The sequence below is a fragment of the Streptomyces desertarenae genome, from assembly GCF_042681365.1.
GTDB classification, from domain to species: domain Bacteria; phylum Actinomycetota; class Actinomycetes; order Streptomycetales; family Streptomycetaceae; genus Streptomyces; species Streptomyces desertarenae.
Window position 1 is genome coordinate 1 of record NZ_JBHUFU010000016.1, and the last position, 56,880, is coordinate 56,880.

General features: G+C 73.8%; 44 protein-coding genes and 5 pseudogenes (1 of these 49 only partly in view). 18 read left to right on the forward strand and 31 right to left on the reverse strand.

The window, feature by feature from the left end; genetic code table 11:
* The first annotated feature begins 134 nt into the window (after positions 1 to 134).
* From metF to ACFSJS_RS22970, 4 genes and pseudogenes are all read left to right on the forward strand, one after another.
* Positions 135 to 1,091, forward strand: a complete 957-nt coding sequence (metF, locus tag ACFSJS_RS22955; protein ID WP_380903445.1) for a methylenetetrahydrofolate reductase [NAD(P)H] — start codon at positions 135 to 137, stop codon at positions 1,089 to 1,091.
* Positions 1,092 to 1,119: 28 nt separating this feature from the next.
* Complete coding sequence (locus ACFSJS_RS22960; protein ID WP_380903447.1) at positions 1,120 to 2,103, forward strand: carbohydrate kinase family protein; 984 nt, start codon at positions 1,120 to 1,122, stop codon at positions 2,101 to 2,103.
* 22 nt (positions 2,104 to 2,125) lie between these two features.
* Positions 2,126 to 2,500 (forward strand): annotated as a pseudogene (locus ACFSJS_RS22965) (homocysteine S-methyltransferase family protein); the annotation flags it as partial.
* A gap of 70 nt (positions 2,501 to 2,570) precedes the next feature.
* Entirely contained in the window at positions 2,571 to 3,761 is a 1,191-nt protein-coding gene (locus tag ACFSJS_RS22970) for a transaldolase family protein (RefSeq protein ID WP_380903449.1), read from the forward strand.
* Here ACFSJS_RS22970 and ACFSJS_RS22975 read toward each other — a convergent pair.
* On the reverse strand, positions 3,727 to 4,632 hold the full coding sequence (locus ACFSJS_RS22975) for a methyltransferase domain-containing protein (RefSeq protein ID WP_380903451.1): 906 nt from the start codon (positions 4,630 to 4,632) through the stop codon (positions 3,727 to 3,729). The genes ACFSJS_RS22970 and ACFSJS_RS22975 overlap by 35 nt on opposite strands.
* 317 nt (positions 4,633 to 4,949) lie before the next feature.
* Between ACFSJS_RS22975 and ACFSJS_RS22980 the strand changes: the two genes are divergently transcribed.
* A complete protein-coding gene (locus ACFSJS_RS22980; RefSeq protein ID WP_380903453.1) occupies positions 4,950 to 6,851 on the forward strand; it encodes a helix-turn-helix domain-containing protein in 1,902 nt (633 codons plus the stop codon).
* On the opposite strand, the gene ACFSJS_RS22985 is transcribed toward ACFSJS_RS22980, so the two are convergent.
* The 5 genes and pseudogenes from ACFSJS_RS22985 to ACFSJS_RS23005 all read right to left on the reverse strand — a co-directional run.
* Positions 6,795 to 7,253, reverse strand: coding sequence for a transposase (locus ACFSJS_RS22985; protein WP_380903455.1), 459 nt, complete (start codon positions 7,251 to 7,253; stop codon positions 6,795 to 6,797). The genes ACFSJS_RS22980 and ACFSJS_RS22985 overlap by 57 nt on opposite strands.
* The gene (locus tag ACFSJS_RS22990; protein WP_380903457.1) at positions 7,174 to 8,025 is read right to left on the reverse strand and encodes a methyltransferase; all 852 of its coding nucleotides are present in this window, start codon (positions 8,023 to 8,025) and stop codon (positions 7,174 to 7,176) included. The genes ACFSJS_RS22985 and ACFSJS_RS22990 overlap by 80 nt, the downstream gene beginning before the upstream one ends.
* Positions 8,026 to 8,828: 803 nt before the next feature.
* Positions 8,829 to 9,938, reverse strand: coding sequence for an IS701 family transposase (locus tag ACFSJS_RS22995; protein ID WP_380903459.1), 1,110 nt, complete (start codon positions 9,936 to 9,938; stop codon positions 8,829 to 8,831).
* Between the two features lie 167 nt (positions 9,939 to 10,105).
* Positions 10,106 to 10,942 (reverse strand): alpha/beta fold hydrolase, encoded by an 837-nt coding sequence (locus tag ACFSJS_RS23000; protein ID WP_380903461.1) that lies wholly within the window; start codon positions 10,940 to 10,942, stop codon positions 10,106 to 10,108.
* Between the two features lie 686 nt (positions 10,943 to 11,628).
* Positions 11,629 to 11,751, reverse strand: a pseudogene (locus ACFSJS_RS23005) (VOC family protein); the annotation flags it as partial.
* 749 nt (positions 11,752 to 12,500) lie between these two features.
* Between ACFSJS_RS23005 and ACFSJS_RS23010 the strand changes: the two are divergent.
* Together ACFSJS_RS23010 and ACFSJS_RS23015 are read left to right on the forward strand one after the other, a co-directional pair.
* On the forward strand, positions 12,501 to 14,069 hold the full coding sequence (locus tag ACFSJS_RS23010; protein WP_380903463.1) for a pectate lyase family protein: 1,569 nt from the start codon (positions 12,501 to 12,503) through the stop codon (positions 14,067 to 14,069).
* Positions 14,070 to 14,264: 195 nt separating this feature from the next.
* Entirely contained in the window at positions 14,265 to 14,705 is a 441-nt protein-coding gene (locus tag ACFSJS_RS23015; protein WP_380903465.1) for a DUF6892 domain-containing protein, read from the forward strand.
* A 71-nt stretch (positions 14,706 to 14,776) separates the two neighbouring features.
* Here ACFSJS_RS23015 and ACFSJS_RS23020 read toward each other — a convergent pair whose 3' ends face one another.
* Positions 14,777 to 16,156: a Fic family protein gene (locus ACFSJS_RS23020; protein WP_380903467.1), complete on the reverse strand. Its 1,380-nt coding sequence runs from the start codon at positions 16,154 to 16,156 to the stop codon at positions 14,777 to 14,779.
* Between the two features lie 934 nt (positions 16,157 to 17,090).
* Between ACFSJS_RS23020 and ACFSJS_RS23025 the strand changes: the two genes are divergently transcribed.
* The 4 genes from ACFSJS_RS23025 to ACFSJS_RS23040 all read left to right on the forward strand — a co-directional run bounded on the left by ACFSJS_RS23025 (position 17,091) and on the right by ACFSJS_RS23040 (position 20,345).
* On the forward strand, positions 17,091 to 17,507 hold the full coding sequence (locus ACFSJS_RS23025; protein WP_380903469.1) for a DUF6153 family protein: 417 nt from the start codon (positions 17,091 to 17,093) through the stop codon (positions 17,505 to 17,507).
* A gap of 121 nt (positions 17,508 to 17,628) precedes the next feature.
* Complete coding sequence (locus ACFSJS_RS23030) at positions 17,629 to 18,255, forward strand: DUF305 domain-containing protein (RefSeq protein ID WP_380903471.1); 627 nt, start codon at positions 17,629 to 17,631, stop codon at positions 18,253 to 18,255.
* A gap of 366 nt (positions 18,256 to 18,621) precedes the next feature.
* Positions 18,622 to 19,149, forward strand: a complete 528-nt coding sequence (locus tag ACFSJS_RS23035) for a DUF4396 domain-containing protein (protein ID WP_380903473.1) — start codon at positions 18,622 to 18,624, stop codon at positions 19,147 to 19,149.
* Between the two features lie 155 nt (positions 19,150 to 19,304).
* On the forward strand, positions 19,305 to 20,345 hold the full coding sequence (locus ACFSJS_RS23040; RefSeq protein ID WP_380903475.1) for a LacI family DNA-binding transcriptional regulator: 1,041 nt from the start codon (positions 19,305 to 19,307) through the stop codon (positions 20,343 to 20,345).
* A 38-nt stretch (positions 20,346 to 20,383) separates the two neighbouring features.
* Here ACFSJS_RS23040 and ACFSJS_RS23045 read toward each other — a convergent pair whose 3' ends face one another.
* Together ACFSJS_RS23045 and ACFSJS_RS23050 are read right to left on the reverse strand one after the other, a co-directional pair.
* Positions 20,384 to 22,477, reverse strand: a complete 2,094-nt coding sequence (locus tag ACFSJS_RS23045; RefSeq protein ID WP_465269801.1) for a discoidin domain-containing protein — start codon at positions 22,475 to 22,477, stop codon at positions 20,384 to 20,386.
* A 442-nt stretch (positions 22,478 to 22,919) separates the two neighbouring features.
* Positions 22,920 to 25,112, reverse strand: coding sequence for a discoidin domain-containing protein (locus ACFSJS_RS23050; RefSeq protein WP_380903477.1), 2,193 nt, complete (start codon positions 25,110 to 25,112; stop codon positions 22,920 to 22,922).
* 835 nt (positions 25,113 to 25,947) lie between these two features.
* On the opposite strand from ACFSJS_RS23050, the gene ACFSJS_RS23055 reads away from it, so the two are divergent.
* Positions 25,948 to 26,850, forward strand: a complete 903-nt coding sequence (locus ACFSJS_RS23055; RefSeq protein ID WP_380903479.1) for a YVTN family beta-propeller repeat protein — start codon at positions 25,948 to 25,950, stop codon at positions 26,848 to 26,850.
* A gap of 315 nt (positions 26,851 to 27,165) precedes the next feature.
* Here ACFSJS_RS23055 and ACFSJS_RS23060 read toward each other — a convergent pair whose 3' ends face one another.
* The 3 genes and pseudogenes from ACFSJS_RS23060 to ACFSJS_RS23070 form a co-directional block, all read right to left on the reverse strand.
* Positions 27,166 to 27,735, reverse strand: coding sequence for a maleylpyruvate isomerase N-terminal domain-containing protein (locus ACFSJS_RS23060; RefSeq protein ID WP_380903481.1), 570 nt, complete (start codon positions 27,733 to 27,735; stop codon positions 27,166 to 27,168).
* Positions 27,736 to 27,824: 89 nt separating this feature from the next.
* Positions 27,825 to 28,696, reverse strand: a pseudogene (locus ACFSJS_RS23065) (helix-turn-helix domain-containing protein); the annotation flags it as partial.
* A gap of 91 nt (positions 28,697 to 28,787) precedes the next feature.
* Positions 28,788 to 29,381 (reverse strand): dihydrofolate reductase family protein, encoded by a 594-nt coding sequence (locus ACFSJS_RS23070; RefSeq protein ID WP_380903483.1) that lies wholly within the window; start codon positions 29,379 to 29,381, stop codon positions 28,788 to 28,790.
* 68 nt (positions 29,382 to 29,449) lie between these two features.
* On the opposite strand from ACFSJS_RS23070, the gene ACFSJS_RS23075 reads away from it, so the two are divergent.
* On the forward strand, positions 29,450 to 30,028 hold the full coding sequence (locus tag ACFSJS_RS23075) for a TetR/AcrR family transcriptional regulator (protein WP_380903485.1): 579 nt from the start codon (positions 29,450 to 29,452) through the stop codon (positions 30,026 to 30,028).
* Between the two features lie 222 nt (positions 30,029 to 30,250).
* On the opposite strand, the gene ACFSJS_RS23080 is transcribed toward ACFSJS_RS23075, so the two are convergent.
* Both ACFSJS_RS23080 and ACFSJS_RS23085 read right to left on the reverse strand, forming a co-directional pair.
* Positions 30,251 to 30,661: a VOC family protein gene (locus tag ACFSJS_RS23080; protein ID WP_380903487.1), complete on the reverse strand. Its 411-nt coding sequence runs from the start codon at positions 30,659 to 30,661 to the stop codon at positions 30,251 to 30,253.
* A gap of 20 nt (positions 30,662 to 30,681) precedes the next feature.
* Entirely contained in the window at positions 30,682 to 31,116 is a 435-nt protein-coding gene (locus ACFSJS_RS23085; RefSeq protein WP_380903489.1) for a helix-turn-helix transcriptional regulator, read from the reverse strand.
* A gap of 167 nt (positions 31,117 to 31,283) precedes the next feature.
* Between ACFSJS_RS23085 and ACFSJS_RS23090 the strand changes: the two are divergent.
* Positions 31,284 to 31,769 (forward strand): annotated as a pseudogene (locus ACFSJS_RS23090) (transposase); the annotation flags it as partial.
* A gap of 69 nt (positions 31,770 to 31,838) precedes the next feature.
* Positions 31,839 to 33,359 (forward strand): serine/threonine-protein kinase, encoded by a 1,521-nt coding sequence (locus ACFSJS_RS23095; RefSeq protein ID WP_380903491.1) that lies wholly within the window; start codon positions 31,839 to 31,841, stop codon positions 33,357 to 33,359.
* A gap of 412 nt (positions 33,360 to 33,771) precedes the next feature.
* Here the strand turns inward: ACFSJS_RS23095 and ACFSJS_RS23100 are convergent, their stop codons facing one another.
* The 9 genes from ACFSJS_RS23100 to ACFSJS_RS23140 are packed head-to-tail and all read right to left on the reverse strand — an operon-like array spanning position 33,772 to position 43,672.
* Complete coding sequence (locus ACFSJS_RS23100; protein WP_380903493.1) at positions 33,772 to 34,596, reverse strand: PIG-L deacetylase family protein; 825 nt, start codon at positions 34,594 to 34,596, stop codon at positions 33,772 to 33,774.
* A 29-nt stretch (positions 34,597 to 34,625) separates the two neighbouring features.
* Complete coding sequence (locus ACFSJS_RS23105) at positions 34,626 to 35,906, reverse strand: glycosyltransferase family 4 protein (protein ID WP_380903495.1); 1,281 nt, start codon at positions 35,904 to 35,906, stop codon at positions 34,626 to 34,628.
* Positions 35,903 to 36,841 (reverse strand): sugar phosphate isomerase/epimerase family protein, encoded by a 939-nt coding sequence (locus ACFSJS_RS23110; protein ID WP_380903497.1) that lies wholly within the window; start codon positions 36,839 to 36,841, stop codon positions 35,903 to 35,905. Before ACFSJS_RS23110 ends, ACFSJS_RS23105 begins: the two co-directional genes overlap by 4 nt.
* Positions 36,838 to 38,313 carry a YcaO-like family protein gene (locus ACFSJS_RS23115; protein ID WP_380903499.1) on the reverse strand — a complete coding sequence of 492 codons (1,476 nt, stop codon included), beginning with the start codon at positions 38,311 to 38,313 and terminating at the stop codon, positions 36,838 to 36,840. Before ACFSJS_RS23115 ends, ACFSJS_RS23110 begins: the two co-directional genes overlap by 4 nt.
* Positions 38,310 to 39,137 (reverse strand): MBL fold metallo-hydrolase, encoded by an 828-nt coding sequence (locus tag ACFSJS_RS23120; protein ID WP_380903501.1) that lies wholly within the window; start codon positions 39,135 to 39,137, stop codon positions 38,310 to 38,312. The genes ACFSJS_RS23115 and ACFSJS_RS23120 overlap by 4 nt, the downstream gene beginning before the upstream one ends.
* Positions 39,134 to 40,291 (reverse strand): Gfo/Idh/MocA family protein, encoded by a 1,158-nt coding sequence (locus tag ACFSJS_RS23125; RefSeq protein WP_380903503.1) that lies wholly within the window; start codon positions 40,289 to 40,291, stop codon positions 39,134 to 39,136. The genes ACFSJS_RS23120 and ACFSJS_RS23125 overlap by 4 nt, the downstream gene beginning before the upstream one ends.
* A complete protein-coding gene (locus ACFSJS_RS23130; protein WP_380903505.1) occupies positions 40,288 to 41,481 on the reverse strand; it encodes a class I SAM-dependent methyltransferase in 1,194 nt (397 codons plus the stop codon). The genes ACFSJS_RS23125 and ACFSJS_RS23130 overlap by 4 nt, the downstream gene beginning before the upstream one ends.
* Positions 41,478 to 42,431 (reverse strand): HD domain-containing protein, encoded by a 954-nt coding sequence (locus tag ACFSJS_RS23135; RefSeq protein ID WP_380903507.1) that lies wholly within the window; start codon positions 42,429 to 42,431, stop codon positions 41,478 to 41,480. The genes ACFSJS_RS23130 and ACFSJS_RS23135 overlap by 4 nt, the downstream gene beginning before the upstream one ends.
* Positions 42,428 to 43,672 carry an inositol-3-phosphate synthase gene (locus ACFSJS_RS23140; protein ID WP_380903509.1) on the reverse strand — a complete coding sequence of 415 codons (1,245 nt, stop codon included), beginning with the start codon at positions 43,670 to 43,672 and terminating at the stop codon, positions 42,428 to 42,430. Before ACFSJS_RS23140 ends, ACFSJS_RS23135 begins: the two co-directional genes overlap by 4 nt.
* 412 nt (positions 43,673 to 44,084) lie before the next feature.
* On the opposite strand from ACFSJS_RS23140, the pseudogene ACFSJS_RS23145 reads away from it, so the two are divergent.
* Positions 44,085 to 44,578: pseudogene (locus ACFSJS_RS23145) on the forward strand (transposase); the annotation flags it as partial.
* Positions 44,579 to 45,593: 1,015 nt separating this feature from the next.
* Here the strand turns inward: ACFSJS_RS23145 and ACFSJS_RS23150 are convergent.
* From ACFSJS_RS23150 to ACFSJS_RS23160, 3 genes are all read right to left on the reverse strand, one after another.
* Entirely contained in the window at positions 45,594 to 46,634 is a 1,041-nt protein-coding gene (locus ACFSJS_RS23150) for a vWA domain-containing protein (protein WP_380903513.1), read from the reverse strand.
* 184 nt (positions 46,635 to 46,818) lie between these two features.
* Positions 46,819 to 48,069 (reverse strand): poly(ethylene terephthalate) hydrolase family protein, encoded by a 1,251-nt coding sequence (locus ACFSJS_RS23155; protein ID WP_380903515.1) that lies wholly within the window; start codon positions 48,067 to 48,069, stop codon positions 46,819 to 46,821.
* 394 nt (positions 48,070 to 48,463) lie between these two features.
* Complete coding sequence (locus ACFSJS_RS23160) at positions 48,464 to 49,369, reverse strand: LysR family transcriptional regulator ArgP (RefSeq protein ID WP_380903599.1); 906 nt, start codon at positions 49,367 to 49,369, stop codon at positions 48,464 to 48,466.
* Positions 49,370 to 49,439: 70 nt separating this feature from the next.
* Between ACFSJS_RS23160 and ACFSJS_RS23165 the strand changes: the two genes are divergently transcribed.
* Positions 49,440 to 50,066, forward strand: coding sequence for a LysE/ArgO family amino acid transporter (locus tag ACFSJS_RS23165; protein ID WP_380903517.1), 627 nt, complete (start codon positions 49,440 to 49,442; stop codon positions 50,064 to 50,066).
* Between the two features lie 153 nt (positions 50,067 to 50,219).
* On the opposite strand, the gene ACFSJS_RS23170 is transcribed toward ACFSJS_RS23165, so the two are convergent.
* The 4 genes from ACFSJS_RS23170 to ACFSJS_RS23185 form a co-directional block, all read right to left on the reverse strand.
* Positions 50,220 to 50,606 (reverse strand): fic family toxin-antitoxin system, toxin component, encoded by a 387-nt coding sequence (locus ACFSJS_RS23170; RefSeq protein ID WP_380903519.1) that lies wholly within the window; start codon positions 50,604 to 50,606, stop codon positions 50,220 to 50,222.
* Positions 50,603 to 50,908 (reverse strand): type II toxin -antitoxin system TacA 1-like antitoxin, encoded by a 306-nt coding sequence (locus tag ACFSJS_RS23175; RefSeq protein WP_380903521.1) that lies wholly within the window; start codon positions 50,906 to 50,908, stop codon positions 50,603 to 50,605. Before ACFSJS_RS23175 ends, ACFSJS_RS23170 begins: the two co-directional genes overlap by 4 nt.
* A gap of 127 nt (positions 50,909 to 51,035) precedes the next feature.
* A complete protein-coding gene (locus ACFSJS_RS23180; RefSeq protein ID WP_380903523.1) occupies positions 51,036 to 51,446 on the reverse strand; it encodes an SRPBCC family protein in 411 nt (136 codons plus the stop codon).
* 264 nt (positions 51,447 to 51,710) lie between these two features.
* Complete coding sequence (locus tag ACFSJS_RS23185; RefSeq protein ID WP_380903524.1) at positions 51,711 to 54,746, reverse strand: 3-keto-alpha-glucoside-1,2-lyase-like domain-containing protein; 3,036 nt, start codon at positions 54,744 to 54,746, stop codon at positions 51,711 to 51,713.
* Between the two features lie 672 nt (positions 54,747 to 55,418).
* Between ACFSJS_RS23185 and ACFSJS_RS23190 the strand changes: the two genes are divergently transcribed.
* Positions 55,419 to 55,736 carry a hypothetical protein gene (locus tag ACFSJS_RS23190; protein WP_380903525.1) on the forward strand — a complete coding sequence of 106 codons (318 nt, stop codon included), beginning with the start codon at positions 55,419 to 55,421 and terminating at the stop codon, positions 55,734 to 55,736.
* Positions 55,737 to 55,911: 175 nt separating this feature from the next.
* Here the strand turns inward: ACFSJS_RS23190 and ACFSJS_RS23195 are convergent, their stop codons facing one another.
* Positions 55,912 to 56,880, reverse strand: the 3' portion of a protein-coding gene (locus tag ACFSJS_RS23195) for a spore photoproduct lyase family protein (RefSeq protein ID WP_380903526.1). 210 nt of this gene lie beyond the right edge of the window; only the last 969 of its 1,179 coding nucleotides appear in the window; its start codon lies beyond the right edge, outside the window; its stop codon occupies positions 55,912 to 55,914.

The following is a 56,880-nucleotide window of genomic DNA, read 5'->3' on the forward strand; positions in this document are numbered from 1 at the left end:
CGATCTACGCCCAGACGGCCGCCTACGGCCACTTCGGCCGCGAACTGCCCGACTTCACCTGGGAACGCACCGACCGCGCCGACGCGCTGAGGCGCCACGCCTCCGAGTCCCGCTGACCGAAAGGTGCCGGAACGATGCCCACCGGGAACAGGAACGGGGCGTGCAGGCCGCCCGTACCGCGACGGGAGGTGCCGGCGGCCGGCCGGCGTTCGTTCTCCTTCGAGTTCTTCCCGCCCAGGACCGGGCAGGGTGAGCGTGCTCTGTGGGAGGTGATCCGCCGGGTCGAGGCGTTCGCGCCGTCCTTCGTCTCGGTGACCTACGGTGCGGGCGGGGCGTCGCGGGACCGGACGGTGGAGGTGACCCGGCGGATCGCCGCGGAGACCACGCTGCGGCCGGTGGCGCACCTGACCGCCGTCGGCCACTCCGCGGCCGAGCTGCGGCACATCATCGGCCGGTACGCCGATGCGGGGGTGCGGGACGTCCTGGCCCTGCGCGGTGACCCGCCCGGTGATCCCAACGGTGCGTGGATCCCGCATCCGCAGGGCTTCACCCACGCCCACCAGCTGGTCTCGCTGGTCAAGGAGATGGGCGACTTCGGGGTCGGGGTGGCCGCCTTCCCCGAGAAGCATCCGCGTTCGCCGGACTGGGAGAGCGACATCCGGCACTTCGTGGCCAAGTGCCGCGCCGGCGCCGACTACGCCATCACCCAGATGTTCTTCCACGTCGAGGACTACCTGCGGCTGCGGGACGCGGTGGCCGCCGCCGGCTGCGACGTCCCCATCATTCCGGAGATCATGCCCGCCACCGACGTGCGGCAGATCGCCCGCTTCGCCGAACTGTCGGGCGCGGCCTTCCCCGAGGACCTGGCCCACCGGCTGGAGGCGGCCCGCGACCGGCCCGCCGACGGCCACCGCGTCGGGGTGGAGTACGCCACCGCCATGGCCGAGCGGCTGCTGGCCGAGGGCGCCCCCGGGCTGCACTACATCACCCTGAACAAGTCCACGGCGACGATCGAGATCCACCAGAACATCCTGGGCACCCCGACCGCCCCGGACCCGAGGAGACCCCATGTCCTCGCAGCCGACCGCTGACATCCAGCCGACACCGAGGTAGGACGCCGTGCGCACAGCCGTCACCGGATCCATAGCGACAGACCACCTGGCCACCTTTCCCGGCCGGTTCTCCGACCAGCTGATCGACGGACAACTCGATCACGTGTCGCTCTCCTTCCTCGTCGAGGACCTGGAAGTACGGCGCGGGGGAGTGGCGGCCAACATCGCCTTCGGCCTGGGGGTGCTCGGGCTCACCCCGGTTCTCGTCGGCGCCGTCGGCACCGACTTCGGCGAGTACGAGGTGTGGCTGAAAGAACACGGCGTCGACACCCGGCACGTGCGCGTGTCGAACAGCCGGCAGACCGCGCGCTTCATGTGCACGACCGACTCGCAGCAGAATCAGATCGCTTCCTTCTACTCCGGTGCCATGGCCGAAGCCGGCCTCATCGACCTTGCACGACTCTTCGAGGACGACGGCTCGCCCGATCTGGTGCTGGTGGCCCCCAACGATCCGGCGGCGATGGTGCGGCACACCCGCCAGTGCCGGGAGCTCGGCATCCCCTTCGCGGCCGACCCCTCCCAGCAGCTCGCCCGCCTCGACGGCGGTGAGGTGCGGGAACTGGTGGACGGGGCGCGCTGGCTGTTCACCAACGAGTACGAGGCCGCCCTGCTCATGGAACGCACCGGCTGGGGCCCGCGGGAGGTGCCGGCCCGCGTCGGCACCTGGATCACCACCTGCGGGGCGGAGGGAGTCCGGATCGTCTCGGACGGTACGGGGACGCAGGCCTTCCCCGCCGTCCCCGCGGTGCGCGCGGTCGATCCGACGGGGGTGGGAGACGCGTTCCGGTCCGGTTTCCTCGCCGCGTGCGGTTGGGACATGCCGATGCACGCGGCCGTCGCCCTGGGCTGCGCCATGGCCACGACCGCCCTGGAGGCGGTGGGCCCGCAGCAGTACACGGTGTCGCCGTCGGCGCTCCTGGCCCGTATCTCGGCCGCCTACGGTGCCTCGGTCGCATCCTTGCTCGCCCCGAACCTGGACCGGCTGCCGTGACCCCGGGACGTCGCGGACGGCGGCGCCGGAGCCGCCGGGCATCGACATGATCGGGCCGGACTGCGCCGCGGGCCCGGCGGAGGCGAGCGAGCACCTGCGCCGCCCGGGCCGGAACGCCCGGGTGCCGATCCCGTGCCTGCCCAGCGCCGGGCTGCCGGAGCCGACCGCCGGGGGCGCCCGCCATCCCCTCACCCCCGGGGAGCTCGCCGGGGCGCAGGAGGGCCTCGCCGCCGAGTACGGGCCGCCGCCGGTGGGAGGCTGCCGCGTGACCACGCCGGAGCATCCGCCGGCACTGGTGGAGCGGGGCGGAGGGGCGGCCCCGGCCGCGCGGGATCCGCGCCCGGAGGCGGGAGCGGCGCCGCTGTACCAGGCGGTGCCGTCCCGGCAGGGCACGGCCGCGGTCGGGGGCGCCTTTGCCCTCCACCACCCCGACGCCACGTACTTCGACACGCGCTGAGAGAGCCACCATGCCGGTCGGCCAAGGGAGCGGAGCCGCCGCGGAGCGGGCCGCCCGGAGCACGGTCCTGCGGGATCTGGCGGCGGAAGGGGTGTCCGTCTGGCTCGACGACGTGGCCCGCGACGAGTTCACCGACGGCTCGCTGAAGCCCTGGGTCGGCCGGGGAGTCGCAACGGGACTCGACCTCTCCTCGGCGGCCATGCTCGGGCAACTCGCGGGACACCACGAGCACTCGTACCGCAACCAGATCGACATGCTTGCGCGGTGGCGTGTGGCGCCGCCCGACATCGTCCGCTCGCTGCACGCGCACGACGCCCGTCTGGCGTGCGACCTGCTGGCACCGGTCCACACCGCGGCTCGCGGCCTCGACGGCTGGGTCTGCCTGGAACTGGATCCGCGGACGGCCCACGACAGCGCCTCGGCCATGGCCGAGGCGCGTGCGCTCTCCCTCTCCGTACGGCGTCCGAACCTCCTGCTGAAGGTGCCGGCCACGCCCTCGGGCCTGGCGGTGGTGAGCGAGTGCGTGAGCGAGGGGATCAGCGTGAACGCCACCCTCGTCCACTCGCCGGAGCAGTACGCCGAGGTCCTGGAGGCCTGCTGGGAGGGAATGGAGCGGGCGTGCCGTGCGGGGCGCGCCCCGGTCAGCGGAGTCTGCGTGGCCTCCCTGGAGCCGGCCTCCGTCGAGATCGAGGTGGACGGCAGGGTGGGTGCCGCCGACCGGCTGCGGGGCCGTGTGGCACTCGCTCTGGCCCGCAGGGTGTACGAGCTGCACGAGCGGAGCCTGGACACGGACCGGTGGCGCGCCCTGTGGGAGGCCGGTGCGCGGCCGCACCGGCTGGTCTGGGCGTTCTCCGGCACCCGCCGGGGCGGGGAGGACCCGGGCACCGGGGCCACCGGGTACCTGAGCAGGCGGGTCCGTCACGTGGAGGAGATCGTGGCGTGGCGGACGGCGCATGTCCTGTCCCGGGAGGCCGTCGTGGAGGTCGCCCGGCGGGCGAGGCCGTGCGGTGACTCCCTGACGGGGGAGGCGCCGGCTGCCCGCGCGACGCTTGCCGCACTGCGCAGGCGGGGTGTGCGTCTGGAGTGCCTCGCCGGCGAGTTGGGGGCGGTCCAACTGGAACGTCTGGTGAGCGGCCGCGATCGCCTGCTCGACAGGGTGCGGGCGATCACCTCGGGCTCCCGTGGGGCGGGGGAGGGGTAGCGCACGGCGGCGAGGGGGCCTGCGGGCCGGTGGGGACCCCGCCCCCGGGGCGGACCGTGGGGGAGGGGTGCGGGCGCGACGCGGCCCGCGGCCCGCGGTCCCGGATCCGGCCGGAGCCGTCCGCGGCCCCGGCTTCCACCGCGGGCCGCTTCTCCTCGCGGGCGCGCACGGGCCGGATCTGCAGCAGCATGTGCCTGATGGGGTCCTCGCCCTCCATGACCGTCCTGTCGGCGAGGCAGTGCAGTTCGCGGTCGTGGTCCGCGGCGATCCGCTCCAGCCGGTCCGGGTCGCCCCTGTCGCAGAAGTGCAGCAGGGCGACCCCGTCGTCGGTCAGGTGGTCCGTGACCTCGGAGAGGTAACGGCGGTGGGTGCGGTAGCCGGCGTCCACGTAGGCGCGCTCGTGGACGGACCGGTAGGTGTAGTCGGGAGGGGCCTGCACGTAGTTCGAGCTCCAGAAGATCCACTCGAAGCGGGCCCCCTGCGGAAGACCGGAGAACAGGTCGCTTCGGACCGCCGTGACGCGGTCCGCGACACCGTGTCGCAGCGCGTTGACCCGGGTGTTCTCCACGGCGTGCGGATTGATGTCCGCCGCGACCACGGAGGGGCATCCGGCGCGGGCGGCCTGGACCGCGATGACCCCGGTGCCGCAGCCGATCTCCAGCATGGAGGACGGGGGCCTGCTCCGTGCCGGGTCCGTCAGGCCCAGGAACTCCGCGGCGACCCTCGTGGAAGGGGAGTAGAGGGGGGCGAAGACCTGGTCGAACAGGTCCCAGCGGTGGCCGAGCAGGGAGAACTCGCGGGGGCGGTCGGCTCGGGTGAGGGACCTCCGGCTCCGCTCGATCGACTTGAGGTGGCTGCGTATGTCCGGCATCGAACCTCCTGTGAGGGGGTCGGCGTCGTACGGGGCGGGCAGGCTCGGTGGCCGCCCGCCAACCTTGCCGAGCACTGTCGTGTTCGGGAAGGTGACCCAGTGACAGGACTTGGCTTCCCGATGGTGGCCTGGGAACCGTTCGTGAGGTGATTCCGCAGTCGGAGGGAGAAATCGACGCGAGCGCGGGCATGAGTGTTCGGGGGGCCGGCAGGCCGGCCACCGCGGAGCGCTGACTATGACACGGGCAGGGCGGAGGCGGCGTGGAACGGGTTCAGCGGTCGGGATTCGGTGGTGGGGCCCCGTCGGGGACCTCGGCGGTGCTCACCCTTCTGGAGCTCCTGGCGGCGGAGGCACCGCAGGCCCGCATAGAGGAGGCGGTGCGTGACGCCCGGCTGAGCGGCGGGTTCGACGCCGAGGAAGTCCCCCTTCTGGCACGCGCGGGGGATCTGGCCCTCCACGTGCACTCCTTGTTCGAGAGGCGGCAGCAGCGTGAGGCGGAGTTGGCTGCGCTGGTCGACGCCGCGCGCGACCTGGCCCTCCCCCACGACCTGGACGAGCTGCTGAGGATCGTCACGCGCCGCACGCGAACCCTGTTTGGCATGGACATGTCTTACATTAGCTTCCGGGACGGGACGACCGGCGACAGCTACGTGCGCACGGCCGACGGACATGCCTCCGCCCTCACGGTCGGCTACCGGGTACCCCATGATGCCGGTCTGGGCGACGCCTCCGCCAGGAAGGGCGTCCCCATCTGGACCCCCGACTACCTGGCCGACGACAGCGTCCGCCGCTCGCCCGTCCTGGACGAGATCGTGCGGGCGGAGGGGCTGCGCGCCATCATCGCCGCGCCCCTGACCTCCGGTGCCGACACCTTCGGCGTGCTGTACGCGGCGGATCGCAACGTGCGGCACTTCAGCGTGGGCGACGTGTCGTTGATGAGCTCCCTCGGCGGCCTCGCGGCCGTGGCCATAGAGAAGGCGCGCATCCTCGAGCGCAGGAACTCGGACGTGGCCGAGCTGTCCGGATTCCGCCACTTCGGCGAGCTGTACGGCCACCTCGTCGAACGGGTCCTGGAGGGCGGTGACCTCGGGGAGCTGACGGCCGAGGTGGCCGAAGCGTTCGAGGGGGCCGCGCTGGTGCTGGACGTGGAGCGCAGACCGCTCTCCGCCTGCGGTCGGATACCGCCGTTCGACGGGAACGACCTGAACGCCGCGGCCCGGACCGCCTACCAGCGGAACGAACCCGTCCCTCTCCCGCGGGGGAACGGGACCTGGGTGGCTCCGGTGCGGGCGGGGAGCGAGGAACTCGCCGTACTCCTGCTGAACCCACGGGAGGGGTTGGACGGGACCGGCGTGAAACGGCTGCGCACAGCCGCCCAGGCCATGGCCGTCCTCCTGCGCATACAGCACGGCGACGAGGAGGCGGCGGGCCCGCTGCGCGACGAGCTGTTCGAGGACCTGCTGTCGGTCCCGAGAAGGCCCCTGAAACAGCTCACCGCCCGGGCGGGCAGACTGGGCATCCTGCCCGACAGGGAATTCGTGGTCGCCGTCATCCGTCCCGAAGGCGGTACGGCGGGGCGCGCCGCCAGCTGGGCCGCGTCGTACGCGCGGCGCACGGGAGGGCTCAGAAGCGTCCAGGGCGGCCGTATCGCACTGCTGCTGCCCCTTCCGCCCGGACAAGGCGACGAAGGGACCGACCGGGGGCAGGCCGCGGGAGCCTGGGCGCGGCGGGTGGCCGACGAGCTGACCTCGGCCCTGGGACATCCCGTCACCGTGGGTGCCGGCGGCCCGGTCCACGGCCTGGAAGGCGTCCGCAAGGCGTACCAGGAGGCCATGCGCTGCCTGGAGGCGCTCGTCGCACTCGACAGCACCGGCGCCTCCGCCTCGGTCGAGGAACTGGGCTTCCTGGGCGTCCTGCTCTCCGACGACAACGACACGGGCACCTTCGTGCGGGCCACCATAGGGCCCGTGCTCGACTACGACGCGCAGCGGCTGACCGAGCTGACCAGGACGCTGGACATGTACTTCTCGGCCGGCGGCAGCCCCACCCGTGCGGCGGAACTGCTGCACGTGCACCCCAACACGGTCTCCCGGCGCCTGGAACGGGTGTCGGAACTCCTCGGCCGGGACTGGTCCAAGCCGGAACGGGCGCTCGAGGTGCAGTTAGCACTCCGCCTCCACCGCACGCACCACATACTGCGCAGGCGGCGCGACGACTAGCGCGTGCCTCTTTGACCGGTTGGCCAGTTGACCGGATGTGTCCGTCCGAACAGCGATCACTGATGCGATGCGGGACCGGATCGAGCCGCTGGTGCCGGCCGCTGCCCACCGGCGGCGGCGCTTCCATGCCGTCTGCCGGGGACCGGACGCCTCGCGGAACAGGTCCCTCCAGCCGGTGCCGGTGCGGCAGCGGCAGACGACCCCTTCGATGGTGCGGCGGTGGCAGGCGAACGGCCGCCCTGCCTTCCCGGCGCTGCGGGAAGGCAGGGCACCAGGCGTACCCGCTGCTCGTCGGTCGGCAGGCGCATGCGTCCGCTCGCGGTCACCGAGGCCGGTAGGCGGTGGCCAGCACGGAGACGGTGACCTGATCGGGCAGGCGGCCGTCGTCGTTCGGGTCCGCACGGCTCACGTGGCGTGCGCTCGGCGTCATCGCCACCAGATCCAGGGCATCCCGCTCGGCCAGTGACGCGGAGTACTCCACCTGTTCGGTGACGACGGCCTCGAAGAAGGGGTCGAGCGCCCGGTGCAGGCGCTGCTCCTTGGCCGGGTCGATCGTGACCATGGCCGGTACCCGGCCGCGCAGCTCGGCCAGGTGCCGACCGGTGGGTCGGACCACGACCAGCCGGCCGGTCGGGCGCAGCACGCGGTGGAACTCGGCCGGGTTGCGCGGTGCGAACACGTCCAGCACGACATCGGCCGTCCCGCCGGCCAGCGGGAAGGGGCGGAAGACGTCCCAGGCCACCGCGGCGGCTCGATCGTGGGCACGGGCCGCCGAGCGCAAGGCACGCACCGATGTGTCCAGCCCCAGACCACGGGCGCCGGGCAGTTGGTCGAGTACGCCGGCCAGGTAGTGGCCCGTGCCGCAGCCCACGTCCACGACCGTGGCCCGCTCGGACGCGGCATCGGCCGCCAGACGGGCCGCGGCTTCGCGGATGGGCGCGTAGGTGCCGGTGGACAGGAAGCGGTCCCGGGCCCGGACCATGGCCGCGTCGTCGCCGCTGGTGGCGCGGGTGCCCGGGAGCAGACTGGCGTAGCCGTGGCGGGCGATGTCGAAGGTGTGGCCCACCGCGCAACGCAGCGCGCCGAGGCCGGAGTTCAGGCGGCGCGTGCGGCACGTCGGACAGCGCAGCAGGTCGAGAGACAGTTCGAGGGCAGGGGGAAACGGCACGGGCACGAAGCACTCCTGGAACGAAGGGAAGAGACCGTGCCTGCACGCGCGCTCAGAACCTCACTGCCTCGGGAAGGAGCGGCAGCGTCGGGAACATGATTCACGCAGCGGGCACACCGGGGAGGGCGACGCCGTCCGGCATCGCCCTCGGCGTCTTCCGATCACAGGAAGCAGTGCGGGGTGCTCGTGAATGCCACGCCACGAGTCTACGGGCACCGGCGAAGCTCACGCCTCCGCGCCCCACAGGAGGGGGAGGCGCGGCTTCGGGCCCGTCGTGGGAACAGCCCTCGTCCCTGAGGGCGCTCGTGGACGCACGGTCGCCGGGGAAGCAACGGCGGGCCCGTGGGAACCGCCACAGCTCTTCGAGTCCGACCGGGATGCCGGTGTGCAGGAGGCGATCCCTGACGACCTCGAACACCTCAAGGAGCCGGGAGTCTGGGACCGCCGTGAAGGCGCTGCCCACAACCGCTCGTCGAGGCTGCGGCCGGCACGGCCGCCTTGGATCCGCGTCCTCGCAGGTGAACTCGGCGGCGAGGCCGCCCTCGACCGGACCGGGGCGCTCGGATCGCCTCCGGGACCGGCCCGGACTGCGGGATGCCCCCCGCTGCCCGGCTCTGAGCGGCACAGCCAGAGGCTCCCGGCCCTGTTCGATGCCCCGCGGCGGCAACGGCTCCGGACGCACCCGCCGGCTGTCCGTCAGGTCACCACGCCCCGCAGGACCTGGTCGCTCACGGCCGGGACCCACTTCCGCGGCAGGCCCCGGCCTTCGTGCGGGGCACGGGCGGCAGGGGGCGAGGGCCGGACCCCGTTCACGCGGAGACTTCCGCGCAGCGGTGTGCCGGGTGCCCGTGGCGAGGCACCGCTCCCGTGGCGTTCAGTGTGCTGATCGCGTAGGCGCACGATGCCAGGGTCATGTGCCGGTGCCAGCCCCGCAGCGACCGGCCCTCGAAGTCGCGCAGTCCGACGTCCGCCCCTTTGGTGCGCCAGCCCTCGGCGGAGCGGTGGGGCAGACGGGTGAGCCGCAGCAGCGACGCCGGGGTGGCCGAGCGCATGTTGGTCAGCCACACCTCCGAGGGCGGACGGTGCGGCTCGCGCCACACGCCGAAGGCCAGCACGGACTCGGAGGCCGGTCCGCAGCCGGACAGCCGCACCCGGGCCGTCGCCGTACCCGTACTGCGGCGGTGCCGGTCCGCAGCAGGGGCCAAGCCCAGCCGGCGGGCGGTGTCGAGGACCTTCCGCACCGGCACGGGGCGCCGCCGCCCACCGGCCAGCGCCGGATGACCGGGGACCGCGGGGACCCGCCCACTGACCCGCACCGCCAGGGGCGGCCCCCCGAGCAGGTGCCGTGAGGCCAGCAGACCCTCCTCCGGCAGCCCCCGCGCGTCGACCAGGACCGGGAGGGAGGGATCCCCCCACGACCGCGCCTCGCCCAGCAGCCCGCAGACGTCCTCGTCCGCGCCACCGGGCCTGCGGCCCTCCCGCCACCGGTCCGACAGGAGCAGGCGCCAGCTGACGGGCGCGGCCAAGTGCTCGGAGGCCAGCCACAGACCGTAGGCCTGCTGCCCGTTCACCACCTGGTGCGCGTCGACCGGGAAGTGCCTCCCGACTCCGACGCTGTGCCGGCCCGCCTTGGGGATGGAAACCGGTCCGATGGTCCACGCGCGGCTGCGGACTGCGCTCCCCAGGTAGCGGATCAGAGTTCTGCGCAGGGGGTCCCACTCCCAGTGCGCGTTGCTGACGAAGTGGTGCAGACGCTGCGCGTCACCCGGGACACCCATGGCCGCGGCGATGTTGGCGATCGACTTGCGCCCCTCGGCGGCGAGCAGCCCGTCGACGTACTGACGCGCCCGCACGCGCTGGTCGTAACGCCGGAACTCGGCGAACAGGGCGACACACAGATCCGTGGTGATGTCTGCCATGGCACAACAGACTTCCCGCGGTCCGGAACCCGTGGCCAGGTGTGACGGTCACACCACTCTCCGGGTGGGCCGGTGGCCCCACCACCGCGCCCGGCGCCTCCCCCGGGGCGGTTCCACGGCCGGGGCGGGCCGTGGCGGTGACCGGGTCACCACCACGGCCCTGCCCCTCACCCGGTCGTGGTGAGGAAGGCGAGCAGCTCGGCCAGGAGCAGGGCGGGCGCGTCCAGGGGAACGAGGTGGCCGGCGCCGGGGATGAGGCGCAGCCGCGCACCGGGGATGAGGGTCGCCAGTTCATGGGCGCGCGCGACGGGGATCCAGGTGTCCTGTTCACCCCAGCACACGGTGACGGGAACGGTGATCTCGGGGTACAGCCCCTGGATCTCGTCGGTGAAGCGCTGGTCGGCCTGGGCGATCTGGCGGTAGAACGCCGCCTGCCCCGTCTCGTCGGACCAGGGGGAGAGGAGGGCGTCGGCCGTGTCGGGGCGCAGTCCCTTGTGACTCGCCGAGGCGATGTACTCCCGCACCAGCGCACGGTGCAGCGGCGGCGGGAGTTGTTCGAAGACCTCGGTGTTCTCCCCGACGAGGCGGAAGAAGGGGGAGCCCCACGGGGCGAGCGCGACGGGGTCGACCAGCGCCAGCCTGCGGTACTCCGCCTTGTGCAGGAGGTGGGCGCGCAGGGACACGCATCCGCCGAAGTCGTGTGCGATCACCGAGGGGTCGGACAGCCCCCAGTGTTCCAGGAGCCCGCTGAACACCTCTCCCTGCGCCGCGAGCGACACGTCCTGGCCGTCGAACTTCTCGGACGCTCCGTAGCCGGGCATGTCCCACACGAACACCTGGTGATGCCGGGCCGCCAGCGCATGGGCGATCTCCTGCCACACGTAGGAGGAGAACGGAGTACCGTGCATCAGGACCACCGGTTCCCCGTCCTGCGGTCCCAGCCGGTCCCAGCGGACGGTCCCGGAGGGGCTGTCGTAAGTCCGATGCAAGCGCCAGGTCTCCAAGGCGGCCTTCCTTTTCTGAGTGTGCGTTCGACTGCGGCGTACACGCCCCGGACCGGTGCCGCGTACACGAGGGACAGCTTCTCAACCAGCAACCGGAACGCCGGGTACCGATCCGGGCGAGCCGCCGTGAAGGACACGGCGCGCGGCGCTCCCGCGCGGCTGGGGCGACCGCCCCCGGCGCCCCGCGGGCGCGCCACCGCGCCCGTCGGCGAGAGGCCCTTCGGGCAGCGAGGGGGCCGGGCCACGGGATGCGGGGCGACTCTACGTGATGTGACGGCGGCGCCCCGCGCCAGGGTTCCGGGGCCGCGCCGGCTCTGCGGAGGGCCGGGGCGGGCCGTGCCGGGTCCCGTGGGGGCCCCGACGCCAGGGCTGCGGTCCCGGTGGCGGAAGAACCACCGGCACCATCGCTCGGCCCGTCGGAAAGGCGCCGGGAACCGCCCTTTCGAACACGGAGCGGACCGGACCAGGAGCGCGGCGACGGCTGCAGCACCCAGGACCGAGCCGGTCCGCCGGCCGCCCGCTGCCGGCGAGTCCCCGGATCAGGGCACCGGTCGCGGGCCGGAAGCCGGTCAGCCGACCGCCCAGCAGACCCCGGTGACACCGAGGCCGCTCAGGCGTTGCGCCGTGATGCGTGCGCGCCCGGCCCCGGCAGCCGGCTGCCGGGGCCGGACCGGTGGCCGGACGGCTCAGCGGACCTCTTGGATGCGGACCGGATTGCCCGCGGGGTCGCGGAAGGCGCAGTCGCGGATGCCGTACGGCTGCTCGGCCCGCTCCGACTCGCTTGCGGCGTCATCCGCCTGCGCCGACTCCGAACCCCATGGTGAGGCAACCGGCCGGTGCCGGTTGCCGTTCCGGTGTTCCTCACCCCTCGTCACCTCCCAGGCGGCCACGGGTCGCAGCCGCGCTCCCCGGGACGGGAGCGGACCCCAAGACGCCGTTCCCGGGGCGGTGATGACCGCGGACGGCGGCCGCCGCATGAGATGCGGCAGAACGCGTTCCGCAGCCTGACAGAGTCTTGTCACGGCAAAAGATGCCGCCCTATCCTCACGGAGAGAAAGCGCTTTCCCGGTTCTCGAGAACCGTTTGGCTGGAGGCGGCCACCTCAGCACCTGTTGCGACCTCGGTTTTGAGTCGCCGCCGACTCGGTGCGAGGGCTCCACCCAGATGTCAACGCGCCATGCAAGGAAAGGGCGTACTCCGCCACACGACACACCGCGCCGTCGATCGCGGTGCCGGCTGTGACGGCTTCCGGCACCAGGCGGCCGGTTGCGCCACCGGCTCCGGCGTCCGCCGCGTGCGGGGTGGCGCCACCATCGGCGCGGCCCGGCGGCACGGGTCGGCGAAACGGGCGGGAGCACGGCCACGGTGACCTCGTGGCCGGCACTGACGACCCGAGGTCCGGGCCGCGGTGGAAGGCAGGCACGACCCGCACCGGGGGAGCACCCTCCTCCAGGCCGCCGTCGGCCTGCCCGGTGACGGGCCGACGGCCCGCCGGCACCGGCACCGCCGCGGCGTGCGGCAACAGATCCGGCATTCCAGGACGAAAGGCGAGACGAGGATGAGACGACCAGTCGCACTGCGACTTCACGCGGCGCTGGCCACGGCGGCCCTTGCGGTCGCGACCGGCGTGGTCCTGTCGATGCCCGAGGCATCGGCGGTGACCAGCAGCGCCACCGGCTACGCGACCCAGAACGGTGGGACCACCGGCGGTGCGGGCGGGCGGACGGTGCGGGCCACCACGGGAACCGAGATCCACGCGGCCCTGTGCAACCGGGCCGAAAGCAGCACCCCGGTCATCATCGAGGTCGAGGGGACCATCAACCACGGCAACACCGGCAAGGTGTCGGGCGACAGCTGCAGCACGGCCGCCGGCGTGATCGAGCTCAAGCAGATCAGCAACGTCACGATCGTCGGGGTCGGCAGGGGTGCCGTCTTCGACCAGGTGGGCATCCACATCCGCGAGTCCAGCAACATCATCATCCAGAACGTGACCGTCCGGAACGTCAAGAAGTCGGGTTCGCCCACCTCCAACGGCGGCGACGCCATCGGCATGGAGAGCGACGTCCGCAACGTCTGGGTCGACCACGTCACCCTGGAGGCGTCGGGCGGGGAGTCGGAGGGGTTCGACGGCCTCTTCGACATGAAGGACAACACCCAGTACGTGACCCTGTCCTACAGCATCCTGCGCAACTCCGGCCGCGGCGGCCTCGTCGGGTCCAGCGAGAGCGACCGCTCGAACGGTTTCGTGACGTACCACCACAACCTGTACGAGAACATCGACTCCCGTACGCCTCTGCTGCGCGGCGGCATCGGCCACATGTACAACAACCACTACGTGAGCATCAACGACTCCGGCATCAACTCCCGGGCCGGAGCCCGCGCCAAGGTGGACAACAACTACTTCGAGGACTCCAAGGACGTCCTGGGCACCTTCTACACCGACGAGGCCGGCTACTGGCAGGTCAGCGGCAACATCTACGACAACGTGACCTGGTCCGCCCCCGGCGGCGACACCAACCCCGCCGGTCCCGACCCGCGGTCCAACACCACTGTCGGCATCCCCTACTCCTACCGCCTCGACGACGCCGGATGCGTGCCGGGCATCGTGAGCCAGACCGCGGGCGCCGGCAAGGGACTGCGGGTGTCGGACGGCAACTGCTCACCGCAGACGCCGACGCCGACGCCCACCACCCCCGCACCGGACCCCACGACCCCCGCGCCGGACCCCACCACTCCCGCGCCGACGCCGACCGAGCCCAGCGGGACCAACCTGAGCATCGGAGCCGGCTCCGACGGCTCCAGCAAGGCCGACGGGACGAGCTACGGCAACGTCCGGGACGGTGACATGACCACCTACTGGTCGCCGGCCGGGTCGACCGGCTCCGTTTCGATCAAGTGGGGCTCCGCCACCGCAGTCTCCGCGATCGCCATTCGGGAGGCGTCGGGCTCCGCGGGCACCATCGGTTCCTGGAGGGTCGTCAACGCCGACACCGGCGCCGTCCTGGCCTCCGGCAGCGGAGCGGGCGTCATCACCTTCCCCCAGACCACGCTGCGCAAGATCACTTTCCAGATCACCAGCTCGGCCGGCACCCCGAAGGTCGCCGAGTTCGAGACCTACGCCGGGTAGCGACGCGGTCGCGCCGTCCGTCCGGGCCCGGTCCTCCCGGGCCCGCCGGGCGGCGCACCGGTGACCGCCCGGCGCAGTCCCCGGGGCGTACCGCGGCGCGGGTGCGGCGGCCGTGCCCGTTCGGGGGCGAGACGACGTGGGGCATGACCTCCGGAAGCCTCACCGCTGTCAGAGCCGGGGTGTTGACTGCTCCCCATGACCGTCTTCCGTGACTTCAACTTCAAGCTGCTGGTCGTCGAGAAGCTCATGTACTGGGACGAGACGCTCACCCCGGCGTTCAGCCTGGAGGAGCACCTGCGAACGACGAAGGGGTTCACCGGGGACCTCCAACTCCACGCCTTCGACAACGGCCTGGCGTTCACGGTCTTCGACGAGGCCCGCGACTTCTTCGAGCGGCTCGAGATCGGCGGCGAACTGCTGGCGACGGTGGACACCCTGACGCTCGACGGCGGCCACCAGGTGTACATGGAGTGCGCCCCGGTCTGGGACGGCGAGGACGACCTGTTCGACGTCCGCTCGCTCGACGACCTCGACCTGCTGCCCAACCTCAGACTCATCGACGGCGGGGCCACCGACATGCTCGACGTCCCGGGCAAGCACGAGATCGCCGCGGCCCGGGGCATCACCCTCACCTGAGCGGCCGTCGCGGCGGACCCCCTCGGCACTACGGGCGCGTCGCCGCCCCGTGGTGAGCGGAGCGGTGCCGCTCAGCCTGGTGCGGAGCCGGGGGCGGCGGCGCGCCGGCGGGACTCCGTGATGTGGATGCCGATGTACCGGGCGAGGATCAGAGGGTCCTGGGCGCTGCCGGCCAGGAAGGTGACGCGGCGGAGCAGGCGGACGTCGTCGAGCGCGATGCCCTCACGGGCCAGGACGAAGACGAGGGCGAGGAAGGCGGACCGGGCGTTGCCGTCGTCGAAGGGGTGGAAGAAGCAGACGTCGAGACAGGCGCGCGCGGCGCGGGCGGTCAGGGGGAGGGGCTGCCCGCCGCCCGGTGCGCTCTCGGCCAGGCAGGCATCGAGGCGGGCACGGGTGTCCGGGCCGATGCCGTAGCGCTCCCGGCCCCCTTTGGCGAAGGCGGGCGAGTTGCGGAACGGCGGCGGCTGCGAGGCGCCCAGGACGTGCTGCTGCCATCTGCGGAGCAGCGCGAAGTCGAGCGGGGCGCCGCGCGCCGCGTCGGCCCGCAGCAGCTCCACAGCGGTGAGCAGGCCCTCGGCGCGGGCCGGGTCGATGGCGCCGTCGAAGGCCCGGATGTCCTCCGCCGCGCCGTCGCGGGACGGGGCCACCGGTCCGTCCGCGCCGCTGTCCGGTGCCTCGTGCCAGGGCACGGACTCGCGCACCGCGAGCCAGTGCCGCAGGTGGTCCCGGGCCGGCTCGGCACGGCGCGTGCCGCTCCCCGGCCGCAGCGACAGCGCGAGCCGCTCCGCCACGTCGTCGACCAGCACCGTGCCGGGACCGGTCCAGCTCCGGAACCGTCCGCCGATGGCCTCGTCGACCAGGCCCTGCGCGACACCGGGGGCGGCTCCCCAGCGGCCGAGGAACCAGGTGAGCACCTGACGGCAGTGCCCGTACCAGCCGCTGCCGCAGCCGGTGCGGTCGACCACCTGCAGGATCAGGTTCCGGGCAGCGCGCTCCCACAGGATCCGCTGGTCCTCGACGCCGGCGAGTTCCAGCGGATACGCCTCGAACCACCGGGCGAGGCTCTCGAGCCACCCGCGCCACTCGCACAGCGCCGCGACGACACGGGCGAGCGTCTCCGTCGGAGTGGTGATCGAATCCCGTGGGCAGCACCAGCTCCCGACCGGCCCGCCGTCGAAGTCCCCCTCGTCGTGCGCCCAGCGCCAGCCCACGGCCCAGCGGCCGTAGCGCTGGAGGAGGGCGTGCGACATGGCGTGGGCCCAGAGTTCGGCCTCGCCGCGGCTCCAGGCGATCAGCACCGGATCGGAGGCGGGGAGGTCGGGGCGGCGAGGCACACACCGGGCCGGCCCGAGCGAGTGCACCGCCTCCGCCGCCGACGCGGCGTCGAACGGATGACGGGCGGGGTCCACCTCGTCCCAGCGCAGGGAGCCGGGGGCCAGGTCGGGGATCACCGCGCAAGCCTGCCACGCCCTCCGGCCCCCGTTCGAATGAGTTTCCCGTCGACGGTGCGGAGGTGCGCCTGCCGTGGTGACCGCCGGGACGCCCGGCACCCGGCGCTCCGTGAGCGGGGCGAGGGGAGCGGACAGCCCGCGGGAACCGCACCCCGGAGAGGCGGACGCCGGCCGCGGGCGTGCTGCCACGCCGGCGGGTGTGGTCGCTGCCGAAACGCGGGACCGCCTGATCGTGACGGGGCTGCCGGGAGCCGGGAAGCCGACGGTGACCAGGCTCGTCGCCGAGTGCCTGCCACGCTCTGCCCGGCTCGACGGCGACTCCGTCGACAGGCCGGTCCTCAGCGGGGGGGGGCGGGCCCCCGGCGAGCCCGCCGACGAGGCGGCGCGGCAGGTGGAGCCGTGCAACCGCAGTCCCCGCGCGCCGGCGAACAGCTTCTCCGACGCGGGCCTCCCACCCGCGACCGACCGGGTGATCCCCGGCCGTGATCGAGGTGTGCCGGTACCGCAACACCGTCCGCGGTCCGCGGGAGCGCTTCGACCTCGACGGCTGCGAGGGCCTCGGTGCCGGCGTGAGGCGCGAGCCGGGCGGGGCCGGCTGGTGGTTCGACCCCGCGGACCTCACCCCCGAGGACCCGCCGACCGCATCGCCCGGGAGGTCCACCACCGCGCCCCGGCAAACGGACCGCGGACCCGGCGACCCGGTGCGGGGCACGCCGGCTTCACAGGCCTCGGCCTCGGCCCGGCACCGGCCGCCGGAGCGCGCCGATCGCGAACGTGCCGGAAGTCCGCTGCGGCTCGCGCACCGCCGCATTCGATCCCCTCGCCGAGGACTCCCGCTGCCCCGGGGGCCTCCCCGTGTCCGGGAACGCGCGCTCGGAGCGCGGGGCGGAGGGGGAGGGGTTCGGTCCCCGACGGCAGGCCCTACGATGGGCGCATGATCCGCAGCACCCACGCGCCGAGCCGTCCGGCCGGGCGCGGTCTGGTGCTGCTGGTGATGGCGGTGCTGACCGGTGTGCTGGGCATGCACGCCCTGGCCCCGGGCGGAGCGCTCCCCCCGTCTGCCGAGACCCGCCACGCCATGGCGACGGACCGGCCGGCCGACGCGCACCAGGCGGCCGACGCGTACCGGGCGGACGAGGGCTGCCCGCCCGCGGACGGCGGATCGGGCCACCCCGACCACGCGGACGAGACCTGCGCGGCGGCCGGGACCGGATCGGCCTACACGCCTCCCGCGCTGACCGGTGCGGTGGCGGACACGTCCGCTGCTGTCCCGGCGGTGCCGGCCGCGGTGTCGGCCGGGAGCGGCCGGGCGCCGCCCGACCTCTCCGAGCTGCAACTTCTGCGGATATAGAGCGGCCCGCACGGCACCCCGCCCGGTTGTCCCCGGTGCTCGGTGCCGCGCTTCGCACGCCCTCGTCCCATGGACACCCGCGCGCCCGTCGTGGCCGCGCGCGTGAAGGAGTTGCACCACCATGAACAGCAAGCGTTCCCGCATCCGCCGTGCCGCCGCCGTGACGGCCGCGGCAGCGACCGCGCTCGTCCTGGCCGCCTGCGGCACGGCCGACGACGGACCGGCCGGACACGGCGGCCACACCGCGACGTCCCCGTCCGCCCCGGCGGCGGCCTCCCAGGGCCGGCACAACGCTGCCGACGTCGCCTTCGCCAAGGGCATGATCCCCCACCACCGCCAGGCCGTTCGGATGGCCGGCCTCGCGCCCGGCCGGGCCGGGTCGGCGGAGGTGAGGGAACTCGCCGAGGACATCCGGAAGGCCCAGGGGCCGGAGATCGGCACACTGTCCGGCTGGCTGACCTCCTGGGGCGAGGAGGTGCCCGCCGAAGGTGCCGCGGACCACTCCGCGCACGGCGCGGACGGCATGATGACGGCCGGGCAGATGGACGCACTCGAGGACTCCTCGGGCGCGGCGTTCGACACCGCCTTCCTGGAGATGATGATCGAGCACCACGAGGGTGCCGTGGCGATGGCCAGGACCGAGCGGGCCGACGGCGCGTACGGGCCCGCCAAGAAGATGGCGGACGCGATCATCGCCTCCCAGACCGCCGAGATCGCCCGGATGAACAAGCTGCTCGGCAGGGACTGACCGGGCCACCGGCAGGGGCGGGTGCCGACGGCGCCCGCCCCTGCCCCGGCACGCCCGCTCGCCGTCCGTTCCGCCCGGCGGCTCGGGCCGGCGCGTGATCGCCCCCACCCGCGCGTTCCGGCGCCGCGGCCGCGCCGCGCGCCCTCCGGGGCCGCGCCGTGCACCTCGCCGCCCGCACCGGCACCGGCGGCCCCCCGGACGCGGGTGCCGGAACCGCGCTGTCCGCACGGCTTTTGGGCGTCGGCCCGGCCGGCACCGCCGTCCACGGCGCCGGCCACCCCTGGCGAAATACCCCCAGGGGGTATATGGTTTCCGAGTGTGGGGCCTGGGAACAGGCCACACCGAACGGGAATGGGGAGGAAGGTCATGGACCACAGCACTCACCACACCGGCACCACGCACGACCGCGCCCCCCGTGAAGGACACCACGATCACGCCCGCCACGCCGGACCCGCCCCCGGGGCGTCCTGGTCGACGGCTGCCAAGGCGACGCTGCACTGCCTGACCGGCTGCGCCGTCGGCGAGATCCTCGGCATGGCCATCGGCACCGCCCTGCTGTGGGACAACGTGCCCACCATGGCCCTGGCGGTCACGCTCGCGTTCCTCTTCGGCTACTCGTTCACGCTCTTCGCGGTCCGCCGGGCCGGCCTGGACTTCACGAGCGCGATCAAGGTGGCGCTGGCCGCCGACACCGTCTCGATCGCCGTGATGGAACTGGTCGACAACGCCATCATCGCCCTCACCCCCGGCGCGATGGACGCCCATCTGTCGGACGGGCTGTTCTGGTCGGCCCTGCTGGGCGGCTTCGCCGTCGCGTTCCTGGTCACCACGCCCGTGAACAAGTGGATGATCGGCCGCGGCAAGGGCCACGCGGTCGTCCACGCCTACCACTGAGACGGGGCCGCCCCCGCCCGGAGCGCACCGCGCCGACGAGGCGGCTGCGGCCGCCGCCCGGGGGCGCCCGCCGCGGGCGGCCCTTCACGGTGCCGGGAGGGGCCGGCCGGTCCCGGCGGGAAAGCGCTCCCGGACGCCGCCGATAGGCTACGCACATGACCAGGAAGACGCCCACCCTCGAGGACGTCGCCCGGGAGGCGGGCGTCTCCCGGGCGACGGTCTCCCGGGTGGTCAACGGCATCCGCAACGTGGACTCCGCGATCCAGGCCGTCGTGCGGGACGCGATCCGGCGCACCGGCTACACCCCGAACCGGGCGGCGCGGTCGCTGGTGACCCGGCGCGCCGAGACCATAGCCCTGGTGGTCTCCGGTGCAGGCGACGACTCCGAGAGCGAGCAGAACGCGTTCGCCGCCCGGATGCTCGCCGACCCCTTCTTCGGCCGGGTCGTCAGCGGTGTCGTCGGTTTCCTGCGCCCGCGCTCGATGTACCCGGTGCTGATGTTCGCCGAGACGGAGGCCGCCCGGCAGCAGGTCGTGGCGTACCTCCGCCAGGGAAGCGCGGACGGCGCGCTGGTCTTCTCCACGCACGCCGAGGATCCGCTGCCGGTGCTGCTGGCCGCCGAGGGCCTGCCCTGCGCCCTGTTCGCGCGGCCGGTCCCGCCGGCGCCCGTCACCTACGTCGACGTGGCGCACCGGGACGGCGCGCGGTTGGCGGCCGAGCACCTGCTCGCGCGCGGCTGCCGGCGCGTGGCCACCATCACCGGACCGCTCGACCTGCCCGCGGCCCAGGACCGGCTGGCCGGCTTCCGCGACACGCTGGCCCGCCACGGCCGCCCCTGCGTCCCGATGGCCGAGGGCGGGTTCACCGCCGACACCGGCAGGACCGCGATGGCGCGGCTGCTGGCCGAGCACCCCGATGTGGACGGGGTGTTCGCGGCCAACGACCTGATGGCCCAGGGCGCGTGCGAGGCCCTGCGGGAGGCCGGACGGCGCATTCCGGACGACGTGGCGGTGATCGGCTTCGACGACTCCGCGCCGGCCGCCGCCTGCCGTCCGCCGCTGACCACGGTGCGGCAGCCGATGGAGGAGATGGCGGCCACGATGGCGCGGCTCCTGCAGGAGCAGATCGAGGGGGAGCTGACCGAGCCGACGTCGGTGATCTTCGACGCGGAACTGGTGGTCCGGGCCTCGGCCTAGCCGCCCGTTCCGCGGCTAGGCCGAGGCCCGGGCCGGAGTCAGCCGTAGACGCCGAACTCGTGAAGCGAGTAGCCCCATCCGGTGCCCCGGGCGGTCAGGTGCAGACGCACATGGCGCGCGGTCTCCGACACGTCGACGGTGTCGATGTCACCGTTGCCGGCGGTGGTGGAGTACACGCGGCGCCAGGTGGTGCCGTCGTCGGAGACCTGCACCTCGTAGGCCCTGGCGTAGGCCGGGTCCCAGTACAGTTGCAGCCGCCGGATGGTGGTCCGCGCGCCGAGGTCCACCCGGATCCACTGCGGGTCGCTCCACTGGCTGGCCCAGCGGGTGTCGGCCCTGCCGTCCGTCGCCTTGGCGGGTGTGCACGGGCAGTCCCCGTACTCGGCCTGGTGGGAGGAGGCGGTGGTCGGTTTGCCCAGCGCGAGGTTGGTGCCCTCCACAGGCGGTGGGACGACCTTGACCGACCTCGCCTCGATGCCCGCGTTGCCGCGCCCGTCCTCGGCCTGGACGTAGACCTTCCACACCCCCGGCCGCTCGGGGGCGGTGACGGTGAAGGCGCCGCCGCCGGTGGCGTGCCACTCGGCCTCCACCAGGCCCTTGTCGCCGGTGGCGTAGTTGCCGCTGAGCAGGATCCGGTACGTGATCGGGTCGCCGTCCGGGTCGCGGACGTCGGCGCGGACGGTGAACCCGCCGCCGGCCGGGGCGGACGACGCCGGCGAGACGGACATGCCCGTGATCACGGGCGGGGTGTTGTCCCCGGCCGTGGAACCGGTGTAGGCCTCCTTCACGGCGTAGTACGACAGCCTCCTGTGACCGCCGGGCAGCAGATTGAACCAGACGCCGCCGAAGTCGTACTCGGTGCCGTAGTGGAAGAGCGTCGCGCCGAGCGCCACGCCGCGGTGGCCGGTGACGCAGTTCCACGCCTCGGTGTAGCCCTCGGCCTTCTGCACGTCGGTGGGCTCGTCGGGCACGCCGTTGGCGTCGTCGGGGACCTCCCACTCACCGGCTGGACCGGTCTCGGTGATGATGTACGGCTTGGTGTAGCCGCCCTTCTCCCAATCCTCCCGCACGCCGCAGATGTCGCCGTAGGCGTTCATCGAGTACAGGTCGAGGTCGGGGGCGTTGCGCTGGTAGTACGGCCAGGCTCCGGTCCACGCGTCGGTGGAGGTGACGGGGTGGTCGGGGTCGATGGCGTGGATGGCCCCGGCGACGTCGTTGACGAAGGAGGTGTAGGCGTCGCGCTGCCGCTCCAGCTCCTCGCCGCCGTAGCAGTTCTGCAGGCCCAGCACCGACTCGTTGCCGACGTTCCACATCAAGGTGGCGGGGTGGTCCTTGTAGGCGTCGACCCACCGGGTGAACTCGGCGAGCATGTCGTTCTTGTACGCGGTGTCGGTCAGGTAGTTCACGCAGCCGCCGCTGCCGGGCCCGCCGCCGGGCTGGAGCCAGAAACCGTTGATCACGCGGATGCCGTGCTGCGCGGCGGTGTCGAGCAGCGGTTTCGTCGAGCCGTCGGTACCCCAGGTGCGGATGGTGTTGGCGCCCATCGACCTCACGTCGGGCATGTGGCGCGGGGCGTCGGCGACGGACGGCCCCCAGGTCAGCCCCTTGACCGTGTACGGCTGGCCGTCCACGGTGAGCTGCCAGTCCCTCTGGGCGCCGGTCACCTCGACGGTGCCGCCGGCCGCGGCGCCGCCGTCCCCGTAGACCTGGAACTCCCACAGCGAGTAGCCGTAGCCGGTGGCGCGGTCCGTGCCGAGCATGCGGACGTAGCGGCCCGCACCCGAGACGGCGAGGTCGTCGGTGCCGCCGTCGCCGTCGGCGACCGTCGTCAGGGTCCTCCAGTCGGTGCCGTCGTCGGAGGCCTGGATCAGGTAGGCCCTGCCGTGGGCCGCCTCCCAGACGAGCACCACGCGGCTGAGGTCCGCCCGCTTGCCGAGATCGACCTGGATCCACTGCGGGTCGCTCCACTGGCTGGCCCAGCGAGTGCCGGTGAGGTCGCCGTCGACGGCCGCGGAGGCCGCGTGGTCCGCGCTTTCCCGGGAGGAGGCGGTGGCGGTCTTGCCCTGTGACAGCAGGGCCTCGGCGGCCTCGGCCCGCGGCGCCGTCACGACCGCGAGGGACGAGGCCGACAGGGCGAGGAGGGCGAGGAGGGCGAAGAGGGCGAAGAGGGCGGGGAACGGGGGTCTGGTGCGTGGGCGCGGGAAGGCGGCCGCGCGGGATCTGTCCACATTCTCTCCTGGCGGTGGGGGGCGGCTCCTGGAGCCGACGTGGAGAGCGCTCTCCAAGGAGCGTCGCGTGTGGTCGCGCACCTGTCAATGTCGCAGGAGCGACTTCTCCGGGCGGCCGGACGGCCCCGCCGCGGCACAGACGTGCGCCGGTTCCGGTGCGGCGGCGGCCGGACGGCACCGGTACCGGGTGCCGTGCCGCGGGCCCGGCGCTCCGGCGGGGGAGGGCCGGGCCCGCGGTGGGGACGGCGCGTACGCCGTGGCCGTCCGGCCGCGGCCTTCTCCCGGCGTCCCGGGAGTGCCGCCGGGACGCCGGGGAGGAGCGCGGACGAGCCGGAGGGACCGGCCGTCAGGGGTAGGACACCACCACCGAGGGGATGGTGTCGGAGCCGTGCGGGGCCGTGGACGCACCGGTGTCGTTGATGACGTGGCTGTAGTGGCCCATGCCGCCGAGCGACACCACGAGCAGGTGGTGGAACCTGACGCCGGGCTTGACCGGCGCCTTGAAGCCGTGGTCCTGCACGATGGTGGGATCGACGTTGTAGTTGCAGTAGCTGCCCATGGCCCAGCCCTCGTGCCGGTCGACGGAGTCGTCGACGCGGTAGGCGGCGTAGCCCCTGGTGTCGCCGTTGCGGATCGCGGCCTGGTCGGGCGCGTCGTACGCCTTCTCGTTCTGGAAGAAGATCGTGCGTCCGTCCTCGCCGTACCACTCCACGTCGTACTTGTTGAAGTGCTCGACGAACAGGCCGGTGGCCAGGACGTCGTCGCCGTGGACGCGGACGCCGTAGTCGGCCCGGTTGGTCTCCCAGCCCACGCCGTCGCCGTGGTCGGCGCGCCAGACCCAGGTGTGGTCGATGATCACGTCGTCGCTGTGGACGGCCATGCTGGTGGTGGCCTTGCCCGGACCGGCGCCGCCGATGCGGATGTACACGTCCTGGACGGTGGTCGGGTTCGCGGAGTGGTCCGCCGACGCGCCCCGCGGACCGATCTCCAGCAGGGTGGGGGAGTTGACGGGGCCGGCGTCGATGAGGAAGCCGGCCAGCCGCACCCCGTCCACGTCGGCGACGCGCATCGCGGTCACGCCGTCGTCGGGGATGATCGTGGCCAGGCCCAGGCCCAGCACGACGGTGTCGGCGCGGTCGATCTCGATGGTCCGGTCGACGCGGTAGACGCCGGGGGTGAACAGCAGGTGCAGGCCCTGGTCGAGGGCGGCGTTGATGGTCGCGGCCGTCGCCCCGGGCTTGACCACGTAGAAGTGGTCCAGCGGCAGCGAGCGGCCCTGCGGGGTGCCGTCCCAGGAGACGCCGCGGGCGTTCGTGCGCTTGGCGGGGACGAACACCTTGTAGGCGTCGCCGTCGAGGTGGAGGAAGGGCTTCTCGCGGGAGATCGGGGTGGTCTCCAGCGTGGTGTAGGGCGGCTTGGGGAAGCTCTGGGCGGGCGCGCCCTCCACCCCGGAGAACGCCATGTTCCACACGCCGTTGGTCCAGCCGCCGATGGAACTGTCGCGGGTGTACCACTGCTGCTGGGAGTACGGGCCCACGGTGCCGTCGATCCTGCTGTCGGCGATGTAGCCGCCGCTGGCCCAGCCGTAGCCGGTGGGCGCCAGGTTCAGGCCACCCTTGACGTGCATGCGGCGGAAGGACGCGGCCTGCGAGACCGCCCACCGGTTGGTGCCGTTGACCGGGTTGAGGGTCAGGTTCTCCGCGGCGCGCCAGAAGTTCTGGGTGGCGTTGCCGTTGAACCAGCCGGCGTCCACGGTCACGTCGCCGTTGAAGGTGGTGTCGCCGGGCTTCAGGCCGAGACCGGCGATCTGCGTGTAGAAGCCGATCCGGGCGTTGATGTTGCCGTAGGTGCCCGGCTTGAACAGCAGGGCGTGGCGGCCGGTACCGAACTGCGCCGACTCCTGCTGCCGGAAGATCTCGTCCAGCTTCCCCTGGATGTTCGGGGTGGAGGGGGTGAAGACGTGCACGTTGGGGCCGAGGTCACCGCCGCCGGTGATGGGGCCGCCGGTGTCGCCGGTGGTGCCGTACACCTGGAACTCCCACAGCGAGTAGCCGTAGCCGGTGGCGCGGGCGGTGCCGTACATCCGCACGTACCGGGCGGTGCCGGAGACCTCCATGGTCTCGGTGCCGCCGGCGCCGACGGTGGTGGAGTGGGCGGTCGTCCAGTCGGTGCCGTCGGCCGAGAGCTCGATCCGGTACGCCGTGGCGTGCGCGGCCTCCCAGTGCAGGACGATGCGGCTGACGTTCGCGGACGTGCCCAGGTCCACCCGGATCCACTGCGGGTCGGAGAAGGCGCTCGACCAGCGGGTACCGCTGTTCCCGTCGACGGCGTGGGCGGCCGGGGTGCCGCCGTTCTCCTGGCTGGAGGCCGTCACCGTCTTGCCCTGGGACAGCAGTACGGGGGCGGCCTGGGCGGAGGTGCCGGGGACGAACGCCAGCAGGGCGGCGACCAGGGCGGCGACGACCAGGCCGACCGTCCCCCGCCGGTGGGACGGTGATGGTCTGGGGGGCGTCGGGGGGCCGGTGGGGGGAACAGGCATGAGGGGGTCTCCTGGATTGGCGGGGGAGAGCTGGAGAGCGCTCTCCGAGCAGCAGATGGTTTCCTGCCGATGTCGGACCGGTCAAGAGGCGCGAGGTGCCTTTCCCCCGCCGTGGAGCCGGAATCGGACACCGCGCGGACGGGTCGGCCGGCCCGCGCGAAGGCGTGGCAGCCCGCCGGGGAAGCGGCCGGGAGGACGAGTGCCGAGCGGCGGATCCGCCGGTGGCGGCCGGGCGTTCGGGGGGCCGGGGCAGGGCGCGGTGCTCAGCCCCGGCGCGCCGGCCACCGCCGCCTCCTGACCCCGGTGCCGGCCGGTGCGGACCGCTCCGTCCGGACCGCGGGCGGCTCTGCGCCTTCACCCTCCCGCTGTGCGGACGGGATCACGGAGTGGGACCTGCCCACCGGGGACTTTGCACCTGCTCGCAGCCAGGGCAGGGGGCCCGGCCCGTCCCGGCGCCGAAGTCCCGCCCGGCTTCCCGCAGACCGCCTCGCCGGGAAGACCTCAGCCGGTCCGCGGGAATTCTCCGTGCGCAGGAGCACCGATCCCCGGGGCGGGGGCACGGGGCCGTTCGGTTGGGTCCGCTGCCGACTGGAGTAAGTGCGCGCTTCCCGGGTGGAGGCCGGGAACGGCACTGGGCAGGATCTGGTGCGAGACGTGCACGGTCTCATCGCCGTCCGACCCGAATCCGGGCTCACGGACATCAATTCCTACCAGTCCAGGAGAACCCATTATGCCTGGGGGTTTCGTCGAGAACCATCGAAGGGCCGGTCGCCGGAGAGCATGGGGAGCCCTTGTCGCGGCTCTTGCCTGTGTGTTCGGCTGGTTCGGCCCTCCCATGGCCTCCGCCTATCCCGCGCGTGTCGCGGCCTACGTCAGCAACAGCGGGTCCAACACCGTCACGGTGGTGGACACCCAGTTGGAACGGTCGGTGGAGACCGTACCGGTCGGCGCCGGGCCGATCGGGATCGATGCGGCACCGGACGGCGAGGCCGTGTACGTGGCCAACGAGCGGGACGGCACGATGTCGGTGATCGACACCGCGGGGCATCGGGTGACCGCCACGGTCCTGGTGGGCCGCCAGCCGTTCGACGTGGAGGTCTCCCCCGACGGGAACCGTGTGTACGTGCCCGTCTTCGGTGAGAACAAGCTCGTCGTCGTCGACACGGCGACACGGCGGATCGTGGCGAGGATCGCCCTTCCGCAACTCCCGCACAGCGTCGTGGCCGGACCGAACGACCGGGTGTACGTCAGCAGCAACGGCGCCCGAAGCGTCTCCGTGGTGGACGCCCGCACACTGCGTGTCGTGGCCACCGTTCCGGTCGGGGTCTTCCCGGCGCAGATGGCTCTGGCCGCGGACGCCGGCAGGCTGTACGTGGCGAACACCGGATCCGACACCGTCACGGTCGTCGACACGCTCACCAACCGTCCGGTGAGGACCCTCCCGGTGGGTGACGCCCCCCGGGGCGTCGCGCTCTCCCCGGACGAGGGCAGGCTGTACGTGGCGAACACCGGATCCGGCACGGTCACGGTGCTGAACACCGCCACCGGCCGCAAGCCGGCCACCGTGCGCGTGGGAGGCGACCCGACCGGTGTCGCCGTGACGCCCGACGGCAGCCGTGTCTACGTGACCAACGAGGCCACCGGGGCCGTCACGGTCATCGACGCCGCGGCCTTGCGGGTCCACACCACCGTGCGCACCGGACACCGGCCCGAGGCGGTGGCCGTCACGCCTCGGTGATCCGGCGGAGCCGGGAGTCCGTCCGCGGCGGAGGACCGCCCGGATCCGGTGAGGCGCGCGGAGCGCTTCACCGGATCCGGTGTGGGGCGATCCGCCGCTCCTGCGGGCCTGCGGCAGGGAGAAGGGCGCCGGCGCCGCCACGGGGAGCGGCGGTGTGTGGGGGCGGGCCCGGAGAAGCCGCCGCCGCGCCCGTCGGCGCCGACGTCTCCGGCGAGGACTTCGCGTGGGCGGGCCCGGGCCGGCACGCGCCGCGGGCGGCGGCGGGGGCGGTGGACCGGTGCTGTGACCGGGAACGTCCGGCCGGGGTCGGCTCGATCAGTCCGGTCGTGCTGCTTCCCACCTCCATGAGGTTCGGCGAGGGAGGCCGTCGAGTTCTCCGCGGCCGGTGCACCAGAGGAGTACCCGAGTGGGATCTCCGGGCGGGGCGGCGGGGAAGAGCCGGCTGAGCACTGCTGCGCTCAGCGGTGCCGGTGGCAGCCAGTCCACGGACAGTCCCTGCGTGATGTCGTAGGTGTGCAGCAGGGTTTCGGCGACACCCATCGCGGCGAACCCCTCGGGGTCGCACGGGCCCCAGTGCCAGGCCCTCAGGGACGGGTCGGCCGTGACCAGGGCGCTGCTGAGCAGTCGGCCGCAGGCGGCGGCGGCCTGGAGCACTTCGGCCGGCGAGGCGGTGGGGCGGACGTTCAGGTCGATGGGAAGGTAGGCGTCGGTGGGCTGTGCCGCCAGCTGCCCTGCGTAGGCCAGCAGGTCGTGGCCGATGTGGGCTGCTGTTTGCCGGCAGGTCCATTCGAGTGACCCCGCCGGCACCGTCCAGTCCTCGGCGGTATGGGGCTTGAGCACCTGCAGCATCTCCGCCACAGCGGCGTCGACGTCTTCATGGTCCATGGGGAGCTCCTCACGATCCGTGTGGTGGGAGGGACTGGGCCGGCCGGTTGCCGGCCCTTCACGCCGCCGGACACCTGGCACGTTCGCCCCAGCGGGCCGAAGTGGGCCTCGACGGGGTCGGCCCGGGAGGCGTGGGCCGGGGTGGAGCACAGCTCGGCCTTGTTCTTCGCCCGGCGGCGGATGTCCGCGCCGGTGCGGGCGGCACGGATCGGCTTCGGCGCCGCCGGGCTGCCGGCGGTGCTCGTGCGGCGGCGGTTGACGCCCCGCAGACGGCCGCCGCCTGTGGAGCAGCGGCCGTGGGGGCAGGTGACGCCGTGGGTGCGGCGGTAGGCCGCCGGCAGCCGGTCGGGACGGCCCTGCTCTGCCCGGCAGGACCCGCCGGTGGGGCGGATGCCCAGTGGGCCGGGCTCGTCGGAGGCGAAGGTTCGGTGGGGGAGGCGTTCGACGGCGTACTCGGTCCGATCCGGCTTGGTGCCGCGGTCGGGGCCGGTGGACCCCGTCCAGGTCCTGGTGCGCTGGAAGGCGGCCCCGCGGCGGGTGAGCAGGCGCCACGGGGCTTCGCGACCGATGCGGGCCGCCCGGGCGTGGACGCGGCGCAGGTGGGCGGCGGGCTTGCGGACGGACCGACGGGTGAAGGATCGGCCGAGGTCGGCCGGGCGGGTGGTGGCCGTCCGGATGACGGAGTCCTCGTCGTCGGGGCCGAGCAGGCGGGGACGGCCTCCTGCCCGCCGAGGGTCCGGGCAGGCGAGTCCGATCGCGTCGAACCGGTGGGTCACATCGCGGACGGTGTCCTCGTCCGCCCGGGAAAGCTGAGCGATCACCGGCACGCGGTTCCCGCCGGCAGAGGCCAGGGGCGTCGCGCGCCGGTATCGCACCGTGCCGGTGCTGCCCCGGCGCACGATCTGCTGCATCCGCTGCCCCCGTGGTCGGTCGGTCCACGGACCTCGGCCGGCTCCGCCACCGCGCCTCCACGCGTCCGAGCGGATGTGTCGTCACTCTACGAGTGGTACCCGGCGCGAACGCCAACCCGATGAACCCTCCCGGCCACCGAACTAGTGGCGGGTGAGGCGGGTGAGGGTGACGCCGTTGGGGAAGGCGGTGCGCTCGGCGACATCGAAGACGGTGGGGTCGAAGGCGCCGTCGACCACCGGGACTCCGGTACCGGCAACGACCGGGTAGGTCTTGATCAGCAGCTCGTCGATCTCGGGCAGCAGGGTGCCCGCGAGCCGGCCGCCTCCGCAGAGCCAGATGTCCAGGCCGGTGCCCGCCTCGCCCTTGAGGTCGCGGACGAGGGCGAGCGGGTCGCCCGGCACGACGGTGACGGCTGGGTCGGTGTCCGGCTTGAGGGTGCTGGACACCACGTACTGGCGCAGGTGCGCGTACGGGTTGGTGATGCCGTCGTCGAGGGCAGGGCGGTAGGCACCGAGGCCCATGACGACGGTGTCGAAACGCCGGTTGGGCGCGTCGGCGACGCCGACGGCCGCGCGGTAGGCGGTCGGGATGGTCTCCGGGTGGAGCGCGTTCATCCAGGCCGAGTAGGCGGCGGCCTGCCGCTCGTCGCCCTGCGGAAAGAAGTCGAACTCGCCGCCGGGGCCGGCGATGCGGCCGTCGAGCGAGACGCCGACGTAGTACACGAGCTTTCGCATAGGGCCCTTCACTCATAGTACTCTGTTTGAAGTGCTTTGAACGTAGTACTACATCTGGAGTGGTGTCAATGGTGAGACGGAACGACCAGCGGCGCGCGGCCCTCGTCGACGCGGCGATCGAGGTGCTGGCCCGGGAAGGCGCGCGCGGCCTGACGTTCCGGGCCGTTGACGCCGAGGCCGCCGTTCCCGTCGGCACGGCGTCCAACTACTTCGCCGACCGCGACGACCTGCTCACCCAGGCCGGCGCCCGGGTCTACGAGCGACTCCAGCCCGACGAGGCCACGATCGCCCGCCAGCAAACGGCCGGCCGCGACCGGGAGACCTACGTCGAGCTGATGCGCGAACTCGTCGGCCGTGTCGCCTCCTTCCGCACCGGCTACCTCGCGCTGCTGGAACTCCGCCTTGAGGCCACCCGCCGCCCCGAACTGCGCAAGGTCCTCACCGAGCGGGTCCGAGCCGACATCGAGGCCAACGTCGCCTATCACGAGGCGTCCCGCCTTCCCGGCGACGCCACGGCCGTCAAGCTGCTCATACTGACGCTGAACTGGCTGATCGTCGAACAGCTCACCCTGCCGGACGTGTTCACGGAGGCGGAGCGTGAGCAACTGGTGAAGGCCGCAGTGGAACGCATCGTGGCGGCGGAGTAGGCGGCTCGTCCCCGGGAGCGGCGCCCCCCGGCCGCAGCGGAAGCGGACCGGAACGGACCCGGCGCGTGCCGCCTCGGTCCGTCCGTTGAACCGGAAGGGACGCCCCGGCCGCCCCCGGGGGACGGGGACCCGTCCCCCGGGGGCGGCCTCGGGCCTCCGGGCGGCCCCTCCACACTGCCGGGAGTCGGCAGCCCCGGTGGCGGGACCCGCGGACCGGCTCCCTCAGGTGAGCTGATTGATGCGGACGAGGTTGCCGGTGGGGTCGCGGAAGGCGCAGTCGCGGACCCCGTAATCCTGGTCGACGGGTTCTTGGACGACGTCGGCGCCTGCGGCCTGGAGGCGGTCGAAGAGCCCGTCGAGGTCGTCGGTGGCCAGCGTGATGGTGGTGTAGGTGCCCTTGGCGATGAGCTCCAGGATGACGCGGCGCTCCTCGTCGGTGACGCCCGGGTCGCAGGCGGGCGGGTGCAGCACGATGGAGGTGCCGGGCCGGCCGGCCGGCCCGACGGTGATCCAGCGCATGTCCCCGTAACCGACGTCGTTGCGGACCTCGAAGCCCAGGATGTCGCGGTAGAAGCCCAGAGCGGCTTCGGGATCGGTGCACGGGAGGAAGGCGTGGTGGATGGTGGTGTTCATGCCCGTCACGCTAGGCGGGGTCACCGGGGGCGGGCTTCTTGATTCCTGACCGGTCTGGTCACCTGTTTGGCCAGGCACGGCGGGATCCCCGCCCCGGCCCGGGAGTGGTCGCGGCGGTAGACGCTCGGCGGTACGCCGACCAGTTCGGTGAACCTCGTGCTGAACGTGCCCAACGAGGAGAAGCCCACCGTGAAGCAGACCTCGGTGACGCTGAGGTCCCCGCGGCGCAGCAGCATCATCGCCCGCTCGACCCGCCGGGTCATCAGGTACGAGTACGGGGACTCACCGTAGATGCGGCGGAACTCCCGGCTCAGGTGCCCGGCCGACATGTGCACCCCGCGGGCCAGGGCCTCGACGTTCAGCGGCTTGGCGTACTCACGGTCGATCCGGTCACGGACACGACGTATCACGGCGATGCCGCGCAGACGTTGCGCCTCCCCACGTCCAAGGTTCATACGCACCATCGTTCCACGTCGTACCCGTCACGCGGGCGGGGAGCCGCGACCGTACGGCCGCCGGCCGAGCAGGGCGCCGACGCCGCTTCCACCCACACCGGCTCCGGCCGTGGAGGACGGTCCACGAACGCCGCCGGCTGTGGCCGGCCGACGGAACGTGGCAGCGTCTGCTCCGGCAGGTTCGGGCCGCGGCCGGCGCCGCAGGCGGGACCGACCGGGACGTCTCGGTCGACTCCGCCGTCGTGCGGGCGCGCCAGCGTGCGGCGGGTGCCCGCACCGGCCCACCGCCGGCGCCCGCTTCACAGGGGGCCGAGGGGCCGGAACACCAGGACGAAACGCCGTGGCAGAGACTGCACGCCCACCTGAGCCCGGACGGTCGCTGCCGGCCGCTGCCCCTGATCGTCACCCCGGGTCAGCGGGCTGACCGCACCCGGTTCAAGCCGGTGCTGGAGAAGGTCCGCGTCCCGAGACCCGGACCGGGCAGGTCCCGCAGAAGGCCCGACAGCGTCGCCGCTGACAGGGCATGCAGCAACGGGCCCTGCCGTGAGCACCCGCGGCGTCGGGGCATCCGGCACACGATCCCGGGGAAGACCGGCAGCCAGACCGCCCGCCTGCGCAAGGACTCACGCGGCGGACGGCTACCGGGCTTCGGCGAAGAGCGGTACAAAAACGCAACACCGCCCGCCGAGCGGGCCACCAACCGACCGGAGCGACACCGGGCGGTGGCCACTCGCCGCGGCAAGCGCTGCTCCGTCTGCCTGGGCACCGTCACCGCAGCAGCTCTCGTCTCCGGCTCCGCACGTGATCACCCCGATCGTCCTGGAGGCCGGCATGTACATTGTCTCGTCGTGATCGAAAGTGCGGGCGGGCGAGTCGTCGCCGACAGGTACGTGCTCGCCGACCGACTGGGCAGCGGCGGTATGGGCACGGTGTGGCGTGCCTGGGACCATCTGTTGCAGCGGACGGTGGCCGTCAAGGAACTTCATGCCGTTGGCGGCGGGTACGAGCAGCAGGCGGCGATGAGGCGTGTGCTGTCGGAAGCGCGGGCGATCGCCCGGGTGACGCACGCGCATGTCATCGACATCTACGATCTGGTGGAGTTCGACGGCGGTCTCTGGAACGTCATGGAACTGGTGCCGGGTGGCTCGCTGAGCGAGCGCGTGCGAGTGAGCGGGCCCCTGTCACCGGTGGAGACCGCCCGCGTCGGCCTGGAGATCCTGTCCGCGTTGGAGGCGGTCCACGCGGCCGGTGCGCTGCACCGCGACGTGAAACCGGCCAACGTGCTTCTGCGCGCGGACGGCAGCAGCGTGCTCACCGACTTCGGTATCGCCGCCCTGTCCGGTCACACAGGTCTCACGGGCACGGGGGGCGTGGTCGGCTCGGCCGAGTACATGGCCCCGGAGCGCCTGCGCGATCAGCCCGCCGGACCAGCCAGCGATCTGTTCTCCCTCGGCGCCACCCTGTGTTTCCTCGCCTCCGGTCAGACCCCCTTCGCCCGCGGGGACCTCGCGGCCACCTCGTTCGCCGTCGCCTTCGAACCGCCCTCCGTCCACGTCCGGGGCCCGCTGGGCGACGTCATCGAGCAGTTGCTGGACAAGGACCCGGCCAAGCGCCCGTCCGGCGCACAGCTCGCGGACGCGCTGCGATCGATTGCCGACGGAGCTCCCCGAACGGTGCAGGCGACACTGCGGCAGCCGGTGCCGCCGACACGCGCGAACCGGCGCCGCACGTCGGCCGCAGGGGCGAACCGGCGCCGCGCGGCGATCACGGGGGCGATCGCCGTGGTGGTGCTCCTCACCGGAGCGGGCGTGACCGCACACGTCGCCGGAGACGACCCCGGTTCTGGTTCGTCCCACCAGACCGGGCAGACGTCCACCGGTGCCCACGCAGGCTCGCGTGTGGACGCGGTGGTGCCGGTTCCGGGTGTGCGGGGCAGGTTCTGGGTGTTCTCCGGCAGCGAGTACATGGTCGTCGAGACGGGTGCGGATCCGGCGTCGGCGCGGCGGGTGAGCGGGCCTGCCCCGATCGCGCAGTGGCGCAGGACGTTCGGCGGACTGGACCGCTTCACGAACAGGATCGACGCCGTCCTGCCGGTTCCCGGTGACGACCACCGCTTCTGGGTCTTCTCCGGCGACCAGTACCTGCTCGTCCACATCGCCGGCGACCGCTCCGGCAAGGGCCGCCTCCAAGAGCCGCGCCCCCTCACCGACTGGCCGTCCCTGAAGCCGTTCCGGACGGATTGAACCAGCCGGGCCGGTCACTTGACCGGAAAGCGACGGTCACAACGTTGCCGGCACGGGAGGAGGACCGGTCTGCGTGAGTTGCCCGGCAGCTACACGACCGGCCGGACAGCTCCCGGTTCGACCAGGCGGACGCGGGCCGGGCACCGGAACCGATCGACGACGTGGTCGCACACTTCGGCGGCCTGGACGCCCTCGTCGGCAACGCGGCGACCCCGGTGGAGCAGGGCCGCACGGTGGACGGCCCGGAGGCCGGCTCCGGGGCGCGCGCCGCGGACGACCCGCGCGTGCGGGGACGGCCCCCACGTGCGTGCGAAAGGGGGAGCCGCGACCGGTCCGCCGCCGGTCGACCGGTGGAGGACGGGCAGCAGGCGCCGGCCGATCCACGACGGCAAGGGCACCGCGCTGCACGTCATCACGACCGAGCTCCCAGTCCCTCGACCCCGTCGCCGGACGCCCCGGCCGGCCCCGGCGGCAGGGCTTCCAGAAGGCGCCGGGCCCGGTCTCCGGCCCTCAGCGCCTCACCGTGGCCGCACCGGCCGCCGGTGCGGCAAGCCTCGCTCCGGGCCACGGCGGACAGCACCTCACCGACCCGCTCGGTACCGCCGAACTGGAACCCCACCTGGGTGGTGTAGCACGCGGCCGCGGCGATCTTGCGCGCCAGGACGGTCCCGATGTCCACCGTCACCTCGGACGCTTCCACCGGACGGCCGGAGGGAGGGCCGCCCGCGGCGTGCGGCGCGCGGGCCAGGTAGGGGACGTCGCGCCACCAGCAGGTGCGCGAGGGCGGGGCGGCGGCGGCAACTGCCCGGGCCGTGATCAGGTGGTCGACGTGGCCGCCGATCCCCTGCGGGGCGAGAACGAGGTCCGCCGGCGCCAGGTGCGGGCGGATCAGCGATTCCAGCTCCGCACCGACCGTGTCGCCGGCTCGGGGAGGGGTGAAGAGCTCCGGCGCGCTGCCGTACCCGCGGTGCGGCGCCTCGGGCAGCGGCAGGTGCACCGGGGGCAGCGTGCCCAGCACCCGCTGGGCGGCGGTGTCCTCCGCGCGGCGCAGGGCCATGTAGTCGGCCTCCGGAGGCAGCCCCTTGTCGAGCTGGGTGGAGAGCGCGAAGGGGCACGGGTCGTCGACCGAGGCCGTGAAGCAGGTGACGACCCGGACCGACCAGCCCGCCCGTGCCAGGACGGCCAGGACGCCCCCGGCGGAGAAGACCGCGTCGTCCAGGTGCGGGCTGACGGCCACGGCCGTACGGGTGCCCGGCGGCCGCGCGGTCACAGCAGGTGCGGGTCGCGGCGGAACCGGCAGGCCGGGTCCACGACGAGGTCGGCGCTTCTGCCGCCCGGGGCCCTCCCGGGCCCGCCCCCGGCAGGCCACGTGGCGCGCACCTCCTCGTAGACGGCGCCGATGCGCCCGGCGGCCACCGGCCACGACCACCGGGACCGCACCTGGTCCAGTGCCGTCCGCACGAGGCGGCGCCGCAGCGACGCGTCGTCGAGCATCCGCCCGACCGCCGCGGCCAGCGCGCCGGGATCGCGCGGCGGCGCCAGCAGGCCGTTGACGCCGTCCCGCACGCAGTCCACCACCCCCACCACGCCGGTGGAGACCACCGGAAGCCCGCAGGCCATCGCCTCCAGGATGGTGTTGGAGAACCCCTCGGCCCAGGTGGGGCTGACGAAGACGTCCCCCCGCCGGTAGACGGCGGGAGCGTCGTGGTAGCCGGTGGGGCCCAGCACCTCCACCGTGCCGGCCAGGTCCGCCCGGCGCGCCCGGCGGGTCAACCGGTCCAGATCGGGGCCGGTGCCGGAGACCAGCAGCCGCAGCCGCCTGCCGTCGGCCAGGAGCAGCCGCACCGCCTCCAGCAGGTCCAGCACGCCTTTGCGGGCGTCGATCCGGCCGTGGTAGAGGAGCGTCGGCGGATTGCCGACCGCCCCCGGCCGCCTGCCGGGCCGGGGCCGGAACAGCTCGGTGTCGGTGGCCCCGGGAACCACCGTGAAGCGCTCCACCGGCACCCGGTGGCGGGCGGCGACCTCGGCCGCGAAGGAGGCCGAGCCGATCAGCAGGGCGGGGGCGTCCCGCAGGACCCGCCGGATCGCCGCGCGGTGCGTGGCGCAGCAGGTGCCGACCCAGTGCCCGTCGCCGCCCTGGATGGACACCACGGCCGGAACGCCCAGCCGGTCCGAGGCCTCCAGCGCGGCCAGCCCCGGCGGGTACCCGTACTGGGCGTGGAGCACGTCCAGCGGCGCGCGCGCGTGCAAGCCGGCGACCGTGTCGCACAGCGCGGCGACGTCGGCTTCGAAGTCCGCGGGCCGCCCGTCGGCGACGGCCTGCTCGCCCAGGGACTCCAGCGCCACCAGGCGCACCCCCCGGGGGACCCGCTCGGGCGGGGGAGGCCCGCCGCCGTAGACGGCGCGGCCCCGCCGGTCGCCGCGGTACTGGGACACCAGGGTGACCTCGTGGCCCGCGGCCGCCAGGGCCCGCAGCAGGTTCTCCGCGTAGGCGCTCATCCCCGACACGGCCGGCCAGTAGCGCCGCGAGACGAAGCAGATCCTCATCGGGCTCCCTCCGGGGTGCCGGCGGCGCCGTGCGCGGCGGGGGCGCCCGGTGCCCCGCCGGCTGCGGCCCTCCCGGCGTGCTCCTCGGCGTGCCGCAGCGCCCGCAGCGCCCCGGGGACCAGGACGTCGGCGCGGTGCGCGTCGCGGGACAACTCCAGGCTCACCAACCCGCCGTACCGCACGGTGCGCAGCGCCCCGAGCACCGCGGGCAGGTCCATGTCGCCCTCACCGGGGGCGCGGTGCTCGTGCCGGCCGCGGGGCATGTCCTCCACGGCCACCGCCCCCAGGTCCCCGGCGTGGCGCAGCACCGCCTGGTGCGGCGCCACACCGCCGGTCACCAGGCAGTGGCCGGTGTCCAGCGCCAGCCGCAGGCCGGGGACGAGAGCGGCCAGGCGGGACCAGCCGGCGCAGTCCTCCACGAGCATGCCCGGCTCGGGCTCGAAGGCCGCCACGACGCCCCGCTCGGCCGCGTACGACACGACGGCACGCACTCCGTCCACCAGGTGCTTCCAGGCCGCTCCGCCGGGAGAGGCGTCCGTGCCGGGGGCCGGCACCCCCGCCCAGAAGGAGACCGCCTCGCTGCCCAGATCGGCGGCGATGTCCACGCACAGCCGCAGGAACGCCAGCCGGCGGGCCCGGCCGGCCGGATCGGGGGTGACCAGGGTCGGTTCGTGCTTGCGCCGCGGATCGAGGAGGAACCGCGCCCCGGTCTCCACCGTGCTGCCCAGCCCCAGGCGGTCCAGGCGGCGGGCCAGTGCGGCGGTGCGGGCCGCCAGGCGCGGTGCGAAGGGGTCGTGGTGGGCGACGTCCACGGTGAGGGCGACGCCGTCGTACCCGGTGTCCGCCAGCAGGGACAGCGCGTCCGGCAGGCGGTGCGAGGTCATGCCGTTGGTGTTGTAGGCGTAGCGCAGGCCGCCGCCTGCCGGGGCGCTCACCGGGGGCCTCCCGCGGCGGCGCGGACCACCGCGTGGCGGTCCGGTTCACGGTAGAGCGGGTACAGCGCTCCCACCGCCTCCCGCGCGGCCCCGGCGTCGAACCAGGCGGGCCCGCCCAGCCGCTCGCGGGCGCCGGACGTGAGGTGGACCGGCCGCGCCCCGGCCCGGGGGAGGGGGCCCACCCCGGCCAGGGGGCTCCCGCGCTCCACCAGCCGCCGCACCCCGCGTTCCCCGATCCGCGCGTAGGACATGGTCTCCACCTCCATTCCGGGGACGAGCGCCTTGACCCCGTACGCGCCCGGCCCGCCCGTCTCGATCACCAGTACGTCGAAGTCCGCGAGCCGCCGCAGCAGGTCGTCCAGGAGGGCGGCGGGGTCGTCCAGGGAACCGGGCGGCACGGTCGGCAGGCCGGAGAAGGGGACGGCGGAGCGCTGCGCGAGCACGGTGGGCTCCAGCAGCGCCAGCAGGCGCGGGCGGTCCAGGGCGGTCCAGGCAGCCATGGCCCGCAGGGCCCGCGGCTCCTGCTCCGCCGGGGGCGAGGACAGCTCGCGCTCCAGGTAGCCGGGCGGGGCGATCCTCGCGACGGTCTCCAGCGGCCCGTGGAAGAAGAGCTTCCGGGCCCGGGAGGAGACGTACTCCAGCACCGCCTTGCGCAGCGCCGTCTCCCGGTCGGGGTGGGCGGCCTCCCCGCAGGCGGTCAGCGCCAGCGGCGGGGCCTCGGGGTCGGCGTCGGCACCGACGACGTGGACGTCGGCCATCCCGAACTGGGTGGAGGCCAGCTTGGGCAGCACCCGGATGCCCAGCTCCCGCAGCCGCCCCAGCACCGAGACGGTGACCGGGTCGCTCACCTCGTCCGGTTCGATCACCACCCCCTCGTCCATCGCGCGGTGGGCGGTGGCGTTGCCGTCGCGCTGGAGGATCTCCAGCAGGGCGTGGGCCAGGGCCCGCTCGAAGGTGTCGCCGGCGCCCAGCCCGTTGGTGACCGGCGTGGTCAGCCAGCCGCCCGGCGGGGGACCCCCGGGCAGGTCGCCGCCGCAGGAGGCGGCGAACTCGGCGGGCACCAGCACCTCCTCACCGGTGCGGTGACGGCGCGCGGGCACCCACTCCAGGGGCCGTTCGGGGGTGTAGTCCGCGCCGGCCGGCAGGACGAGGGAGACCGGGTCGGCGACCCCGTCCGGGCCGCGCTCGCGCACCAGCTCCGCGTAGGAGGCCCGGCGGCGCTCGGTGCGGGCCAGGTGCCGTGCCAGCAGGACCTCCTCGACGAGCTCGCCGTACGCCCCGACGCGGGCCCCGTCCGGATCGGCCCCGTAACCGCAGGCGCCCTTGCGGACGCCGTCCGGGCCGAGGTGATCGGCGGAGACCACCGGGAAGCCGGTCCGGTCGGCCGCGCCGATGTCGAAGTCGTCCTGCTCCCCGGGGGCCAGCGCGGCGCGGTAGGCCCGCACCACCGGGTGCGTCCCGGCGGCGCTCACCGCGCGCCTCCCAGCGCGAGGGCGGCCGTGGTGGGCTGTCCGGACAACCGGTGGTCGAACAGGCGCACCACGTCCGCGGTGGTCACCGGGGCGGCGAACTCGAAGGGGGTGGCGACCGCCTCGAACTCCAGCTCCCCGATCACCGAGCGGTAGCGGCGCACCTCGTCGTGGGAGAGCGGCACACGGGCGTGGTACGCCTTGTGGCAGGACAGGGCGCGCGGCACGGTGCCGTCCAGGTCGACCTTGAGCGCGTCGCCGCAGAAGAGGATCCCCCGGCGCGCGTCGTGCAGGACGCAGTGGCCGTCGAAGTGGCCGCCGGTGCGGTACACCGTCAGCCCCGGGGCCAGCTCCAGGGTCTCGTCCACCGGCCAGGTCACCCGGAACGCCTTGGTCCACTCCAGGTCCCGCGTGCCGACGGCGACCACCGGGGGAGCGAAGTGCTGCTGGAGCTGCCACAGGGCGCCGTAGCCGTGCACGTGGCTGGAGCCCAGCCGGGCGACGCCGCCGAGCCGCTCGATCTCGGCCAGCGCGTCGGGCGGGTAGTACGGCGCGCCCTCCCAGGCGACGTTGCCGCCCTCGGCGTCGATGAGCCAGCCCGTCGATCCCAGGCCGAAGGAGGGTACGGCGCGGAATCCGGTGACACCCGGGGCCGGGTGGTACCAGTCGGCGACGAGGAGGGCGCCGACCGCCTTCTCCTCCATCAGGTTCCAGCCGTCCTCGGGCAGCGCGTTGCGCACGTCGCTGCAGACCGGGCAGGCGGGCGGGGCGCCGAACCACCGCTGCCAGTGGCCGCAGTGGGCACAGGCGTACATGCTCAGGGTCATCGTCGGCCTTCCTCGGGGATGGAGGGGATCCGGTCTGCGGCCGGCGGCGGGTCGGGAGCCTCGGGGCCGGTCCCGTCGGCGCGGGCCAGTGCCTCCAGCAGCAGGCTGTGCAGGGCCAGGTCGCGCCGCAGCGGCCACGGCCAGACCCGTTCCCGCGCGGCGCCGGCGCGCACCGCGGCCACGGCCGCGGAGAACTCCCGGACCTGCCCGGCGAAGGGCGAGGCGCCGGTGTCGAACGGCACGGGCACGCGCCGCGCGGTGTCCGCGCCGGTGAGCCACACCGTCCCTCCGGCGTCCTGCCCGAGGGTGTCGGTCGCGGTCAGCAGCCCGCGGGTGCCGACGACCTCCAGCCGACGCCGGGGCAGCGCGTCGGGGGTGTTGTAGGCCACGTGGAGGCAGACCAGGACCCCGCCGCCGGTCCGGCCGACCAGCATCGCGCCGTCATCGACCCGGTAGGGGTGCACCCGGTGCTGCACCAGCGCCGCCAGCCGCGTCACGTCGTCCCCGCCGAGCAGCACCCCCACCAGGTCGAGTCCGTGCGGAGCCAGGTCGAGCAGGGCCCCGCCGCCGGCTCGCGCCGGGTCGGTGCGCCAGTTGTCGCAGGGGGCGCCGTCCGGCGACCAGGCCGGAGGCAGCCAGCAGCAGTACGTGATCCGCACCGCGGTGACCGTGCCCAGCCCACCGGAGGCCACCACGTCCCGCACGGCCCGGTGGGCCGGGTGGAAACGCTGGTCGTAGGCGGTGGCCGCCAGCACTCCCGCGCGCTCGCAGGCGGCGACCAGGCGCTCGGCGCCGGCGAGGTCGGCGGTGAGCGGCTTCTCGCACAGCACCGCCGCTCCCGCCGCCGCGGCGGCCTCGGCCACGGGACGGTGGGCGTGGTTGGGTGTGGCGACGTACACCGCGTCGGGCCGGTGGCCGGCCAGCAGGTCCGCCAGGCGGGGAACGGCCCGGACACCGGACGCCCGGGCGGCCAGCCGCTCGGCGGCGGCCGGGTCGGTGTCGGTCACGGCGACCAGGCGGGGGAGCGCGGTGACGGGCCGCTCCCGGGCGGCCTCCAGCAGTCCGGGCAGGAAGTGGTCGCGGGCGACCCAGCCGCACCCGGCGATCGCCCACCGGCACGTGTCCGCGGCGACCGCCGGCGGCTGCGCGCTCACCACCGCTCCGGCAGGTCCAGGAGCACCCTGCGGCGGGCCAGTTCGGCCACCTCGGGTGTCAGGCGTCCGGCCCGCGCGTCTGCGAGCAGGCCGGGGGAGAGGTCGACGCGGCCCGGCAGGTAGGCGGCGGCGCCCCGCGCGTACTCGTCCCGCCAGCGCGGGCCCGGCCAGCGCAGCAGGCCGTCGCGGTAGAGGGGGTTGGGCCGCAGGGGCCGCCCGGGGACGGGCCGGGCCGGGGAGAGCAGGCCGTGGCCGGGCGGGGGAGGCGGGGCGTCGGCCAGAGCGAGGGCCTCGCAGCGCGCCAGGTCCTCCACCGGGCGCGGCCGGGGGGCTTCGCCGTCCAGCAGGGCGCGGGTCAGGTCGGCGTCGTCGTAGCAGACGGCTCCCGGCAGCAGCGACCGCCAGCCGGCCGGGTCCAGCGGCAGACCGGCGCCCGGCCCGGGAACCAGGGCGTTGTGGCAGTGGCCCAGGACGACGGCACCGCCGTCGGCGTACTCCAGGGCGCGGTCCACCACCTCCCGCTTGCGGGGCAGGAAGTACAGCGCGTCGTGGCAGGCCACGTAGGCCGGCCCGCGCGGGCGCAGCGGCCACGGGGCGGTCAGGTCGGCGCACACCAGCCGCGCCCCGGGCGCGATGAACCGCCGGGCGAGCCACAGCTTGGCGAAGACCACGTCCACACCGGTCAGGTCCCGGTGACCGCGCAGCGCCAGCTCCCGCAGCAGGTGCCCCGCACCGCAGGCCAGTTCCAGCACCGGCCGGCGGCCGGGGCAGTGGTGCGCGGTCAGGGCGAGCACCGCCAGCCAGGTCGGGTCGCTCCACCGGTGCAGGAAGTAGTCCCCGACCCGGCCCATGCCCAGCAGCGCCACCGCCTCGCGCAAGGTGGCCGCCCCCAGTGCGGCGCGCAGCGCCCCGGGGGGCGGGACCGGGCCGTCCCACCAGTCGTCGGTGTCGGAGAGCAGGACGACCGCGGCGCCGGCCGGGTCGCCCTCCTCGATGCGGCGCACGGCACGCTCGCGCAGTTCCTCGCGGTCGGCGCGCAACCAGGGGATGCCCGCCACGACGGGCCAGAGCCGTTCGCCGTCGCACAGCAGCCCGGGTCCGTGCGGCCGCAGCGGGGCCCCGCCGACCGGGCTGACCAGACCGGTCGCGGCCGCCTCCGCCGTCGCGCGCCCCGCCGCCGGGCTCCTCACGTCGCCTCCGCCGCGGTCAGGACGGCCCGGTGGAAGCCGGACACCGCGCAGGGATGCACCAGGTCCAGGTCGTCCAGGGCCTGCTCGGCGGTGAAGGCGGCGGCCCGCGCGTGGTGGTGGACCTGCAGTACACGGTCGAGGACGTCGGCGGCGTGGAAGGCCCGGGCGGCCGGGTGCACGGCCTCCTCCCGCAGGGCGAGCAGGCCGGCCAGACGCGAGGCGAGGGGGCCGGGCAGAGCGGCGAGCTGCCGGTCGACCAGCCGCGCGGTGATGCCCGGCAGGTGCTCGCCCAGCAGTTCCTCCCCGGCGAAGCCCGCGTCGGGCAGGACCGCGTTGTGCAGGTGGTGGGCCAGGCCGAGCAGGAAGGCGTCGGCGGGGTCGGCGCCGAACGCCTCGGCCAGCAGCCCGCCGTAGACGGAGACGGCCCAGCAGTGGTCGCCGTGGCTCTCGGGCGGCTCCACCATCAGGCGCGGGCGCCCCGGGCGGGTGGCGCCCGCCCGCGGCTGGCCGCACAGGTCCGCCGCGAACCCCGGCGCCGGGGCGGTGCGGAGGTCCGCCGCGGCCAGCCGCGGCAGCGCTTCCTCCAGCCGGCCGAGGGTCACCGCATCCAGCCGGCCCGCGTGCTGCCCGAGCGAGCGGGCCAGCACGGCCGCCGCCTCGGGGGCCGTCAGCCCGCACCGCCGCAGCACCGGGCCGTCCACACCCGCCAGGCGCGCCCCGACCACGGCGGCCGCGCACTCGTGGACGGCGACCCGGCCGGGGTCGGCGCCCCGGACCAGCGCCGCCCACGACCGGAGGAAGGCGCGTTCCGCCATCGAGGCGGTGCCGTCGGCCGTCCGGATCCGCTTGAGGTCGCCGATCTCGCGCAGCAGGGGGACGGCCGCCCGCAGGGCGCCGCGCGGTACCCGGCGGGAGGTCTGCCGTGCCGGGCGGGGAGCGGTCCGCTTCACGGCCGTGCGTCCCGCGGCGCCCGGCCGTCCAGCCACTCCAGCAGGGCGCTCTCCTGCCGGTGCAGGGCGTGCTCCGGGACACGCCCGCCGACGGTCATGGGGGCCTTGAAGAAGAATCCGAACTGCTCCTGCACTCCGCGCTCCCCGCGGCGCCGCGCCTCCGCCAGCAGCCGGACCAGCTCCAGCACCAGCGGGGCGGCCAGGACGGAGTCCCGGCACAAGAAGTCGATCTTCATCTGCATCCGGCGGCCGAGGAAGCCGACCAGGTCGATGTTGTCCCACGCCTCCTTCTGATCACCGCGCGGCCGGTAGTACTCGATGCGTATCCGGTGGTCCTCGACCGGGTAGCCGAGCACCGCGTCCAGCACCGACTCCTTGGTGGCCGTCTTGCTGGCCAGCGAGCCGGGGTCCTCCAGCGCCCGGCCGTCGCGGTTGCCCAGCAGGTTGGTGGAGTACCAGCCCTCCACCCGCAGGGCCCGTGACCGCAGGGCCGGGGCGAGCACCGTCTTGACCAGGGTCTGCCCGGTCTTGCCGTCCTTGCCGGCGATGGGCACGCCCTGCCGCTCGGCCAGCAGCGTCAGCGCCGGCACGTCGGCTCCGACGCTCGGGGTGAAGTTCACGTACGCCATGCCCTCCCGCAGGGCCGCATAGGCGTAGAGCATGGCGGGGGTGATCGCCTCGTCCCCGCCGTCCAACGCGGCTTCGAACGCCTCGGGGGAGGCCAGGGACGGCGCCGCCGGGTCCGGTTGCCGCTCGGTCGAGGCGAGGTTGACCACGACCACCTCGTCCAGCTCCTGCTCGCTCCGGAAGCGCCGCAGGTCGTCCCGTACCCGGTCGGTCCGCTCGCGGAGGCTGCCGGACGGCGCGACGTTGGCGCCGGTGACCCCGCGGCAGTAGTCCGGATCGGCTATGGCCGGCCAGGGCCGCAACCGCTGCAGCCGGGGCGCCACGGCCTCGATCTGGGCCGGTTCCAGCACCTGGTGGAGGTGGGCGGCCTTGGCCAGGTCGTCCGCGGAGACGTCCCAGCCGCCGAACACCAGCGCCTCGTAGGGCACCAGGTCCGTACGGGCCGCCAGGGGAAGTCCGTCCTGGCCGCAGGCACCGAGCCTGAGCAGTTCCACGCCGGCCACGGCGGTCGTGGCCACCGCGCCGCCCAGCCCCACGACGGCCACACCCAGCCGGTCCACCGACTCGTCCCCGCCCCTGCGGCGGGAGGGGCGCTTCCCGGTCAGTGTGTTCATCGCTCTCTCCGTTCGACTCGCGCGACGGCCGGGACCGGGGCCCTGACGACAGGGAGGAACGCGGTCGGCGGCCCTCGCGGCTCCGCGAAAGCTGTCATGTGCTCGGCGGTGCGGTCACACCGTCGCGATGCCCCCAGGATTCGGCACGGCCGCAAGACGGCGCATCCGCAGGAAACCGCCGCGGCCCGGGGGGTTTCGTTCCTGCCGCAGGGTGGTTGCCCGTCGACGGGCGCGCCGCGCGTCCACCGCGCCGTGTACGCGACCGGTCGGCCGCGGCCGCCGAACGGGTGAATCCGCCGGCTCGGGTCCTCGGCCGGGGCACCGCGTGTCCGCGCGCCGCCTCGCCTCCCGGGCTGCGTCCTGTCACCGCGTGCGCCGGGGCGCCCCCTCTCACGGACACGAGGGCCCTTCGCCCGCTCCGGAGGAGTTCCTCGGCTCCTCGGCCGGTCTCCGGGCCGGCGGCGTCCACCTGCGCGTACGTCCGGCCGAGGCGGAGCCGTGCGTGCTGGTGCTGACGGGTGTGCGCGCCGATGGCGCCCTGGAGCCGACCGCCATGTCCGACGGCTGCCGTGAGTCAGCGGACCCGTGGATCGACCTGCTGCGGGACTGCCGGAGTCGGGGCCTGCGGGCACCGGTCCTCGCGGTCGGCGACGGCGCGCCGGGCTCCTGGAAGGCCCTGGCCGAGGCGTTTGCCGAGGCCCGCCACCGGAGGCGCTGGGTTCACAGGACCGCCACCCCGTTGAACGCGCTTCCGGGATCCGCCCGGCCCGGGGCGGGGAAGGCCCTGCGGGAGATCTGCAACGCCAAGGACCGTGAACATGCGCTCAAGGCCGTCGCGGCGTTCGGGAAGACCTAGGGGCGACGTTCCCCCGGGCCGTCAGGAAGATCACCGACGACGCCGACGAGCGGTCAACGGCGCCCACCCCGTGCCATGGGTCCGCGCAGGCGCGCGCTTCGAAGGCGGCGTCCTGGCCGAGCGCCCCGAGCCCGCAGCGGCACGACCGTCGACGTGCCGGAGGCTTCCTGGTCCAGCCGCCGTCCGAACGGTGGTGCCCCCTGCTCATGGCGCGTGACGACCTCACCGAGGACATCCCGGTCAACCCGGCGTTACGCCAGGTTCCGACACGGGCCGACGACCCGGAACTGCTGGAACTGCCGGCCGGCGGGATGTCGGGCGCGGATCTGACCGCCTGCTGCTGGAGGTGTTCCGGCGCAGGGCGGACCGGCTCTCGCCGGCCGAGGTGATGCGGCGCTGTCGCAGCGACCGGTTCGTGGCCCCAGCGCCGGTCGACTTCGCCCGCTGCGCCACACCGAGGGCACGTTGCTGTCGGCGCTGCCCGACGGCTTCGAAGGCCCGAGCTCGCCCCGGTCGTGCCGCTCGCCGCGCATTCGGCCGTGGCGACCGTCGTTCCACGCAAGGTGATCGGGACCGTCCGGGGCAGCGAGGCGGCCGCCGGTCCGACGGACGCACTGGCGCTGGAGGCGTCGCACCGACGTCCCCTGGCCAGGGCCGCCGATCCGTGTTCGGACGCGCTGGTCCGGCCGGCGGCCGGCCGGCGGGTGGCTCGCGCCCAGTCCTTCAACGGTCCGAAGACACTCGCCCGCTTCCAGCCCTTCGGTCCGGTGACTGCCGGCCGAGACTCCGGCAACCGACTCTTCGAGCACCGGCCCCTGGCCGAGCACCTGCGGTTCGCCGTCCGGGTCGCGGCCGCCGCCGTTGGACGACCAGGTGCTGCCGGCGGCCGCGTACTTGGCGAACCGGCCCCACTCTGCGGCGGCTCGCCCCGCTGTCCGGGATGTCGAGATCCGCCGCCGGCCGCACCGTCGACGACCTCGGCCCGCGCCCGTAGCCGCCGGCTCCCTCACCGGCGGTGTGCCGGGGCGGACGAAGCCTCCGGGACCCGGCGGGATCTCCAAGGTGTCAGAGCATGAGCAGCAGCCGCGTGTTCGGTACGAGCTTCCGGTTCACGCTGGTGCTCTGCACGAAGATCGTGAAGTCGTCGTTGTGATCCGGCTTGACGCGCACCTCCACGTCCGGCAGCCCGAGCAGGGCGCGGGCCTCGGGCCCCGTGTACACCCGGTCCGTCTTCTTCTCCAGTACCGCGATCTGCTTCCGCGCCTGGACCTTCTCCGACTTGCTCAGCTGGTAGAACGCACCGCCGGTACGGTAGGTGTGCCCGCACTCGACGACCCAGTCCCGGATCGCCGCGTCACGGGTCACCGGGATCAGCTGGTACTCCGACGAATCCACCGGGGTGAGGCCGGCCGCCTTGACGGTGTCCTTGTTGACCGCATCCGCACCCGTGGAGAACACCGCTCGCGATCCCCGGATGCCCTGGGCGCGGCCCACCATGAACTTCTCGGTGGCCTGCCGGATGACCTGCCCGGCTTCCTCCAGGCCCTGGGTGCTCGTGGAGTCCCAGATGGCGATGTTGTCCTTCGGGAAACCGCACTGCATGGCCTCGCGCTTGCCCACCTGGTCCGGCACGAGGACGGCCAGCGTCCAGTTGTCCTTCTGCGTCTCGATCATCTCGGCCACGGCCCGAACCAGCTTGCGCGGGTCCCTGGCGGGGGCGTCCGGGCAGCGGTGGCTCGCGTTCTCCTGGCCGTCGGTGAGCACGAACGTCAGGAAGCTGTGGTCGCCGTACAGTTGGGCTGTCTGAGCCAGCTCCCGCTGCGACTTCAGCGTGGCCGCCAGCAGGGCCGTCATCCCACCGACCCGGTACAGCTGCTTCAGCGACGGCATCCGCAGCACGTCCTTGTCGTAGACGACGCACTCCACCTTGTCGGCGAAGACGTACACCGTGACACGGGTTTCCTGGTCCAGCTCCCTCGACCGGCGGGCGAGGTATGCGATCTGCTGGTCGGCGACGTCGACGACCTTGCGGCTCAGATGCGACATGGACGAACTGGCGTCCAGTACGAGAGCGACGTGATTGATGTAGTTCTGGTTTCCGGACATGGCAGCAGCTCCCCCTCTTTCCGGCTCGATGCTCCTACCGTCTCACCCGCCACTGACAATCGATCTTGGTTCCCGGCCGGGTGGGGAGCCGTCCGACCAGGGCGCAGCCGGGACGCGGGACGAGGCCCCGGTCCCCTCGCCGGCCGCCGTCCCGCCGGCAGGGCGACGGCCGGTCACCGTGGCGTCACCAGTTCTTGTACCGCACCTCGCCGAGGCCGCAGAAGGTGCAGCCGGGGTTCAGGAAGTCCTCCGTGCGGCGGAACTCCTCGTCGGCCAGGTGCCACCGCAGCCAGGCGGTGATGATGTGCCGGCCGTTGCGGGTGGCGAGGATGTGGTCGGTGTCGTCGAGGACGGTGAACCACACCGGCACGTCGGTGGTGGCGTAGTCGCGTTCCATGTTGGCCGTGGCGAAGTCCTCGTCGCCGCCGATGTAGAGGGCCGGGTTCCGAAGGCCGTTCGGGCCGTTGCCGTCGAAGGAGCCGCCGGCCACGTGGACGGTGGTCTCCAGCCGCCGCTCGCCGGCGGCGTCGAACGTCCCGATCGATCCGCGGGAATGGCCGCCGAAGGCCACCTCGGAGAGGTCGAGGTCCTGATGGAGCGGACTGCTCGAGTCGGCGTTCTGGCCCTCCAGCCAGTCGAGGGCGTCGACCATGTAGTCGCCGCTGCTGGAGGAGACCTCGCTGTAGACGACGAACCCGTGCGAGGCCCACTGCCTCAGCATGTCCTCGTAGTCGGCGGGGCCGGACCCCGCGCCCGGACCCCAGACGAGGACCGGGTGGTCCACACCGTCCCGGCCGGCGTCCGCCGGGTACACCAGCCAGCCGTCGCCGCCGGGGCCGGCGGAGCTGTCGATGGTCACCGCGTACGGCCCGGGCTCGGTGACGTCGGCCACCGGGGGCAGCGAGCCGGCCGGCGGGTCGGTCGGACCTCCGCCGCCCGCGGCCTCGACGAGCACGTCGTCGACGGTCAGCGTCTCCAGGGCGCTGCCGGCGTCCAGCGAGAACCGCAGGCGCAGGCTGCCGCCGCCGACCGACGCCGGAAGGCGGAACGACGCCGCACCCGCGGCGGTGCGCTTCGATTCCAGCGTGGTGAACGGACCGCCGTCGACCGAGTAGGCCGCGGTGAAGGACTCGCCGAGGTCCAGCCCCGACGTGGCCCGGGTGTAGGACACCGTCACGTCGCCGTACCCGGCCAGGTCGATGGCCGCGGACGTCATGGACGGGTCGGAGAACAGCGATCCGCTCAGCCGGGCCCCGTAGGGTCCGGTGCCGACGGAACCGGAGGCGGTGAAGGTGCCGAGCCCGTCGGAGAAGTCCTCGCTGTAGACCGGGGTGGCGGCGGAGGCGGGGGTCGTGAGAGCGCCGGTGGAGCCCACGACCACGAAGCCGAGGGCCACTGCGCCGAGTGCGCGCAGGCGCCCGCTGGTGCGCGGCATGTCCGAGGTCCCTTCTGGCCGCGCCGACCGAGTGCGCCGGCGCATCGATGTGTCGGTTGCGCGAGTCGTGCCCGCTGCCGGTCACGGAGGGCGGTTCCGGCATCGGCCCGAGTCGATTCAAACCGGGATCCCGGACGCGGAAATCGGTGAAATCACCGGCGGGAACGCGGCGTGGGGCGCTGCCGGAGCCGGCGGGCGGAGGCTTCGGGGAGCGGAGCGGAATGGCGGGCCTGCTGCCGGGCCGAGAGCTTCTCCCGGCAGCCCCCGTACGGTGCCGCCGCCTGGGCAGCCCTCCGGAGCCGGGCCCGCCGGAATCCTGACGAACTCCGCGACGGCCCGCAGGCACACGGTGCCGAGCGGCCCGGTGCGGACGGCGGCTGCGGCTTTGCCGCTGTCAGCGCGGGGCGTGCAGGGACTCGGCCGCCACGGCGGCGACCGTCTCCGCCACGAGCGCGAGCGCCGGCACGTCCAACTTCCACTGCTGCCAGTACAGCGGCACGTCCACCCGCCGCCCCGGAGCCAGTTCCATGAGGGCGCCCGACCGCAGCAGCGGTTCCGCCTGCGGCTCCGGGACCAGGCCCCAGCCGAGGCCGGCGGTCACCGCGTCGCAGAAGCCCTCCGACGTGGGCACGTAGTGCCGGAGCGGACCGGCGCCCGACTCGTCGGGTGTGAGGGAGCGGACGAACCGGTCCTGCAGTTCGTCACGCCGGTCGAAGACGATCACCGGCGCGTCGGGCAGCCGGCGCTCCAGCGGCCCGGCCGACAGGTGGTGCGCCGCGAACTGCGGGCTCGCCACCGGCAGGTACCGCGCCAGGCCCAACGGGCGCACCGTGCAGCCCGCCACCGGCTCCGCTGACGACGTCACCGCCGCCATCACCCGCCCCTCGCGCAGCAGCGCCGCGGTGTGCGCCTCGTCCTCGCGGTGGAGGTCGAAGCAGATCGGCGGGCTCTGCGGCACCCGCGTCAGGGCCGACAGGAACCAGGTGGCCAGGGAATCGGCGTTCACCGCGATCGGCAGCCGGGCCGGGCCCGACCCGGCTGCGATCCCCAGTTCCTTCCGGGCGTCCCGCTCCAGAGCGGTCATCTGGCGCGCGAACCGCACCACCACCTGCCCGGACTCCGTCGGCCGGACCGGTTTCGTGCGCGTCAGCAGCACCCGCCCGGTGCGCTGCTCCAGCGCCTTGATCCGCTGGCTGACCGCGGAGGGCGTCACGTGCAGAGCCGCAGCGGCGGCGTCGAAGGTGCCCCCGTCGACGACGGCGAGCAGCGTACGCACCTGGTCGAAGGGCAGCTCTGTCATCACGCTGGCTAATGATAGTTAAGAAGCTTTAGCTGTACTAAGGGAACGGTGTTCCGTAGCGTCGGGTGGCATGAACAGCGGCATCCTCCCGGCGGCGACCGCCGGATTCGGCACAGGTCTGTCCCTCATCGTCGCCATCGGCGCGCAGAACGCGTTCGTGCTGCGCCAGGGTGCGCGCAGGCAGGCCGTTCTCGCCGTGGTCGGCGTCTGTGCCGTCTCCGACGCGGTCCTCATCGCCCTCGGCGTGGCCGGACTCGGTGCCGTGGTCGACGCGTGGCCCGCCGCACTGACCGCGCTCGGCTTGGCCGGCGGCGGTTTCCTGATCTGCTACGGCCTTCTGGCCGCTCGCCGTGGACTGCGACCCGCCGCCGGACAGGCGCTGACGACGAAGGGCGCCCCGGCCGGCTCCGTTCGCACCGCGGTGCTCACGTGTCTGGCCATGACCTGGCTCAACCCGCACGTCTACCTGGACACCGTGCTGCTGCTCGGCTCGGTCGCCGCCGACCGCGGCTCGCTGCGCTGGGTCTTCGGCTTCGGTGCGATGCTGGCGAGTCTGGTGTGGTTCGCCGGCCTCGGCTACGGCGCCCGGCTCCTCAGCGGCGTCCTGTCCCGCCCCGTCGCCTGGCGGGTGCTGGACACCCTGGTCGCGGTCACCATGCTCGCGATGGGTGCCATGCTGCTGGCCCGCACCCTCTGACCCCGTCCCGGGCGGAGGACCCGCGTCGGCAACGGGCGCCGGGCGCGGGGCCGGCTCACCCCGGCCGGGGGCCGCGGACGGCGACAGCGCCGCGACTGCTCCCTGGTGGCCAGGGGCGGCTGCGGGGTGTACCCGGTCGGTGTCCGCTCCGGGTCAGACGATGGTCCAGGCGCGCAGTTGGCGGGCGATTCCGGCGACCCCGAGCGCGCCGGAGGCCGCGTCCCGCACCAGGGCGACGGCCGCCTTGGGCGGGTAGTCCAGCCGGTGGCCGCCCAGAGCGAGGTAGGCCTCGCACGAGTGCCAGGCGAAGGCCTCGTTCGAGTGCTCAAGGCAGGGCAGTTTGGCCAGGGTCTGCAGCAGCGCACCGGCCTTGAGGTGCGGCGAGCCGTAGACGTCGTGCTCCAGCGCCCGCGCGTTGACGCGGGCGACCGCCGCGTACAGCGGCCCCAGGTCGTCGACCTGGGGATCGCCGTCGAGCAGTTCGGCGGCGTGCAGCAGAAAGGGGACGTCCAGCCGGTGGACCGGGTCGGGCCGGCTCACGCGGCGTCGCCCCGCCCCCGCCGCTCGTGCTGCTCCACCTCGCGCCGCGCGGCCAGCTCGGCGGCCCGCCGCTCCGCGGAGGGGTCGGCGTCGCCGGGTTCGGCGGCGAACGCCGCGCCGCTGCGGGCCATCGACTCCCTGAAACCCTCCAGGAAGCGCCGCTCCACAGCGGTCGCCCGGTCGTAGGCGGCCGACAGGATGTACTCCTGCATGCTGACCCCCGCCTGACGGGCGGCCGCCGCGATGGCGGCCCGCTGCTCCGGGTCGGGGAAACGCAGGTTCATCGCCTTGGACTCCGACATGGCCCCAACGGTACCACCGGTACCAAGCGGCGGCCAGGCACGCCGCCGGAGGGAGCCTCGGGGCGTCGGCACCCCCGGGCGCGTCCGCCCCGCCGCCCCGGCCTGCCCGGCCCGCCCGAACCGGACGTCAGGCGGACTCCACCACCTCCTTGAGCCGGGCCGGGTCGGCAGCGACCATGCCGGCGTCGCGCTCGACGTCGGCCTCGCTCGTCCCCGGCTGCCGTCGGAGGGTGAACACCACCTCGCTTCCCGTGCCGCAGGCGACCACACGGACCGGATTGTGGAAGGTCTCCCCGGAGGGCAGTGTGACGTCGTGGTCGAGCACACCGGGGGCGTTGCGCGGCGCGAAGCCGACCGTGACCCGTCCCAGGGAGGAGGACTCCACGACCCACCGATTCCCGATCCTCTCGATGGACCCGCCCAGACCGTGGGCCCGCGCGGGCAGGTTGGCGGGGTCCGACGCACAGGCGTAGGCCTCGTCGACGGTGCGGTCGATGAGGACGCCGATGTGGCGGGATTCCCAGGCGGTGCCGTTCACGGCGGCGACGGCAGCGCGTCGCCGCCGTCCTCTTGAACGGATCGGACATGCGGGAGCCGCCGGACGGGCCGAGGCCGCGGCGGGCGCGTGCGCTCGGTGGTTGCCGAGGCGTGCCAGGTGACCTGGGCGTCCCCGGCCCGGTGCACTCGGCGCCTCCGGCGGGCAGGTCCGGCCGGAGCGGGGAAGCACCCGGCGCGCTCCGCGCAGGGGACGGCCCCGGGGTAGGGCCGTCCCCTGCGCGACCGGGGCGCGGGGTGCGGTCGGTCAGCCCAGTGGCTCGACCCACACGTTGCGGAAGCGGACCTTGTTGCCGTGGTCCTGGAGCTTGACCGGCCCGGTGGCCGGGCCTTCGGCGATGCCGCCGCCGGTCGGCCCGTCGACGGCCACGTCGTCGTGGACCGTCCTGCCGTTCCACACCACCGTGACCCGGGCCTTCTCGGTCATCTTCCCGGCGCTGTCGTAGCGCGCGGCCCGGAAGACGATGTCGTACGACTGCCAGGTCCCGGGCGGCGACGACGCGTTGGTGTCGGCGGCCTTCTGGTGGTAGATGGCGCCGGCCTCGTTGTCGGCGAGGGTGGGCACTCCGTAGGAGTCGAGGATCTGGATCTCGTAGCGGTTCTGGAGGTAGACGCCGCTGTTGCCGCGGTCCTGGCCGGTGACGTCGTCGGGGAGTTCGGGGACTTGGAACTCCACGTGCAGCCTGTGGTCGCCGAAGTTCTGCTTGGTGCGGATGTCCCCGCAGCACACCTCGATGGAGTCCCCTTCGGTCCGGGGCCATTCGACCGCGCGGCCGTCGGTGTGCTGCCACTGCGACAGGCTGCCGCCGTCGAACAGGTCGATGCGTTCCCCGGGGCGGTTGACGTGGATCATGTCGAGGTTGACATGGCCGTCGTCGCCGTCGTCGTACCGGTAGGTGATGGTGTTGACGCCCTTGCGCAGCGTCAGCCTCTCGCTCCGCGTCGCCCAGGTGTCCCAGCCGGCGGTCGGCGGCAGTACCGTCTGGCGGATCCTGTCCCCGTTGACGTAGATGCTGATCTTCTTGTCGCCGTGGAAGGGGTGCGGGCCGTTGGCGTAGCGCAGCCCCACGTCGTACGTGCCCTTCCTGGCGACGTCGACGCGGAAGGCGGTGGTGGCGCCGGGGGTGCCGTAGCGGTCGACGAAACCGCCGCCGGAGTAGCCCTGGTGGTCCTTGTTGATGCCGGCGCCGCCGCCGAGCTTGGCCTCCTCCGCCTCGTAGGCGGTGGCGGGCGTCTTCTTGCCGGGGATGGCGTTGAGGGTGTACCAGGCCTCGGTGCTCCACAGGGTCTCGCCGTTGTCCGCGGCGAAGGGGCGCGGGGAGCGGATGTGCACCACGCGGTCGGCCTTGAGTCCGGGGATCTCCAGCCGGACCTGCCTGCGGTCGTCCGAGACGACGGCGCGGGACACGGTCAGCGGCTCCTCGTCGATCTTCGGGCCGCCGTACTCGGGTGTGGGCGAGTAGCGCCACTGGCGGACCTGGTAGCTCTGGGCGATCTTGTCGGCGGTCTCCCGGGAGAGCGGCCGGGTGTACTTCAGGACGAAGCCGTTGCCCGTGGCGCGCATCGAGTGGATGTCGAAGGCGTTGGTGCCGTTCGGGGTCAGCTTCTGGAGGCCGAAGCGGAGCTTGCCCTCCTGGCCCCAGTTGCCGTCGGCGCCGAGGCCGCCGGCGTAGATCGCGCCGTCGGGACCGACGCTGATGCGGTTGACGCCCGCCTCCAGGCCCTGGGTGTGCCGGAAGACGGCGCCCTGGTACTCGCCGTCGATCTTCTCCAGGCTCGCGCGCTGCAGTCCGCCGTAGGTGACGTCGCCGAAGATCATCTGTCCGGCGAAGGGCCCCTCCTCCAGCATGAGCGGTGTGCTGGGGGAGTTGGCGATCTCGTTCTGCGGCAGCCACAGGACCGGCTTGGTCACCGGGCGGTCGTCGAAGGGCCCGGGCCGGAAGGAGGCGTCCCCGCCCGTGCCGTCCCGGTACCGCGTGTAGTGGTTGAAGAATCGATCCTGCTTGATGTGCACCAGCTTCGAGGAGGGCAGCCAGCCGCCCTGGTTGTCGGTGACGAAGATGCCCTTGCCCGGGCCCCAGCCGATGCCGTTGGGAGTGCGCAGGCCCCCGGCGATGTAGGAGACCTCGCCCGTCGCCTTGTCGACCTTGACGGTCGTGCCGCGGCCGCCCTCGGCCGGTTGCGGGTCGGTCGTGGCGCCGCCGTAGTTGATGGAGACCGACAGGTTCAGGTAGAAGCTGCCCTTGTCGTAGAGCAGGCCGAAGGCGAACTCGTGGAAGTTGCCGCCGTAGGGCCAGGAGGCGATCTTCTTCTTCTCGTCGACGACGTCGTCGCCGTCGTGGTCGTTCAACTCGGTCAGCTGGTGCTTCTCCGAGACGTACAGCCTGCCGTCCACGTACTTGATGCCCATGGGCTCCTTGAGCCCCGAGGCGACCTTCTCGACCGTGACCTTCTCCGGGCCGGTGTCCCCGGTGATGTTGTCCAGGAGGTAGACCTCCCCGTCGCTGGTCTCGCTCTCCCCCCAGGTGGACACCGCCAGCCTGCCGTCCGGCAGCCAGTCCATGGCGGAGACCTTGGGTTCGAAACCGGCGGGACGCAGGTCGGTGAGGGTGTAGTTCGGGTGGACGCCGGCCAGCGGCAGGCCGTCGCCCGGACTGTCCTGGCCGCCGACGCACTCCTTGCGGCCGGGCGCGGTGACGCGCACGACTCCGGCGTCGGTGCTCAGCGCCGAGTTGGGCACGAGGGTGAAGTCCGCGGCGCCGGGCGGCTTCCACTGAAGGGTGAGCTGCTGGCCGCCGCCCGCCTCGAAGTGCTCGATGCGCAGCGGGTGCAGGCCGGCGGCCAGGTGGGCGGCGCCGTCCTTGGGCTCCGCGCCGTGCAGGCCGTCGTGGTCGATGACCTCCCGGTCACCGATGTGCAGGCGTGCGCCGTCGTCGCTGATCAGACGGAAGGCATACGTACCGTCCTGCGGGACGTGGAGGTTCCCGATGACGTGGGAGACGAAGTTGGCGGCCATGCCGAAGTCCGCATCCGTCGTCCAGTCGACGGTGGGCATCAGCTTGTCGATGTTGGGCGTCTGACCGCCCTTCAACTCGCAGATCTTCTTCAAGGGCACCTGCACGTCGAAGACGCGCAGCGTCACTCCGGGTTCCTGCGGCGGGACGTCCGCGGCGACTCGGGCGGCCGACTGGGCGGCGGCGGGGGTCCAGCTTCCGACGACGACTGCGGCGAGTGCCAACCCCGCAGCATGTCTGCGTAGCCGGCGGTGCGGCCGTTGACTCACTCTTCCTCCTGGCGCTCGGGGCACGGACCGCGGACGCCCGGCCAGGGGTGAACCGGCCTTCGGCCTCGGGCGGACGAAGGCGGGCGCCTGCGGTCCGGCGATGCGGGTTGCGCTGTACACGGGGGAGTGGTTGCGACCAAGACGGTAAGGACTTTCGCTCTCGCCGTCCATGTTTTGTCCACAGAAAGTTGAAAGAACCCGCGTCCCGGAACCAAGCCGTCCCGGCGCCGGCCGAAGCGAGCGGTACGGGAATGGATCCCGCGGGACCTGCGGAGCCCGGTCGTCACCGGCCGGAGCGGTGGAGACACCCCGGTGGGCAGGTGGTCGCCCGCTTGCCGCGCACATCGGCACGGCACCCGGCACCGGCAGCGGACGACCCGGGCCCCGCCGTCGTACGCGAGACGACCGCGGCCCCGCCGGCGACCCGGCGCCGCGAACCCGGTCGGAAGGCGATGTCGAACCCGCCTGGAGACGGCTCCCGCGTCGGCGTTCCGGTACGGAGTCCGCGACGCGGCGGCGCCGGACGAGCACCTGCCTGCCGTGCCGTCCGGCCCGAGGGTCCCCACGCACCGCGACGGGGATCTGAGTAGGCGCACTCATGTGCGCCACACGCCCGAGCGGCAGGCTGGACGGCATCCGGTGGGCGAACAGACCTCCACGACAGGAGCGGTGATGGGCGCGAAGCACTCGGCGGAGCCGTCAACCGGCCGGCAGCTCGGAGTCGGCGCAGGGCTGCTCCTGATCGATCTGGCGGCCATCGCCTGGTTGCTGTACGGCTACGGGATCACGGGATGGGCCGACAGCTACGACCAGGTCAACGCGCCGGAGGCGCCACGGGTCGCGCGGCAGGCGATGTGGCTTTTGGCCCTCGGCGCCGCGGCCTCGGGGGGCGGCCTGCTCGCCTTGCGCTGGCGCATCGCGGGCACCGTGCAACTGGTCGTCCTCGGGTGTGCGGCAGCGGCCTTCGCCTGCCTCGCAACCCCCCGGTGACGTCCTCGGCCGAAGCCGCCGCACCGGCCGGGCGGCTCCCGCGGAGCGGAGGTGCCGCAGCCCTTGCGCGGTCCGTCGCCGGACACGGCCGATGCCGCTGGTGCGGCCCCTCACCGACGCACCGGCCCGCGGGTCCGACACGGGGCTCCTCGCCCCGCACCGGGGACCGCCGGGGTCAGAAGGCGTAGCGGATGTCCAGCCAGGGGGCGTGGGCGGCGACCAGCCCGCGCAGCCGCTCCAGCGCCTCCCGCTTGGCGCCGGCCCGGTAGCGCACGTTCCAGCTCCCGTTCTCCGAGCGCTTGCCCTCCTGGAGGTCCGGCCGCCACAGCACCTCCTCGGCCCGCGGATGCCACTCCAGGTTGACCTCGTGCAGGTCCCGGTTGTGGGTGAGCATGATCACCTCGGCCGCCGCCTGCTCCTTCACCGTCCGGGGCAGGACGTCGTCGAGCTCCCGCAGCAGCTCCGTCCACGCGGCCTCCCAGCCCGGGCGCACCACCACCGGGGAGAGGTTGAAGTGCACCTCGTACCCGGCCTCCAGGAAGTCGCCCGCAGCGGCGATCCGCTCGGCGACCGGGCTGGTGCGGATGTCCAGCAGCCGCGAGTCGGCGGCCGGCATGACGGAGAAGCGGATCCTGGTGCGGCCGCGCGGGTCGAACGCCAGCAGGTCGGGGTTGACGAACTTGGTGGCGAAGGACGCCTTCGCCGTCGGCCACTGCCGGAAGGCGGCCACCAGCTCCGCGGTGCTGTCGCAGACCAGGGCGTCCACCGCGCAGTCGCCGTTCTCCCCGATGTCGTACACCCACGCGGCGGGGTCGCACTGGTTGGGGACGCGTTTGGGCCCCTGCGCCGCGACGTGGCGGGCGAGACGGCCGACGATCTCCTCGGTGTTGGTGAAGACGGTGATCGGGTTGGCGTACCCCTTGCGGCGGGGCACGTAGCAGTAGGCGCAGGCCATGGCGCAGCCGTTGGAGGGGCTCGGCGCGATCCAGTCGGCCGATCGCCCGTTGGGGCGCAGGGTGAGCGTCTTCTTCACCCCCAGGACCAGCGTCTCGGTCTTGACCCGGACCCACCGGGAGGCGTTGCCCTCGTTGCCGTGGAGGCGCGGGATCCGCCAGTGCGAGGAGACCTCGGTGACCCGGGCGCG

What these genes read in the sequence shown, in the direction of transcription:
- ACFSJS_RS22970 (WP_380903449.1), top strand. Translation starts at nt 2,571, where the DNA reads ATGCCGGTCGGCCAAGGGAGCGGAGCCGCCGCGGAGCGGGCCGCCCGG.
- ACFSJS_RS23155 (WP_380903515.1), bottom strand. Translation starts at nt 48,069, where the DNA reads ATGCCGCGCACCAGCGGGCGCCTGCGCGCACTCGGCGCAGTGGCCCTC.
- ACFSJS_RS22975 (WP_380903451.1), bottom strand. Translation starts at nt 4,632, where the DNA reads ATGCCGGACATACGCAGCCACCTCAAGTCGATCGAGCGGAGCCGGAGG.
- ACFSJS_RS23120 (WP_380903501.1), bottom strand. Translation starts at nt 39,137, where the DNA reads ATGACCCTGAGCATGTACGCCTGTGCCCACTGCGGCCACTGGCAGCGG.
- metF (WP_380903445.1), top strand. Translation starts at nt 135, where the DNA reads ATGCCCACCGGGAACAGGAACGGGGCGTGCAGGCCGCCCGTACCGCGA.
- ACFSJS_RS23015 (WP_380903465.1), top strand. Translation starts at nt 14,265, where the DNA reads ATGACCGTCTTCCGTGACTTCAACTTCAAGCTGCTGGTCGTCGAGAAG.
- ACFSJS_RS23010 (WP_380903463.1), top strand. Translation starts at nt 12,501, where the DNA reads ATGAGACGACCAGTCGCACTGCGACTTCACGCGGCGCTGGCCACGGCG.
- ACFSJS_RS23080 (WP_380903487.1), bottom strand. Translation starts at nt 30,661, where the DNA reads ATGAACACCACCATCCACCACGCCTTCCTCCCGTGCACCGATCCCGAA.
- ACFSJS_RS23040 (WP_380903475.1), top strand. Translation starts at nt 19,305, where the DNA reads ATGACCAGGAAGACGCCCACCCTCGAGGACGTCGCCCGGGAGGCGGGC.
- ACFSJS_RS23070 (WP_380903483.1), bottom strand. Translation starts at nt 29,381, where the DNA reads ATGCGAAAGCTCGTGTACTACGTCGGCGTCTCGCTCGACGGCCGCATC.
- ACFSJS_RS23175 (WP_380903521.1), bottom strand. Translation starts at nt 50,908, where the DNA reads ATGTCGGAGTCCAAGGCGATGAACCTGCGTTTCCCCGACCCGGAGCAG.
- ACFSJS_RS23055 (WP_380903479.1), top strand. Translation starts at nt 25,948, where the DNA reads ATGGCCTCCGCCTATCCCGCGCGTGTCGCGGCCTACGTCAGCAACAGC.
- ACFSJS_RS23050 (WP_380903477.1), bottom strand. Translation starts at nt 25,112, where the DNA reads ATGCCTGTTCCCCCCACCGGCCCCCCGACGCCCCCCAGACCATCACCG.
- ACFSJS_RS23035 (WP_380903473.1), top strand. Translation starts at nt 18,622, where the DNA reads ATGGACCACAGCACTCACCACACCGGCACCACGCACGACCGCGCCCCC.
- ACFSJS_RS23025 (WP_380903469.1), top strand. Translation starts at nt 17,091, where the DNA reads ATGATCCGCAGCACCCACGCGCCGAGCCGTCCGGCCGGGCGCGGTCTG.
- ACFSJS_RS23060 (WP_380903481.1), bottom strand. Translation starts at nt 27,735, where the DNA reads ATGGACCATGAAGACGTCGACGCCGCTGTGGCGGAGATGCTGCAGGTG.
- ACFSJS_RS23030 (WP_380903471.1), top strand. Translation starts at nt 17,629, where the DNA reads ATGAACAGCAAGCGTTCCCGCATCCGCCGTGCCGCCGCCGTGACGGCC.
- ACFSJS_RS22995 (WP_380903459.1), bottom strand. Translation starts at nt 9,938, where the DNA reads ATGGCAGACATCACCACGGATCTGTGTGTCGCCCTGTTCGCCGAGTTC.
- ACFSJS_RS23165 (WP_380903517.1), top strand. Translation starts at nt 49,440, where the DNA reads ATGAACAGCGGCATCCTCCCGGCGGCGACCGCCGGATTCGGCACAGGT.
- ACFSJS_RS23150 (WP_380903513.1), bottom strand. Translation starts at nt 46,634, where the DNA reads ATGTCCGGAAACCAGAACTACATCAATCACGTCGCTCTCGTACTGGAC.
- ACFSJS_RS23105 (WP_380903495.1), bottom strand. Translation starts at nt 35,906, where the DNA reads ATGAGGATCTGCTTCGTCTCGCGGCGCTACTGGCCGGCCGTGTCGGGG.
- ACFSJS_RS23085 (WP_380903489.1), bottom strand. Translation starts at nt 31,116, where the DNA reads ATGAACCTTGGACGTGGGGAGGCGCAACGTCTGCGCGGCATCGCCGTG.
- ACFSJS_RS23140 (WP_380903509.1), bottom strand. Translation starts at nt 43,672, where the DNA reads ATGAACACACTGACCGGGAAGCGCCCCTCCCGCCGCAGGGGCGGGGAC.
- ACFSJS_RS23075 (WP_380903485.1), top strand. Translation starts at nt 29,450, where the DNA reads ATGGTGAGACGGAACGACCAGCGGCGCGCGGCCCTCGTCGACGCGGCG.
- ACFSJS_RS23190 (WP_380903525.1), top strand. Translation starts at nt 55,419, where the DNA reads ATGGGCGCGAAGCACTCGGCGGAGCCGTCAACCGGCCGGCAGCTCGGA.
- ACFSJS_RS23160 (WP_380903599.1), bottom strand. Translation starts at nt 49,369, where the DNA reads ATGACAGAGCTGCCCTTCGACCAGGTGCGTACGCTGCTCGCCGTCGTC.